This is a genomic window from Methylobacterium oryzihabitans (assembly GCF_004004555.2).
Classification (GTDB): Bacteria; Pseudomonadota; Alphaproteobacteria; order Rhizobiales; family Beijerinckiaceae; genus Methylobacterium; species Methylobacterium oryzihabitans.
This window is the reverse complement of the sequence record NZ_SACP01000032.1, coordinates 1-56,255: the sequence shown is the minus strand read 5'-3', so window position 1 is coordinate 56,255 and position 56,255 is coordinate 1. Positions and strand designations below refer to the sequence as shown.

At 72.9% G+C, this 56,255-nt stretch carries 48 protein-coding genes, 1 tRNA gene and 1 pseudogene (1 of these 50 running past the window's edge); 30 read left to right on the top strand and 20 right to left on the bottom strand.

The window, feature by feature from the left end:
* A protein-coding gene (locus tag EOE48_RS23805; protein WP_127733376.1) for an HdeD family acid-resistance protein crosses the window boundary here: on the top strand, nucleotides 1-461 show its 3' portion. The gene continues 169 nt to the left of window position 1, outside the view; the window shows 461 of its 630 coding nt (coding positions 170-630); its start codon lies beyond the left edge, outside the window; it ends in the stop codon at nucleotides 459-461.
* Here the strand turns inward: EOE48_RS23805 and EOE48_RS23800 are convergent.
* Complete coding sequence (locus tag EOE48_RS23800) at nucleotides 441-926, bottom strand: tRNA (cytidine(34)-2'-O)-methyltransferase (RefSeq protein ID WP_127733375.1); 486 nt, start codon at nucleotides 924-926, stop codon at nucleotides 441-443. The two genes, EOE48_RS23805 and EOE48_RS23800, sit on opposite strands and share 21 nt — an antisense overlap.
* 76 nt (nucleotides 927-1,002) lie before the next feature.
* On the opposite strand from EOE48_RS23800, the gene EOE48_RS23795 reads away from it, so the two are divergent.
* Entirely contained in the window at nucleotides 1,003-2,868 is a 1,866-nt protein-coding gene (locus EOE48_RS23795) for an ABC transporter ATP-binding protein (protein WP_127733374.1), read from the top strand.
* Between the two features lie 7 nt (nucleotides 2,869-2,875).
* On the opposite strand, the gene EOE48_RS23790 is transcribed toward EOE48_RS23795, so the two are convergent.
* The 4 genes from EOE48_RS23790 to EOE48_RS23775 all read right to left on the bottom strand — a co-directional run bounded on the left by EOE48_RS23790 (nucleotide 2,876) and on the right by EOE48_RS23775 (nucleotide 6,026).
* Nucleotides 2,876-3,091, bottom strand: coding sequence for a hypothetical protein (locus EOE48_RS23790; RefSeq protein WP_127733373.1), 216 nt, complete (start codon nucleotides 3,089-3,091; stop codon nucleotides 2,876-2,878).
* Between the two features lie 4 nt (nucleotides 3,092-3,095).
* Nucleotides 3,096-3,389: a GlsB/YeaQ/YmgE family stress response membrane protein gene (locus tag EOE48_RS23785; protein WP_127733372.1), complete on the bottom strand. Its 294-nt coding sequence runs from the start codon at nucleotides 3,387-3,389 to the stop codon at nucleotides 3,096-3,098.
* 89 nt (nucleotides 3,390-3,478) lie between these two features.
* Complete coding sequence (locus EOE48_RS23780; protein ID WP_127733371.1) at nucleotides 3,479-4,519, bottom strand: sensor histidine kinase; 1,041 nt, start codon at nucleotides 4,517-4,519, stop codon at nucleotides 3,479-3,481.
* Nucleotides 4,506-6,026, bottom strand: coding sequence for an ATPase domain-containing protein (locus tag EOE48_RS23775; protein ID WP_127733370.1), 1,521 nt, complete (start codon nucleotides 6,024-6,026; stop codon nucleotides 4,506-4,508). Before EOE48_RS23775 ends, EOE48_RS23780 begins: the two co-directional genes overlap by 14 nt.
* Before the next feature lie 200 nt (nucleotides 6,027-6,226).
* Here EOE48_RS23775 and EOE48_RS23770 point away from each other — a divergent pair, with 200 nt between their 5' ends.
* On the top strand, nucleotides 6,227-6,961 hold the full coding sequence (locus EOE48_RS23770) for an alpha/beta fold hydrolase (RefSeq protein ID WP_127733369.1): 735 nt from the start codon (nucleotides 6,227-6,229) through the stop codon (nucleotides 6,959-6,961).
* 13 nt (nucleotides 6,962-6,974) lie between these two features.
* Here EOE48_RS23770 and EOE48_RS23765 read toward each other — a convergent pair whose 3' ends face one another.
* A complete protein-coding gene (locus EOE48_RS23765; RefSeq protein ID WP_246154766.1) occupies nucleotides 6,975-7,322 on the bottom strand; it encodes a hypothetical protein in 348 nt (115 codons plus the stop codon).
* A 431-nt stretch (nucleotides 7,323-7,753) separates the two neighbouring features.
* Between EOE48_RS23765 and EOE48_RS23760 the strand changes: the two genes are divergently transcribed.
* From EOE48_RS23760 to EOE48_RS23705, 12 genes are all read left to right on the top strand, one after another.
* Entirely contained in the window at nucleotides 7,754-8,110 is a 357-nt protein-coding gene (locus EOE48_RS23760) for an acyltransferase (protein WP_246154764.1), read from the top strand.
* Nucleotides 8,111-8,208: 98 nt separating this feature from the next.
* A complete protein-coding gene (locus EOE48_RS23755) occupies nucleotides 8,209-8,643 on the top strand; it encodes a GlcG/HbpS family heme-binding protein (protein ID WP_127733367.1) in 435 nt (144 codons plus the stop codon).
* 4 nt (nucleotides 8,644-8,647) lie between these two features.
* Nucleotides 8,648-10,096 (top strand): peptide ABC transporter substrate-binding protein, encoded by a 1,449-nt coding sequence (locus EOE48_RS23750; RefSeq protein ID WP_425463687.1) that lies wholly within the window; start codon nucleotides 8,648-8,650, stop codon nucleotides 10,094-10,096.
* Nucleotides 10,097-10,279: 183 nt separating this feature from the next.
* A complete protein-coding gene (locus tag EOE48_RS23745) occupies nucleotides 10,280-12,343 on the top strand; it encodes a methyl-accepting chemotaxis protein (protein WP_127733366.1) in 2,064 nt (687 codons plus the stop codon).
* Nucleotides 12,344-12,649: 306 nt separating this feature from the next.
* The gene (locus EOE48_RS23740; RefSeq protein WP_127733386.1) at nucleotides 12,650-13,573 is read left to right on the top strand and encodes an ABC transporter permease; all 924 of its coding nucleotides are present in this window, start codon (nucleotides 12,650-12,652) and stop codon (nucleotides 13,571-13,573) included.
* Nucleotides 13,570-14,664, top strand: a complete 1,095-nt coding sequence (locus EOE48_RS23735) for an ABC transporter permease (RefSeq protein ID WP_127733365.1) — start codon at nucleotides 13,570-13,572, stop codon at nucleotides 14,662-14,664. The genes EOE48_RS23740 and EOE48_RS23735 overlap by 4 nt, the downstream gene beginning before the upstream one ends.
* A gap of 2 nt (nucleotides 14,665-14,666) precedes the next feature.
* Entirely contained in the window at nucleotides 14,667-16,241 is a 1,575-nt protein-coding gene (locus EOE48_RS23730) for an ABC transporter ATP-binding protein (RefSeq protein WP_127733364.1), read from the top strand.
* Nucleotides 16,242-16,320: 79 nt separating this feature from the next.
* Nucleotides 16,321-19,074: a hybrid sensor histidine kinase/response regulator gene (locus EOE48_RS23725; protein WP_127733363.1), complete on the top strand. Its 2,754-nt coding sequence runs from the start codon at nucleotides 16,321-16,323 to the stop codon at nucleotides 19,072-19,074.
* 30 nt (nucleotides 19,075-19,104) lie between these two features.
* Nucleotides 19,105-19,890 carry a glutathione S-transferase family protein gene (locus EOE48_RS23720; RefSeq protein ID WP_127733362.1) on the top strand — a complete coding sequence of 262 codons (786 nt, stop codon included), beginning with the start codon at nucleotides 19,105-19,107 and terminating at the stop codon, nucleotides 19,888-19,890.
* Between the two features lie 156 nt (nucleotides 19,891-20,046).
* Nucleotides 20,047-20,598 carry a DNA starvation/stationary phase protection protein Dps gene (dps, locus tag EOE48_RS23715; protein WP_127733361.1) on the top strand — a complete coding sequence of 184 codons (552 nt, stop codon included), beginning with the start codon at nucleotides 20,047-20,049 and terminating at the stop codon, nucleotides 20,596-20,598.
* Nucleotides 20,599-20,883: 285 nt separating this feature from the next.
* Nucleotides 20,884-21,684, top strand: a complete 801-nt coding sequence (locus EOE48_RS23710; protein ID WP_127733360.1) for an FkbM family methyltransferase — start codon at nucleotides 20,884-20,886, stop codon at nucleotides 21,682-21,684.
* 75 nt (nucleotides 21,685-21,759) lie between these two features.
* Nucleotides 21,760-22,470 carry an alpha/beta fold hydrolase gene (locus EOE48_RS23705; protein ID WP_127733359.1) on the top strand — a complete coding sequence of 237 codons (711 nt, stop codon included), beginning with the start codon at nucleotides 21,760-21,762 and terminating at the stop codon, nucleotides 22,468-22,470.
* 139 nt (nucleotides 22,471-22,609) lie between these two features.
* On the opposite strand, the gene EOE48_RS23700 is transcribed toward EOE48_RS23705, so the two are convergent.
* Both EOE48_RS23700 and EOE48_RS23695 read right to left on the bottom strand, forming a co-directional pair.
* Nucleotides 22,610-24,490, bottom strand: a complete 1,881-nt coding sequence (locus EOE48_RS23700) for a TRAP transporter large permease (RefSeq protein WP_127733358.1) — start codon at nucleotides 24,488-24,490, stop codon at nucleotides 22,610-22,612.
* A complete protein-coding gene (locus EOE48_RS23695) occupies nucleotides 24,487-25,533 on the bottom strand; it encodes a TRAP transporter substrate-binding protein (RefSeq protein WP_127733357.1) in 1,047 nt (348 codons plus the stop codon). The genes EOE48_RS23700 and EOE48_RS23695 overlap by 4 nt, the downstream gene beginning before the upstream one ends.
* Before the next feature lie 226 nt (nucleotides 25,534-25,759).
* Here EOE48_RS23695 and EOE48_RS23690 point away from each other — a divergent pair, with 226 nt between their 5' ends.
* From EOE48_RS23690 to EOE48_RS23675, 4 genes are all read left to right on the top strand, one after another.
* Complete coding sequence (locus tag EOE48_RS23690) at nucleotides 25,760-26,665, top strand: LysR substrate-binding domain-containing protein (protein WP_127733356.1); 906 nt, start codon at nucleotides 25,760-25,762, stop codon at nucleotides 26,663-26,665.
* A gap of 187 nt (nucleotides 26,666-26,852) precedes the next feature.
* Complete coding sequence (locus tag EOE48_RS23685) at nucleotides 26,853-28,214, top strand: NAD(P)H-dependent oxidoreductase (protein WP_127733355.1); 1,362 nt, start codon at nucleotides 26,853-26,855, stop codon at nucleotides 28,212-28,214.
* A 200-nt stretch (nucleotides 28,215-28,414) separates the two neighbouring features.
* Nucleotides 28,415-28,738 carry a putative quinol monooxygenase gene (locus tag EOE48_RS23680; RefSeq protein WP_127733354.1) on the top strand — a complete coding sequence of 108 codons (324 nt, stop codon included), beginning with the start codon at nucleotides 28,415-28,417 and terminating at the stop codon, nucleotides 28,736-28,738.
* On the top strand, nucleotides 28,738-29,619 hold the full coding sequence (locus tag EOE48_RS23675) for an NAD(P)-dependent oxidoreductase (RefSeq protein ID WP_127733353.1): 882 nt from the start codon (nucleotides 28,738-28,740) through the stop codon (nucleotides 29,617-29,619). Before EOE48_RS23680 ends, EOE48_RS23675 begins: the two co-directional genes overlap by 1 nt.
* A 404-nt stretch (nucleotides 29,620-30,023) precedes the next feature.
* Here the strand turns inward: EOE48_RS23675 and EOE48_RS23670 are convergent, their stop codons facing one another.
* Nucleotides 30,024-31,235, bottom strand: a complete 1,212-nt coding sequence (locus tag EOE48_RS23670) for an ABC transporter substrate-binding protein (RefSeq protein WP_127733352.1) — start codon at nucleotides 31,233-31,235, stop codon at nucleotides 30,024-30,026.
* A 143-nt stretch (nucleotides 31,236-31,378) separates the two neighbouring features.
* Nucleotides 31,379-32,560: a beta-ketothiolase BktB gene (bktB, locus tag EOE48_RS23665; protein ID WP_127733351.1), complete on the bottom strand. Its 1,182-nt coding sequence runs from the start codon at nucleotides 32,558-32,560 to the stop codon at nucleotides 31,379-31,381.
* A 134-nt stretch (nucleotides 32,561-32,694) separates the two neighbouring features.
* Here bktB and EOE48_RS23660 point away from each other — a divergent pair, with 134 nt between their 5' ends.
* From EOE48_RS23660 to EOE48_RS23645, 4 genes are all read left to right on the top strand, one after another.
* Nucleotides 32,695-33,327, top strand: coding sequence for a TetR/AcrR family transcriptional regulator (locus EOE48_RS23660; protein WP_127733350.1), 633 nt, complete (start codon nucleotides 32,695-32,697; stop codon nucleotides 33,325-33,327).
* A gap of 54 nt (nucleotides 33,328-33,381) precedes the next feature.
* Nucleotides 33,382-34,605 (top strand): acyl-CoA dehydrogenase family protein, encoded by a 1,224-nt coding sequence (locus EOE48_RS23655; RefSeq protein ID WP_127733349.1) that lies wholly within the window; start codon nucleotides 33,382-33,384, stop codon nucleotides 34,603-34,605.
* Nucleotides 34,606-34,735: 130 nt separating this feature from the next.
* Complete coding sequence (locus EOE48_RS23650; protein WP_127733348.1) at nucleotides 34,736-36,373, top strand: acyl-CoA synthetase; 1,638 nt, start codon at nucleotides 34,736-34,738, stop codon at nucleotides 36,371-36,373.
* Nucleotides 36,363-37,154: an enoyl-CoA hydratase-related protein gene (locus tag EOE48_RS23645; protein WP_127733347.1), complete on the top strand. Its 792-nt coding sequence runs from the start codon at nucleotides 36,363-36,365 to the stop codon at nucleotides 37,152-37,154. Before EOE48_RS23650 ends, EOE48_RS23645 begins: the two co-directional genes overlap by 11 nt.
* 445 nt (nucleotides 37,155-37,599) lie before the next feature.
* Here EOE48_RS23645 and EOE48_RS23640 read toward each other — a convergent pair whose 3' ends face one another.
* The gene (locus EOE48_RS23640; protein WP_127733346.1) at nucleotides 37,600-38,031 is read right to left on the bottom strand and encodes a hypothetical protein; all 432 of its coding nucleotides are present in this window, start codon (nucleotides 38,029-38,031) and stop codon (nucleotides 37,600-37,602) included.
* Between the two features lie 170 nt (nucleotides 38,032-38,201).
* A complete protein-coding gene (locus tag EOE48_RS23635; protein WP_127733345.1) occupies nucleotides 38,202-38,447 on the bottom strand; it encodes a hypothetical protein in 246 nt (81 codons plus the stop codon).
* Between the two features lie 145 nt (nucleotides 38,448-38,592).
* On the opposite strand from EOE48_RS23635, the gene EOE48_RS23630 reads away from it, so the two are divergent.
* Nucleotides 38,593-39,117 (top strand): hypothetical protein, encoded by a 525-nt coding sequence (locus tag EOE48_RS23630; protein WP_127733344.1) that lies wholly within the window; start codon nucleotides 38,593-38,595, stop codon nucleotides 39,115-39,117.
* 60 nt (nucleotides 39,118-39,177) lie between these two features.
* On the opposite strand, the gene EOE48_RS23625 is transcribed toward EOE48_RS23630, so the two are convergent.
* Nucleotides 39,178-41,490 carry an MHYT domain-containing protein gene (locus EOE48_RS23625; RefSeq protein ID WP_127733343.1) on the bottom strand — a complete coding sequence of 771 codons (2,313 nt, stop codon included), beginning with the start codon at nucleotides 41,488-41,490 and terminating at the stop codon, nucleotides 39,178-39,180.
* Nucleotides 41,491-41,971: 481 nt separating this feature from the next.
* Here EOE48_RS23625 and katG point away from each other — a divergent pair, with 481 nt between their 5' ends.
* On the top strand, nucleotides 41,972-44,245 hold the full coding sequence (katG, locus tag EOE48_RS23620) for a catalase/peroxidase HPI (protein WP_127733342.1): 2,274 nt from the start codon (nucleotides 41,972-41,974) through the stop codon (nucleotides 44,243-44,245).
* Nucleotides 44,246-44,297: 52 nt separating this feature from the next.
* Here katG and EOE48_RS23615 read toward each other — a convergent pair whose 3' ends face one another.
* A complete protein-coding gene (locus EOE48_RS23615; RefSeq protein ID WP_127733341.1) occupies nucleotides 44,298-44,777 on the bottom strand; it encodes a DUF1203 domain-containing protein in 480 nt (159 codons plus the stop codon).
* Nucleotides 44,778-45,135: 358 nt separating this feature from the next.
* On the opposite strand from EOE48_RS23615, the gene EOE48_RS23610 reads away from it, so the two are divergent.
* Nucleotides 45,136-45,212: transfer RNA gene (locus EOE48_RS23610), tRNA-Arg, on the top strand.
* A gap of 399 nt (nucleotides 45,213-45,611) precedes the next feature.
* On the opposite strand, the gene EOE48_RS23605 is transcribed toward EOE48_RS23610, so the two are convergent.
* From EOE48_RS23605 to otsB, 3 genes are all read right to left on the bottom strand, one after another.
* Nucleotides 45,612-46,076: a YaiI/YqxD family protein gene (locus tag EOE48_RS23605; protein ID WP_127733340.1), complete on the bottom strand. Its 465-nt coding sequence runs from the start codon at nucleotides 46,074-46,076 to the stop codon at nucleotides 45,612-45,614.
* A gap of 49 nt (nucleotides 46,077-46,125) precedes the next feature.
* Nucleotides 46,126-46,548, bottom strand: coding sequence for an FKBP-type peptidyl-prolyl cis-trans isomerase (locus EOE48_RS23600; RefSeq protein ID WP_127733339.1), 423 nt, complete (start codon nucleotides 46,546-46,548; stop codon nucleotides 46,126-46,128).
* Nucleotides 46,549-46,635: 87 nt separating this feature from the next.
* The gene (gene otsB / locus EOE48_RS23595) at nucleotides 46,636-47,382 is read right to left on the bottom strand and encodes a trehalose-phosphatase (RefSeq protein WP_127733338.1); all 747 of its coding nucleotides are present in this window, start codon (nucleotides 47,380-47,382) and stop codon (nucleotides 46,636-46,638) included.
* Nucleotides 47,383-47,591: 209 nt separating this feature from the next.
* Here otsB and EOE48_RS23590 point away from each other — a divergent pair, with 209 nt between their 5' ends.
* The 3 genes from EOE48_RS23590 to EOE48_RS23580 all read left to right on the top strand — a co-directional run bounded on the left by EOE48_RS23590 (nucleotide 47,592) and on the right by EOE48_RS23580 (nucleotide 51,750).
* On the top strand, nucleotides 47,592-48,935 hold the full coding sequence (locus EOE48_RS23590) for an Nramp family divalent metal transporter (protein WP_127733337.1): 1,344 nt from the start codon (nucleotides 47,592-47,594) through the stop codon (nucleotides 48,933-48,935).
* Between the two features lie 257 nt (nucleotides 48,936-49,192).
* Nucleotides 49,193-50,035, top strand: coding sequence for a transglutaminase-like domain-containing protein (locus tag EOE48_RS23585; protein ID WP_127733336.1), 843 nt, complete (start codon nucleotides 49,193-49,195; stop codon nucleotides 50,033-50,035).
* An 86-nt stretch (nucleotides 50,036-50,121) separates the two neighbouring features.
* On the top strand, nucleotides 50,122-51,750 hold the full coding sequence (locus EOE48_RS23580; RefSeq protein ID WP_127733335.1) for a DEAD/DEAH box helicase: 1,629 nt from the start codon (nucleotides 50,122-50,124) through the stop codon (nucleotides 51,748-51,750).
* Nucleotides 51,751-52,455: 705 nt separating this feature from the next.
* Here EOE48_RS23580 and EOE48_RS23575 read toward each other — a convergent pair.
* The 3 genes from EOE48_RS23575 to EOE48_RS23565 are packed head-to-tail and all read right to left on the bottom strand — an operon-like array spanning nucleotide 52,456 to nucleotide 55,082.
* Nucleotides 52,456-52,731 carry an adenylosuccinate synthase gene (locus tag EOE48_RS23575; RefSeq protein ID WP_127733334.1) on the bottom strand — a complete coding sequence of 92 codons (276 nt, stop codon included), beginning with the start codon at nucleotides 52,729-52,731 and terminating at the stop codon, nucleotides 52,456-52,458.
* A gap of 13 nt (nucleotides 52,732-52,744) precedes the next feature.
* On the bottom strand, nucleotides 52,745-52,999 hold the full coding sequence (locus EOE48_RS23570) for a hypothetical protein (RefSeq protein ID WP_127733333.1): 255 nt from the start codon (nucleotides 52,997-52,999) through the stop codon (nucleotides 52,745-52,747).
* Nucleotides 53,000-53,030: 31 nt separating this feature from the next.
* Nucleotides 53,031-55,082 carry an NAD(+) synthase gene (locus tag EOE48_RS23565; RefSeq protein ID WP_127733332.1) on the bottom strand — a complete coding sequence of 684 codons (2,052 nt, stop codon included), beginning with the start codon at nucleotides 55,080-55,082 and terminating at the stop codon, nucleotides 53,031-53,033.
* 426 nt (nucleotides 55,083-55,508) lie between these two features.
* Here EOE48_RS23565 and EOE48_RS23560 point away from each other — a divergent pair.
* A pseudogene (locus EOE48_RS23560) lies at nucleotides 55,509-56,255 on the top strand (hypothetical protein); the annotation flags it as partial.

The following is a 56,255-nucleotide window of genomic DNA, read 5'->3' as shown; positions in this document are numbered from 1 at the left end:
CGACCCTGCTCACGCTCGTGATCGTCTTCTCGGCCTACATGCTGGTCGACGGCGTCGCCGGGATCGTCGCGGCGGTGCGGGCGGCCGAGCGGCACGAGCGCTGGGGCACGCTGCTGCTGTCGGGCCTGCTCAATCTCCTGGTCGGCGTCGTCGCCTTCCTGGTGCCGGGCAGCGCGCTCCTCGCCTTCGTCTACCTGCTCGCCGCCTGGGCGCTGGTCACCGGCGGCCTGATGCTCGCCGCGGCGTTCCGGCTCCACCTCGACCACGGCCGCTGGTGGCTGGGGCTGGGCGGCGCGCTGTCGATCCTGTTCGGCCTCGCCCTCGTGGTCAGCCCGGCCGCCTCGCTGATCGTGCTGACCACCTGGATGGGCGGCTACGCCATCGCGTTCGGCGCCTTCATGCTGATCCTCGCCCTCCGGCTGCGCAGCCGGAGGGCCGGCTCAGCCGGGCGGGCAGCCTGACCCGGCCGGAGCGAACCCGCCGACCTGCCGCAGGGCCTCGCCCAGGATCATCCCGGCCGCCACCGCGACGTTGAGCGAGCGCAGGCCGGGCCGCAGCGGGATCACCACCCGGGCGTCGGCGGCGGCGTGGACCGCGTCGGGCACCCCGGCCGATTCGCGTCCGACCAGCAGGCAGTCGCCGTCGCGGAAGCCGAAGGCGGTGTAGGGCAGCGCGCCCGCTGTGGTGGCGAGGACGAGCCGCACGCCCGCCGCCGCGCGCCACGCCTCGAACGCCGCGAAGGAGCGGTGACGGGTGAGCGCGACGTGGTCGAGATAGTCGAGGCCCGAGCGGCGCAGGTGCCGGTCGGAGACGTCGAACCCCGCCGGCTCGATGATCTCGACCGCCGCGCCGAGGCAGGCGGCGAGGCGCAGCATCGTGCCGCTGTTCTGCGGGATGTCCGGCTGGTACAGGGCGAGGCGCAGCATGCCTGCGGCATCGCCCCCCGGTTGGCGGGCCGTCAAGGCGGAATAGATCCGGGGGCTCGCGGAGACCGAAGGCCCCATGTTCCTCGACTGGCTCGAGCGCCGCATCGACTCGTTCGCCCCGTTCGACGAGGAGCGCCAGCCGCCCGGCACGATCTCGGGCTTCGCCGCGACCTACCTGCGCCCGGTGCGCGGACCGCTGCTGGCGCTGCTCGTCGTGTCGCTGTTCGCCGGCAGCGTCGAGGCGTCGCTCTACCTGCTGATGGGCTGGTTCGTCGACCTGCTGGCGCGCTCGCGGCCCGAGACCTTGTGGGCCGAGCACGGCACCGGCCTCGTCCTGGCGGCGCTGCTGCTGCTCGTGGTGCGCCCGCTCCTGTCCTGGCTGCACGAGGCCCTGTCGAACCAGATGGTGGTGCCCCAGACCACCAACATGATCCGCTGGCGCACCCACCTCTACACGCTCGGCCATTCGCTGTCGTACTTCCAGGCCGATTTCGCCGGGCGGCTCGCCAACCGGGTGACGCAGGTCGGGCCGGCGGTGCGCGAACTGGCGGTCGTGGTCATCGACACCCTGCTCTACGTCGCGATCTTCGCCGTCACGGCGGTCGGGCTGTTCGGCTCGATCAGCCCGTGGCTGCTGCTGCCGGTGGTGGTGTGGATCGCCGCCTATGCTGGCCTGACCGCGCATTTCGTGCCCCGGGCGCGGGCGCGCTCGCTGAAGGTCGCCGACACCCGCTCGGCGCTGATCGGGCGGATCGTCGACAGCTACACCAACATCCTCACCGTCAAGCTGTTCGCCCGCGACCGCGAGGAGCGCTCGGCGGTGCGCGAGGCGACGACCGCCCACACCGACGCCTACCTGCACTCGTTCCGGCTCATCACCCGCACCACCTCGGTCCTGTCGCTGCTCAACAGCGCGCTGATCGTCGCGACGGCGGCGGCGGTGATCGGCCTGTGGTCGCGCGGGCAGATGACCACCGGCGAGGGCGCCGCCGGCCTCGCCCTGGTGCTGCGGCTGATCGCGATGTCGGGCTGGGTGATGCAGACCGTGCGCGGCCTGTTCGAGAACATCGGCGTCGTCCAGGAGAGCATGCAGACCATCGCCCGCCCCCATGCCGTCGTCGACCGGCCGGGAGCGGCGGAGCTGGCGGTCGCCGGCGGGGCGATCCGGTTCGAGCGGATCCGCTTCCATTACGGCCGCGCCGAGGGCGGGGTGATCGAGGACCTGTCGCTGACGATCCGCCCCGGCGAGAAGGTCGGTCTGGTGGGCCCGAGCGGGGCGGGCAAGACCACCCTGACCTCGCTGCTGCTGCGCCTGCACGACCTCGAGGGCGGGCGCATCCTGATCGACGGCCAGGACGTCGCCGGGGTGACCCAGGCGTCCCTGCGCCGGCAGATCGCGGTGGTGACCCAGGACACCTCGCTCTTGCACCGCTCGATCCGCGACAACATCGCGTATGGCCGCGCCGGGGCGGGGGAGGCCGAGATCGAGGCGGCGGCGCGGCTCGCCCACGCCCACGACTTCATCCTCGGCCTGTCCGACCACAAGGGCCGCACCGGCTACGACGCCCAGGTCGGCGAACGCGGCGTCAAGCTCTCCGGCGGCCAGCGCCAGCGCATCGCCATCGCGCGGGTGATCCTGAAGGACGCTCCGATCCTGATCCTCGACGAGGCGACCTCGGCCCTCGACTCGCAGGTCGAGGCGGCGATCCAGGACTCCCTCGACACCCTGATGCAGGGCAAGACGGTGCTGGCCATCGCCCACCGGCTCTCGACCATCGCGGCCCTCGACCGGCTGATCGTGCTCGACGAGGGCCGCATCGTCGAGGAGGGCAGCCACGCCGACCTCGTGCGCCGCGGCGGCCTCTACGCCCGGTTGTGGCAGCGCCAGTCCGGCGGGTTCCTCGGCGACAGCCGCGACGGGCTCGGGGCGGCGGCAGAGTAGACTCCCGTCACGACGGCCGCGGCTCCCGGCGCGGGCCGGCGAGGATCGTCGCCATCCCGAGGGTGACGACGACGAGCCCGGCGAGGGAGGCGGCCGGCGGGGCCTCGCCGAGGAGGAGCGACGCTTCGAGGACCGGCACCAGCGCGGCGAAGCTCGCGCCCACGGTCGGACCGAGCAGCGCCACCCCCTTGCTGTAGATGTCCGAAACGGATCGTCCGGACATCGTCTCAGTACCGCGACGGCCCGCCGCCCCGCACCGCCCGCACCAGGGTGATGATGATGACCGCCCCGACGGTCGCCGAGATGAGGTTGCGCCAGAAGCCGTAGATCGGGATGTGGAACTGCGCCGCCAGGAAGTTGCCGACGAGGCCGCCGATCACCCCGAGCACGATGTTGGCGAGCAGGCCCATGTTCGAGGAGGTGAACTGCTCGGCGAGCCAGCCGGCGAGCGCCCCGATGACGATCGCCATCAGCAGCCCGACCCCCGGCTGCCCCAGTGCCCCGTAGACGTGCCCGTCCATGACCGTGCGTCCTTCATCCTGCATCGGACGCCGGTGGCGTCCTGCGCGCTTAAGTGCGGCGCGCGGGCACGGCGGCAAGCCGGGCCGGTTCAGTAATGCGGCACGGTGCGGTGCTCGACCAGGGGCGCCTCCATGCGGAAGTGCAGGCCGGCCGGGGCGAAGTCGAAGTGGATGTCGGCGCCGCACTGCATCGTCAGCACCCGCTGCAGCAGGGTCGAGCCGAACCCCTTGCGGGTCGGCTCGCTGGCCGGCGGGCCGCCGCTCTCGGTCCAGTCGAGGGTGAGCCGGCGCGAGCTCTCGTGGCGGCGCACGTCCCAGCTCACGGCGATCCGACCCTCCGGCACCGACAGGGCGCCGTGCTTGGCGGCGTTGGTGGTGAGCTCGTGGATCGCCATGCCGGTCGGCACCGCGAGGTCGGCGGTCAGGTCGACCGCCGGGCCGTCGAGGGCGATGCGCTGCCCGCCGGGATCGTTGTAGGGGCCGAGCTCGTTCTCCAGCATCTCCTGGAGCGAGGCCATCTGCCAGTAATCCTCGGTGAGCAGGTTGTGGGTCTTGGCCAGCGAGATCACCCGGGCGGAGAAGCTCTGGTAGAACCCCTCGACGCTGGTCGCCGAGCGCGACGAGGCGCCGAGCAGCGCCTGCACGGTGGCGAGCGTGTTCTTCACCCGGTGGTGCAATTCGCGGATCAGCAGCCCCTGGCGCTCGGCGGTCTGCTGGCGCTCCTCGAGATAGGCCAGGGCCTCGCGCTGGCGCCGGCGCGCCCGCACCGCGAAGCGCACCGCCGTCACGAGGGTGGCGGGGTGGAACGGCCGCTCCAGCAGGCTGACGCTGCCCAGCACGTCGAGCAGCCGCGGGTCCGGCGGCGCCCCGCGCAGGGTCAGCAGGATGAACGGGAAGTCCGACCACGGCCCCTGCCCGGCGACCCAGGCGGCGAGTCCGTGGCGGGCGGCGTCGCGCAGGGCCTCCTCGGTGACGACGGCGCAGCTCGCCGCGTCGAGCCCGGCGACGAGGTCCTGCAGCGTCGCGCAGGTCCGCGAGCGCAGGCCCGCCTCGGTCAGGATCTGGGTGGCGACGGCGGCGTCCCGTCCCGCCGGGGCCAGGATCAGGACGGGCGGATCACTCTCTTTCATCACGGTCCCGGTCGGGAAGGAGCCGGCTGCCCTCGCCGTCGTAGGTCGGTACGCCGGTGAGGATGCCGCGGAAGGCGGCGAGGGGGGCGCCGACCCGCAAACCGTTGGGCCCGATACGAAGTTCCCGGATCGTGTCCTCGTGCGGTCCGACCCGCTTCTTGACCACCGAGATCGCCCGGCGCAGGTGGCCGCCGGCCTCGAAGAACCGGAACAGCAGGATGGTGTCGCTGAGATAGGTCAGGTCGACGGCCGCGGACATCTGGCCGAGCAGCCCGTGCTGGGCCAGCACCAGCATCGTGGCGACGCCGCGCTGGTTCAGGTAGGTCAGGATCTCGTGCATCTGGAGCAGCAGGTGCTGCTCCTCGGGCATCGCGTTGTGGTAGCCGGTGAGCGAGTCGATCAGCACCGCCCGGACGCCCTGCGCCTCGACCGCCTCGCGCACCATCGCGACGAGTTCGCCCGGCGAGACCTCGGCCGGGTCGATCTGCTCGATGCGCAGGAGCCCGCTGTCGTGGAAGGCCGCGACGTCCATCCCGAGCCCGGCGGCCCGGCGCATCAGGATCCCGGTGGTCTCGTCGAAGCTGAGGATCAGGGCCGGCTCGCCCCGCTGCAGGGCCGGAATCAGGAACGCCAGGGCGGTCGTCGACTTGCCGACGCCGGAGGGTCCGATCAGGACCGTGCCGGTGCCGTAGTCGAGCCCGCCGCCGAGCAGGGCGTCGAGGGAGTCGAGCCCGCTGGCGAGGCTGTCGTGGGATCCGGTCGCGCCGTGGTCGGCGGCGACGAGGCGCGGAAACACCACGAGGCCGCCGCTGCGGATGAGGAAGTCGTGGAAGCCGCCGCGGAAATGGGTGCCGCGCATCTTGATGACGCGCAGGCGCCGCCGCTCGCCGCCGTAGAGCGGGGCGAGCTGCTCCAGCCGGATCACCGCGTGGCAGAGGCTGTGCATGTTGAGGTCGTCCTGCTCCGCCGTCAGGTCGTCGAGGAGCAGGGCGGTGGTGTCGTGGACGAGCAGGAAGCTGCGCAGGGCGAGCACCTGACGCCGGTAGCGCAGGGAGCCCTGGGACAGGAGCCGGATCTCCGACAGGCTGTCGAACACCACCCGGTGCGGCCTGACCCGCTCGATCTCGGCGATCGCCATCCGGACCGTCTCGCCGAGTTCGAGGTCGGAGGAGTGGACGAGGCTCTGCTGCTGGGTCGGATCGAGGCTCAGCTCCGGCGGCACCAGCTCGAAGATCTCGATCCCGTCGAGCGACCAGCCGTGGCGCCCGGCGACCGAGAGCAGCTCGCGACGGCTCTCCGACAGGGTGATGTAGAGGCAGCGCTCGCCGAGCTTCGCCCCGTCGAGGAGGAACTGCAGCGCCAGCGTGGTCTTGCCCGAGCCCGGCCGGCCCTCGACCAGATGGGCGCGGTGGGCGGCGTAGCCGCCCTCCAGGATATAGTCGAGCCCGGCGACCCCGGTGGGGATCGGCGCCGCGTCGGCGTGGGGCGTCGTGGTCGGATCGGTCATGAGAGGTGTCCGTGCATCATCGTGCGGATCGCTCCGCAATCCGGTCCGCCGCGCGATCCGGATCGCTCCGCGCCTGCCTCGTCGGGCCGGCGCGGCGCGGAGCCCCTGCCCGTCCCCGCCGCGGCGTGCTTAGCAGATGGCGTCCCGGCTTGCCTACGCCCGCCCGCCGGGCTTTGCTGGGGCGGCGACGGGAGGCCGCGATGACGACCCAATCCGAGGGACATCGCTTCGTGCTGGTGCACGGAGCCTGGCACGGCGGCTGGTGCTGGCGCGGGGTCGCCGGCCGGCTGCGGGCGGCGGGCCACGCGGTCTTCGCCCCGACCTGCACCGGGCTCGGCGAGCGGGCGCATCTGCTGTCGCGGGACATCACCCTCGACACCTTCGTGCGCGACGTCGCCGGCGTGATCGAGGCCGAGGAACTCGACGACGTCGTGCTGGTCGGGCACTCGTTCGGCGGCCTCGCGATCAGCGGCGTCGCCGAGGCGATGCCCGGGCGGATCCGCCACCTCGTCTATCTCGACGCGATGGTGGTCCCGCCCGGCCGGGCGCCGTTCGACGTGATCCCGGCCGGGACCGCGGCGGCCCGCCGCCGCGCCGCCGAGGACTCGAGCGGCGGCCTCAGCCTGCCGCCGCCGCCGCCCGCCGCCTTCGGGGTGTCCGACCCGGACCTGACCGCCTGGATGGCGCGGCGCCTGACGCCCCACCCGCTCGGCACCTACGAGAGCCCGCTGCGGGTCGCCGGCCCGATCGGCGCCGGCCGGCCGCGCACCTACGTCGATTGCACCGACCCGGCCTACCCGGCGCTCGCCGGGGTCAAGGAGTGGGTCCGGGCCCAGGACGGCTGGGGCTGGCGGGAGATGGCCACCGGCCACAACGCGATGATGACCGCCCCCGACGCGCTGACGCGGCTGCTGCTCGACCTCGCGGCGGAGTGACGGGCTCGCGGCGTCAGCCGGCGGAGGCGCGGTGGCTGGCCAGCGCCACGACCTCGCCCTTGGGTTCGTTCCTGGTCTCGCCCTTGGCCTCGGTCCTGGGCGTCTCGGCCGCCTCCCCCGCCCTGCGGGCCGTGTTCATCATGAACACCACCGGGCTGCGCGGCGTGTAGCCCGGGTTGTTGCGCAGGTTCAGCAGCGCCTGCAGCTCGACCGCCGCCAGATCCGACAGGACGGCGTCGCGCCAGCCGCGGCCCGTGCCGCCGCGGCCGAACGGCCACCACGGCCGGCGCTCGGTCTCGACCTGGAGCACGAGCTTGCCGGTGAGGGTCTTGCGGAAGTTGAAGCGACCCGTGAGGCCCATCGGCCGTCCTCCTTCCGCCGGCCGCGACGGGGGCATCGCAGGCGGCGCGTCCTGTCGAAAACATAGGTCGGTCCGGCGCGGCGGGCGAGGCCCGCGCCGGAATCGTCCCCGTTCACCACAACCCGGCCGGAGCCGCGCGGTTCACGGGGCGGCGGGGCGGGGAGCCGCAAGGATCGATCCTGCCGTTGGATCTCCCGTCGCGATGGTTCCAGCCCGGTTCCGTCGCCGAGGCCGGCGGCCTTTGCTTTCGAGGTCAAAATCAGGTACGCGAAGGACGTTTGCGAGGATGACGCGGCCTTATCATGAATCAGCCCCTTCCGGTGAATCAGCCCCTCCCCAAGCACAGGCCAGGCCTTCTGTCGCGAACCCGCACGTTCCTCAGATGGCAAATCATGTATGCCCGATGGCTCATTATGACGCGAGTCTGGGGGATGGACATTCATCGGGACACGCAAATCTCGCTCGAAGCCAAGCTCGACAAGACCTATCCGCAAGGCGTGCATGTCGGTGAAGGAACGGCGATTTCATTCGGTGCCGTCATCCTGTCGCACGATTACATCCGGCGCATGCATACTCATACCCGAATCGGCCGCTTCTGTCAGATCGGAGCCCGCAGCATCATCATGCCCGGCCTCACGGTGGGTGATCACTCCGTCGTGGCAGCCGGCGCCGTCGTGGTGAAGGACGTTCCGCCCAACACCATCGTTGCCGGCAATCCCGCGAAGATCATCCGCGAGAACATCGAAACGGTTCATTGGGGACGTCTGAAGCAATACGACGACGCATGAGGATGGACCCCGCTCCGGGGCGGACCGCGCGATTTTTCGCTCCCCCGCCGCCCGTCGGCCTGCCATAGGGGGGCGAAATCCCGAACCCGGAGCCCCCGATGTCCGACCTCACCCTCGACGCCGCCCAGACCATCGTCGCCGCCGCCCTCAAGGCCGGCCGCGCGCTGAACCTCAAGCCCCTGGCGGTGGTGGTCTACGACGCCCGCGGGGCGCTCAAGGCGGCGGGCGTCGAGGACGGCACCAGCCTCAAGCGCACCGAGATCGCCGCCGCCAAGGCCAACGGCGCGCTGGCGCTCGGCATCGGCTCGCGCGCCATCGGCCGCCGGGCCGAGGAGCAGGCCTACTTCGTCGCCGCGGTGAGCCACATCGCCGGGCCGGCCGGCCTCGTGCCGGTGCCGGGCGGCGTGCTGATCCGGCGCGACGGCCGCCTGCTCGGCGCGGTCGGCATCTCGGGCGACACCTCGGACAACGACGAGACGGCGGCGGTCGCCGGCATCGAGGCCGCCGGCCTCCAGCCCGAGACCGGCGCCTGACGCCGTGCGGCGCCGCGACCTCGTCGGCGGCCTCCTGGCCGGCCTCGCCGCCGGGTCCCGCGCGGGGCCGGCGCGCGCGGCCGCCGCGCGCTGGACCACCTCGCCGGACGGCCTGACCTGGACCTTCGCCCTGCGGCCCGACGGGCGCTGGTCGAACGGCGACCCGGTCGTCGCCGAGGACTTTTCCTTCGGCCTGCGCCGGATGCTCGACCCGGCGACGGGGGCGAAATACGCCACCGTGCTGGCGCCGATCCGCAACGCCGAGCGGGTCAATGCCGGCGCCCTCCCCCTCGACGCCCTCGGGGTCCGCGCGCCGGACGCCGGCACGGTCGTGATCGAACTGGAGCGGCCGACCCCCTACCTGCTCGAACTGATGACCCATCAGGCGAGCACGCCGGTCCACCGCCCCTCCCTCGCCCGCCACGGCGACGCCTTCACCCGGCCGGGCAACCTCGTGTCGAACGGCGCCTACCTCCTGAAGGACTTCTCGCCCAACGACCGCATCACGGCCGTGCGCAACCCGCATTTCCACGCCGCCGCCGCGGTGGCGATCCCGCAGGTCGAGTACCTGCCGACCCCCGACCTCGCCGCGGCGGTGCGGCGCTTCGCGGCCGGCGAGATCGATTCCCTCGACGACCTGCCCGCCGACCAGATCGTCTCCCTGCGCCGGCGCTTCGGCGACGCGGTGACGCTCCACCAGGGCCTCGGCGTGCTCGCCCTGATGGTGTTCCTGCGCCGGGCGCCGCTGTCGGACGTGCGGGTGCGCCGGGCGCTGTCGCTCGCGATCGACCGCGAGTTCCTGGCCGAGGCGGTGTGGGGCGAGACGATGCTGCCGGCCTATTCCTTCACCCCGGCCGGGCTCGACAACGCCCTGCCGCCGCCCGAGATGCCGGGCCGGGACCTGTCGCCCCTGGAGCGCGAGGACCGGGCGGTGGCGCTGCTGCGCGAGGCCGGGTTCGGGCCGGGCGGCACCCCGCTCGCCGTCGAGATCCGCTACAACACCACCGACAACAACCGCAACACGATGGTGGCGATCGCCGACATGTGGCGGACCCTCGACGTCGCGGTCTCCCTCGTCAACACCGACGCCAAGACCCACTTCGCCTACCTGCGCGACGGCGGCCGCTTCGACCTCGCCCGGATGAGCTGGATCGCCGACTACGCCGACCCGCAGAACTTCCTGTTCCTGGTCGAGAGCGGCAATACCGGCTTCAATTCCGGCCGCTACGCCAACCCGGCCTATGACGGGCTGATGCGCGACGCCGCCCGCGAGACCGACCTCGAGCGCCGGGCCGGCCTGCTCCACCGCGCCGAGGCGATCTTCCTCGACGACCTGCCCTGGATCCCGCTGCTGCACTACCGCCACAAGGGGCTGGTCGCGAAGCGGCTGAAGGGCACCGTGCCGAATCTCCGCGGCGTCTCGCCGACCCGCTGGCTGTCGCTGCTGCCATAGCCCTCACGCGCGCCGTTCCGCCGGACGGCCTGCCCTCGGGGTTCGGCAAGATCTGCCCTGTATGGAACGGTTTCTTTATTGCCCGCGCCATAGTCCTCGATTTCGAAGAAGCTCGGGCGTGATTGCGGCGACCCGGGATGGGCAGAGAGGATGCGTCCGGTGACTCGATCGATCAAACGTCAATTGACCACGATCATCCTGCTGCTCGGCCTGATCGCGGTCGGCCTGTGCGGACGGTCGCTGCATCGCTCCTGGGAGTCCTGGCGGAACGCCGACGAGGTCTCACGGCTCGCCGCGGCCGACAAGCTCCTCCTGCGCTCCCTGTCGGGCGGACGCTACGAGCGCGTCGGGATGATCACCCTGCTCGCCCTCGAGGGCAGCGCGGCCGAGGAGAACCAGCGCACCATCGCGGCCGACGCCGCGACGCTCGACGCCTCCGTTCCGGCCGCCCTGGCGGACCTCGCGGCGACCGGCTCCGACCGGTTCGCGGCCCGGGTCGACGCGCTGAACGCGGCCGTCGCGGCCTGGGCCGGGATCCGGTCCGCGGTCTCCGAGCAGATGCGCAAGCCCCTCGCTGCCCGCGACAAGGCCCTGAGCGGACGGGTCGGGTCCGAGGGCACCGCCCTGCTGGCGGCGATCGAGGCGCTGGCCGTCGCGCTCGAGGAGCGGATCCAGCATCTGGACCCGACCCTCGCCGACCTGATCGCCGCCCGCACCATGGCCTGGAACGCCCGCAACCTCGCCGGAACCGCCGACGTCGTCATCTCGGCCGCCCTGGCCCAGAACCGGGTGGTGACGGCGCAGGAGGCCCGCGACATGGTCGTGTTCCGCGCCCGGGCCGAGCAGGCGATCGGGACGGTGCGCACCATCGCGGCCCGCCACCCGGAGATGCCGGCCCTCCAGGCCGCCGTCGCCCGCAGCGACGCCTATTTCGGCCCGGCCTTCACCGAGCGGCGCGCCGGCGTCGTCCAGGCGCTGTCCGACCTCGCCCTGCCGCGCCCGCAGGTCGTGCCGTGGCGCAAGGAGATCGGGGCGGCGCTCGACACCATCACCGGGACGGCGGAGGCGGCGGTGACGCTGCTGAGCGGCGCCGCCGACGCCCATGCCGGGGCGGCCCGCACCGACCTCGCCGTCAACGCCGCCGTGGCCGCCCTCGCCCTGCTGCTGGCCGGGATCGGCCTCGCGGTGGCGGCCCGGGTGACCGGCGCCATCGGCCGGATGACCCGGGCGATGGACCGGCTCGCCGGGGGCGACGACGCGGTGGCGGTGCCGGATCTCGGCCGCCGCGACGAGATCGGCGCGATGGCCCGGGCCGTCGCGGTGTTCAAGGACAACCTCGTGCGCAACCGCGCCCTCGAGGACGAGGCCGGCCTCGCCCGCACCGGGGCCGAGGCGCAGCGCCGCGCCGCCATGGCCGAGATGGCCGGGGCCTTCGAGGCCCGGATCGGCCGGCTCGTCGCGGCCCTGTCGCAGGCCGCCGGCCGGCTGGAGGGCAGCGCCGGCACCATGGCGGACGCCGTGCAGGAGACCGGCCGGCAGGCGGCCGAGGTCGGCGCCACGTCCCGGCAATCCTCCGCCACCATGCAGACCGTGGCCGCCGCGGCCGAGGAGATGAGCCTCACCGCGCGGGAGATCGGTGGACAGGTCACCGATTCGGCCGGGCTGGTCTCCGGGGCGGTCGCGGAGGTCCGGGCCACCGACGCGATCGTGCAGGCCCTGGAGGGCGGCGCCCGGACGATCGGCGAGGTGGTGGCCCTGATCCAGGGCATCGCGAGCCAGACCAACCTGCTGGCGCTCAACGCCACCATCGAGGCGGCCCGGGCCGGCGAGGCGGGACGGGGCTTCGCGGTGGTGGCCGCCGAGGTCAAGGAACTCGCCGGGCAGACGGCGCGCGCCACCGACGAGATCTCGGGTCAGGTGGCCCAGATCCGCGAGGCGACGCGCCGGACGGTGGCGGCGGTGGGCGGCATCGGCGGCAGCCTCGACCGGGTCAATACGGGCTCGTCGGCGGTGGCGGCGGCGGTGGAGCAGCAGCAGGCGACGATGCAGGAGGTGGTGCGCAACCTCGCGCAGATGGCGCACGGGAGCGGCGTCGTGAGCGAGAGCATCGCCCGGGTCCAGGTCTGCGCCGGCGAGGCGGGCTCCGCGGCGGCGGAGGTGGCGCAGGCGGCCCGGAGCCTGTCGCAGGACACCGCGGACCTGCGGGGCGAGGTCGACGCCTTCCTGGCCGGCCTGCGGGCCGCCTGAGACGCAGGGCGATCGCTTGAACGCGATCACCCTGCTTATTGCTTGCTTGGCCTCAAGCGCCGGCGTTCGCGTCCGCTCACTTGGCTGACGCTCCGCTCTGCGTTCGGAAGGACATTCGTCCTTCCGAACCCGCTGCGCGGGGCGCTCTTCGCGCCCGCGGGATCGACAATCGGGTTTCACCCGATTGCCCGACCGGATGGCCGCCGGCCCCTGTCCAGACCGGGGCCGCTCGCCTATCGTGGCACGGGAGGGCGCGTCCGTCCTCCCGTGCCCGCTGGCCCGACCCGGGAGGCCGTGACCGCCGCCGTGATCCCCTTCGTGCTGCGCCGCCTCGTCCAGGCGATCCCGACCCTGTTCCTCGTCGTCACCCTGTCGTTCTTCCTGATCCGGCTCGCGCCCGGCGGGCCGTTCGACCTGGAGCGCCCCCTCGCCCCGGCCGCGATGGAGACCCTGCGCCGGGTCTACGGCCTCGACCAGCCCCTCGTCGTCCAGTACGGGCGCTACCTCGCGGCGCTCCTGCGGGGCGATCTCGGGCCGTCCTTCTCGGTGCGCGACCTCTCGGTGGCCGAACTCCTCGCCCGCGGCCTGCCGGTCTCGATGACGCTGGGCGCCCTCGCGCTCGTCCTCGCCCTCGGGCTCGGCGTCGCGCTGGGCGGCCTCGCCGCCGCGCGCCGGGGCGGGATCCTCGACCACGCCGTGATGACGCTGGGCACGCTGGGCCTCACCGTGCCGGGCTTCGTGGTCGCGCCGCTGCTCCAGATCGCCTTCGGCCTCGCGCTCGGCTGGCTGCCGGTCGGCGGCTGGGAGGGCGGCGACCCGCGCCACCTCGTCCTGCCGGTCATCACCCTGGCCCTGCCCCAGGTCGCGGTGATCGCCCGCCTGACCCGGGCGGCGCTGATCGAGGGCGCCGGCCTGCCGCACCGGCGCACCCTGCGGGCGCTCGGCCTGCCGCCGCGGGTGATCGCCCTGCACGCCCTGCGCGGCGCGGCGCTGCCGGTGGTCTCGTATCTCGGCCCGGCGGCGGCCGGGCTGCTCACCGGCTCGGTGGTGGTCGAGACGGTGTTCGGCCTGCCGGGCGTCGGGCGCTACTTCGTCGACGGCGCGCTCAACCGCGACTACACGCTGGTGATGGGCACGGTGGTGCTGATCGGGGTGTTCGTGATCGTCCTCAACCTCCTGGTCGACCTCGCCACCGCGGCGATCGACCCGCGGGTGCGGCAGGCCGCATGACCACCGCCGCCACGCCGCCGGCCGGCGCCTTCGCCCGCCTGCGCCGCGACCCCGCCGCGGTGTCGAGCCTCGCCGTTCTGCTGTTGGTGGCCCTCGCCTGCCTCGTCGGCCCGCTGCTCACCGGCCACGCCTACGACCGGATCTACTACGACTATCCCCGCACCCCGCCCTCGTGGCGGGCCTATCCCGAGCCCGGGACCCTCGGCCCGGCCCTCGACCGCCTCGCCCTGCGCATGCGGGTGCGGGCCGAGGACGTGAGCGTGACGCCCGAGGCGGTGCGCCTGACGCTCGCCGCCGACCGGCCGGTGGACGAGCGGGTGCTCGGCTTCCTCGCCCGCTCCGACCTGTTCGGCCCGGCCCGGGTGCTGGCGCGCAGCCCCGACGGCCGGCGCCTGAGCGTCGAGGCGCCGGTGCGGCGCCTGCGCTTCCTCCTCGGCACCGACGCCCTCGGGCGCGACCTCCTCACCCGCACCCTCGTCGCCGGGCGGGTCTCGCTGGCGCTCGGGCTCCTCGCCACCGCGGTGGCGCTCGGCCTCGGCGTCGCCTACGGGGCGGTGGCGGGCACCCTCGGCGGCGCGGTCGACGCCGCGATGATGCGGGTCGTCGACATCCTGTACGCCCTGCCCTTCGTGTTCTTCGTCATCATGCTGGTGGTGTTCTTCGGCCGCCACCTCGGGCTGATCTTCCTGGCGGTCGGCGCGGTGGAATGGCTCGACATGGCCCGCATCGTCCGCGGCGAGGCGATGGCGATCCGCCGGCGCGACTACGTCCTCGCCGCCGAGGCGCTCGGCGCCGGCACGCCGGCGATCCTGCGCCGCCACGTCGTGCCCAATGCGCTGGGCCCGGTCATCGCCTTCGCGGCCCTGCTGGTGCCGCGGGTGATCCTGCTGGAGAGCTTCCTGTCGTTCCTCGGCCTGGGCGTGCAGGAGCCGATGACGAGCTGGGGCGTGCTGATCGCCGACGGGGCGCGGGCGATCGAGAGCAGCGCCTGGATGCTCGCGGTGCCCGCCGCTTTCCTCGTCGTCACGCTCGTCGCCCTCAACCTGTTTGGCGACCGCCTGCGCGACGCCCTCGACCCGCGGGAGGCGTGAGGATGGCGCCGCTCCTCGCGATCCGCGGGCTGACCGTCGCGTATGGCGGCCGCACGGTCCTGCACGGCCTCGACCTCGACATCGCCCGCGGCGAGACCGTCGCGCTCGTCGGCGAATCCGGCTCGGGCAAGAGCCAGGCGGCGCTCGCCGTGATGGGGCTGCTGCCGGAGCGTGCCGCGGTCTCGGGCTCGGCGCGGTTCGACGGCACCGAACTCGTCGGCCTGCCCCGCCCCGCCCTCGACCGGATCCGCGGCGCCCGCATCGGCATGGTGTTCCAGGAGCCGATGACCGCGCTCGACCCGCTGTTCACGGTCGGTCACCAGATCGCCCTGCCGCTGCGGGCCCATCGCGGCCTGACCGGCCGGCAGGCCGCAACCCGTGCCCGCGAGCTGCTGCGCCTCGTCGAGCTGCGCGACGCGGAGGCGCGCCTGACCGCCTACCCGCACGAACTGTCCGGCGGCGAGCGCCAGCGGGTGATGATCGCGATGGCGCTCGCCTGCGAGCCCGACCTGCTCATCGCCGACGAGCCGACCACCGCCCTCGACGTCACCGTCCAGGCCCGGATCCTCGCCCTGCTCAACGACCTCAAGCAGCGTCTCGGCATGGCGATGCTGTTCGTCAGCCACGACCTGCGGCTGGTGCGCCGCATCGCCGGGCGCACCGCGGTGATGCGGGCCGGGCGCCTCGTCGAGGTCGGGCCGACCGAGCGGCTGTTCGCCGCCCCGGCGGCGCCCGAGACCCGCGACCTCGTGGCGGCCGAGCCCGCCGGGCGGAAAGCCCCGCCGCCGCCCGGCAGCCCGGTGGTGCTGGAGGCGCGCAACGTCGCGGTGTCGTATCCCGGCCGCGGCGGCCGGCCGTGGCGCCCGGCGCCGCGGCGGGTCGCGGTGGCGGGCATCGACCTCGCGGTGCGGGCCGGCGAGACCCTCGGCCTCGTCGGCGAGTCGGGCTCGGGCAAGTCGAGCCTCGGCCGGGCGCTGCTGCGGCTGGAGCCCTCCGCCGGGATCGTGCGGTTCGAGGACCGCGACCTGACCGCCCTGTCCCGCGCCGCCCTGCGGCCGCTGCGGCGCGGCTTCCAGCCGGTGTTCCAGGACCCGCACGGCTCGCTGTCGCCGCGGATGAGCGCCGGCGCGATCGTGACCGAGGGCCTGCGCGTCCACGCCCCGGAACTCGGCGCGCGCGAGCGCGACGCCCGGGCGGCGGCGGCCTTCGCCGAGGTCCGCCTCGACCCCGGGACCCGCCACCGCCCGCCCCACGCCTTCTCGGGCGGCCAGCGCCAGCGCATCGCCATCGCCCGGGCGATGATCCTGCGCCCGCGCCTCGTCGTCCTCGACGAGCCGACCTCGGCCCTCGACCGCACGGTGCAGCGCGACATCGTCGCGTTGCTGCGCGACCTCCAGGCGGCGCACGGCCTCGCCTACGTGTTCATCAGCCACGACCTCGCGGTGGTGCGCGCGCTCTCCGACCGGGTGCTGGTGCTGCGCGACGGCCGCGCCGTCGAGCACGGCCCGGTCGACACGGTGCTGGAGACGCCGCGGGAGGACTACACCCGGGCCCTCGTCGCGGCGGCGACCACATGATCCGGGTCGCCGCCCGCGCCCCACTTCCGACACGGATCTCCTCTGTTGAGGGGCCCAAGCCCCTCGCGCACGAGACATCATGCCCAGCCGTTCCTCGCGCAACGTCACGCTCACCCCGGATCTTGACGGCTTCGTCGCGGCGCGTGTCGACGCCGGGGACTACCCCAATGCCGGCGAGATGATCCGCGCCGGCCTGCGGGCGCTGCGCGACCGCCCGGCGCCTCCGCCGGTGCCGGCGGGCTGGCCGGCGGGCGGGGGCGAGTGCGGCGCGCTGATCCGCGCGACCGACTGGCGCGCGACGCCGCTCGGGCCGGTGGCGGGCTGGTCGCTGGAATTGCGGGCGACGGTCGCCAACATCGTCAACTCGCCGGTCGCCAAGGTGCTGATGTGGGGGCCCGACCCCGTCATGCTCTACAACGACGCCTACCGGGACATCGCCGGCGCCAAGCACCCGGCGGCGTTCGGCGGGCGCGTCCACGCGGTCTGGCCGGAGATCCGGGACTGGAACCGGGCGCGGCTGGAGGCGGGGTTCCGCGGCGAGCCGTCGTCGTTCCGCGACCACGTCCTCCACCTGGAGCGGGCCGGGCGGACCGACGCCCTCGTGCTCGACCTGTTCTACACCCCGGTCTACGAGGCCGACGGCCACGTCGGCGGCGTGATGTGCACCGTCGTCGACAACAGCGCCCGGGTCGAGGCCGAGCGCCGGATGGCCGCGAGCAACGGTCGCTTCCGCACCGCCATGGACGCGGTCCACGGCGTGCTGTGGACCAACAGCCCGGACGGGCGGATGCGCGGCGACCAGCCCGGCTGGGCGGCGCTGACCGGCCAGGGCCCCGAAGAGTACGAGGGCTTCGGCTGGACGAGGGCGGTGCATCCCGACGATGTCGCCGAATCGGTGGCGAGCTGGAACGCCGCCGTCGCCGCCAAGGCGATGTACGTCCACGAGCACCGCGTGCGCCACCGCGACGGGACCTGGCGCAGCTTCGCGATCCGCGCCCTGCCGATCCTCGACGGGGCCGGCGAGATCGTCGAATGGGTCGGCGTCCACACCGACATCACCCACCAGCGCGCCGCGGAGGCCGCCCTGCGGGCCCAGGCCGAGACCCTGGCGCGGCAGGTCCGCCACCGCGAGCGGGCCGAGGAGCAGCTGCGCCAGCTCAACGAGACCCTGGAGGCCCGGGTCATCGCCGAGATCGACAAGCGCCGGCAGGCCGAGGCCAAGCTCGTCCAGGCCCAGAAGATGGAGGCGGTCGGCAAGCTCACCGGCGGCGTCGCCCACGACTTCAACAACCTGCTCCAGGTCGTGTCGGGCAACCTCCAGCTCCTGGCCCGGGACGTCGCCGGCAACGCCCGCGCCGAGCGCCGCATCGCCGGTGCCATGGGCGGGGTGTCGCGCGGCGCCAAGCTCGCCGCCCAGCTCCTCGCCTTCGGCCGCCGGCAGGCGCTGGAGCCGAAGGTCGTCAACGTCACCCGCTTCGTGCAGGGCATGGACGAGATGCTGCGCCGGGCGATCGGCGAGGCGGTCGAGATCGAGACCGTGTTCTCGGGCGGGCTGTGGAACACCTTCATCGATCCGAGCCAGATCGAGAACGCCCTGCTCAACCTCGCGATCAACGCCCGCGACGCGATGGACGGCCGCGGCCGGCTGACGATCGAGCTCGCCAACGTCCACCTCGACGACGCCTATGCCCGCGGCCACGACGAGGTGATCCCGGGCCAGTACGTGATGCTGGCGGTGAGCGACACCGGCAGCGGCATGCCGCCCGAGGTGATCGAGCGGGTGTTCGAGCCGTTCTTCACCACCAAGGCCGAGGGCAAGGGCTCGGGCCTCGGGCTCTCGATGGTCTACGGCTTCGTCAAGCAGTCGGGCGGCCACGTGAAGATCTATTCCGAGGTCGGGCACGGCACGACGATCAAGCTCTACCTGCCGCGGGCGATGCAGTCCGAGGACGTGCCGGTGGCGATCGAGACCGGCCCGGTCGCCGGCGGCACCGAGACCGTGCTGGTGGTCGAGGACGATGCCGAGGTGCGCGCCACCGTGGTCGAGCTGCTCTCCGATCTCGGCTACCGGGTGCTGAAGGCGGTCGATGCCGGCAGCGCCCTCAACGTGATCGAGAGCGGCATCCCGATCGACGTCCTGTTCACCGACGTGGTGATGCCCGGCACGCTGAAGTCGCCGGAGCTCGCCCGCAAGGCGCGCGAGCGCCTGCCCGACATCGCGGTGCTGTTCACCTCCGGCTACACCGAGAACTCGATCGTCCATGGCGGCCGGCTCGATGCCGGGGTCGAGCTGCTGTCCAAGCCCTATACCCGCGAGGCCCTGGCGCGGAAGGTCCGCCACGTGCTCGCCAACCAGCGCCAGCGCCGGGGCGGGCCGGCCCAGGGGGGTTCGGCCCCGTCCCCGCGCGCGCTCCCGGGCCCGGCCGCGATCCCGCCGGTCGCGACCGGCCGGCGGACGGTCCTGCTCGTCGAGGACGACGCGATGATCCGCGCCGCCACCGCCGAGATGCTTGAGGAGGCCGGCTATGTCGTGGTCGAGGCCGGCAGCGCCGAGGAGGCGACGACCGCGCTCCAGGCCGCGCCGGTCGACGTGCTGGTGACCGACGTGAACCTCCCGGGCGCCTCGGGCCGCGATCTCGCCGAGGCCGCCCGGGCGGTCCGGCCGGGGGTGGTGGTGGTCTACGCCACCGGCGATACCGGCGCGGTGCGCGGCGACCGGAACGCGGCCCTGCTCGCCAAGCCCTACGATGCCGGCAGGCTGCTGGCCGTTCTGCGCCGGGCGGGCGCGGCGGAACCGGCCCGCGGCGTCTCGCCGTTGGGCGAGGAGGCGTAGACGCCCCCGCCATCCACCCGGAGGATCCCCGTGCTGCTCTACGAGCATCCCCTCTCGTCCTACGCCCAGAAGGTCAAGATCGCCCTGCGCGAGAAGGGCGTGCCGTTCGAGGCCGAACTGCCGGAGAGCTTCGGCACCGGCCGCACCGACGGCCCCTTCGCCGCCGCCAACCCGCGCGCCGAGGTGCCGGTACTGGTCGACGGCGAGGTCGCGATCTTCGAGTCCACCGTGATCCTCGAATACGTCGAGGAGCGCTGGCCCGAGCCGCCGCTGCTGCCGCGCGACCCCGCCGCCCGGGCCTTCGCCCGGATGACCGAGGAGGTCTGCGACACCCAGTACGAAGCGGTGAACTGGGGGTTCGGCGAGATCCTGTGGTTCCGCCGCGCCACCGGGGCGCTCGCCGACCACCTGCGGGGGCAGGCGGCGGCGCAGACCCGGGTGCTGCAGGACTGGCTCGCCCGGCGCCTCGGCGACGCGCCCTGGTTCGGCGGCGCGGGCTTCGGCTGGGCCGACGCCGCCGTCGCCCCGCTGCTCAACCGCTCGGTGCATTACGGTCTCGGGCCGCCGCCCGGCAGCCCGCTGGCGCTGTGGCATGCGCGCCTGCGCGAGCGCCCCTCCGTCGCGGCGACCTTCGCCGAGTTCGACGCGGCGGCGGAGCGGATGGCGCAGGCCGCCGACCTCTACACCACCGGCGGGCGCCGGCGCGAATACCGCGACCACCGGCTCGAATGGATGGTGAAGTCCGGCGGGGTCGAGGTCGTGCTCGCCGGCCTGCGCGACGGCAACATCCGGTTTCCCTGGCCCGACGCGGATTGACGACCGCAGCCATGCCGTGAGGGCAACTCTCCTCCCCGTTTCCCTGCCGTTCGCCACGGAGCGGTCGAACCCGGCGCCCCGTCGCCCGTTCTTGGGGGGACTCGCACGGCGTCGCCGCAGGGCACGCGCCGGTTGCAACGGAAACAGGAGAGACGGATGGCAGACAAGGGCAAGTCCGGCGCCCCGCGGAACCACCAGACCCGCAACGGCACCGATTCCAACGCGAAGCGGGTGTCGATCGAGGCCCTGAACGCGCGGCTCGCCGACGGCATCGACCTCGCCCTAGCGATCAAGCAGGCGCACTGGAACCTCAAGGGGCCGCAATTCATCGGCGTCCACCTGATGCTCGACGGCTTCCGCACCGAGATCGACGACCTCAACGACAAGGTCGCCGAGCGGGCGGTCCAGCTCGGCGGAACCGCGCTCGGCACCGCGACCGTGGTGGCGCAGTCCTCGAAGCTCGCGGCCTATCCCACCGACGTCTACGCGATCGCCGACCACATCGCGGCGCTGATCGACCGCTACGCGACCTACGCCAACGCGGTGCGCCAGAACATCGACGAGACCGACGAGGCCGGCGACGCCGACACCGCCGACCTGTTCACCGAGGTCTCGCGCGCCGTCGACAAGCAGCTCTGGTTCCTCGAGGCCCACGTCCAGGAGCCGACCGGCGCCCTGCGCGACGGCGACGGCGCCGGCCAGCGCTGACGGCCGGTCCCCCGCGCTCCGCCGGCCCGTGAAGGCCCGAGGCCGAAACGGTCGCCGTTTCGGCCTCGGGCCGCGGCCTTCCCTGCCGGCCGCCGGCTTCGTCGCGGCCGTATCCGCGCCCGGAACCCGTTGTTTTGGCTCGATCTGCCGCGCCTGATACAAGTCCATAAAGGTACCGGGATAAGTCCGCGGTCCGCTCAGGGGAGGCGTGGCGTGGCTGATTTCATTAGCGACTGCAATGCGATCGCGCAGGGAAAACTTGATGAATTCCGCGATGTCGTCGCAATGCGCCAGCCGGACACGTTCGACCGCGATTTCTATCGCTACCGGTTCGATCATCCTTACTTCGGGTACGTGAAGGTCGAGAACGACAGCTGCGCGCCGTTCTATATGCTGACCAACAACGACGACCTCGTGGCGCAGCACTACTTCTGGTACGGCAAGAACGGCTACGAGCGCGCCTCGGTGCGGGAATGGATCCGCATGTCCCGGCAGGCGTCGGTGGTCTTCGACGTTGGGGCACATACCGGCCTGTTCTCGCTGCTGGCGTGCCGGTGCAACCTCTCGACGAACGCCGTCGTGGCGTTCGAGCCGACCTCGCGGGCCAGTGCCCGCATCTACGAGAACCTCATCGCCAACGCCCTCGTCGAGCGGGTCGCGGTCGAGACGCTGGCGATCTCGGATTCCGACGGCGCCGTCTCGCTGATGCACTACGAGGACCATTACCAGATCGGCACCGGCGCGAGCTTCGTCGGCCTGGAGAACGACGGCCGGACGAAGCGGACCGAGGAATGCCGGACCACCTCCATCGACGCCTACGCGGCGCGACGCGGGCTGGTGCCCGACCTCGTCAAGATCGACATCGAGGGCGCCGAGACCCACGCCCTGCGCGGTGCCCGGGACCTGCTCGCGCGCCGGAGCGCCAGCTTCCTGATCGAGGTGATCCCGAGCACCATCGACGCCGTGGTCGGCCACCTGGACGGCTACGACGTCTTCCTCGTCGAGGACGGGGACAACGCGGTCCGGCGCTACGACGGCGGGCCGATCGCGCACTACACCAACCTCGTCGCCCATCCGCGCCGGTGAGGGTGGTGGCCCCCGCCGGGATGTTGGGGCAAGGAGGGCCGGTCGGCCCCGCTGTCGGGGCGCCCGGATGGACGCATGCCGTTCCCCTGCCCGCCGCTGCTGTTCCTGCCCGGCCTGCTCAACGACGCCGTGCTATGGCGCGCGCCGGTCGCCGCGCTGGCGGACCTCGCCGCGGCCGCGGTCGCCGACCTCACCCTCGACGACAGCATCGCGGCGATGGCCGAGCGGGCGCTCGCCGCAGCGCCGCCGCGCTTCTCCCTCGTCGCCCTGTCGATGGGCGGGTACGTCGCCTTCGAGATCCTGCGCCGGGCGCCCGAGCGGGTGCTGCGGCTGGCGCTCCTCGACACCAGCGCCGCCCCGGACGATCCCGCGCGGGCCGCCGAGCGGCGCCGGGGCATGGACTCGCTGTCGGTCGGCCGCTTCGCCGGGGTCACCGACCGGCTGCTGCCCCGCCTCGTCCACGCCTCCCATGTCGGCGGGCCAGTCGGGGAGGCCGTGAAGGCGATGGCCGAGCGGGTCGGCGGCGCGGCGTTCCTGCGCCAGCAGCGGGCTATCCTCGGCCGGCCCGACAGCCGCCCGACCCTGGCGGGCATCGCGGTGCCGACCCTGGTGGCGGTGGGCGCCGACGACGTGCTGACCCCGGTGGCCGAGGCCCGGGCGATCCAGGCCGGCATCCCGGGCGCCCGCCTGCACGTGTTTGCGGAATGCGGGCACCTGCCGCCGCTGGAGCGCCCCGACGCGACGAGCGCCCTGCTGCGCGCGTGGCAGCAGGGCGCCGGTCCGTGACGGCGTGGGTGTCTTATACAAACGGCCCGGGATGCTGACGCATCGGGCCGTTGATCCATCTCGAATTTCCGATATTAAGCCAGAGGCTTAGCGGAAATTCGAGAGCAGAACCAAAGGTCATTTTCAATGACCGTTGGTATTACAGGAACCCGATCGAGAACCACGGCACGAAGGTGAGCACCAGCAGGCCGAGGAACAGCGCGCCGAGATAGATCCAGATCCGGCGCATGCCGGCCTCGGGCGCCACCCCGCCGATGATGCAGGCGGCGTAGTAGCAGAGGCCGAAGGGCGGAGCGAACAGGCCCAGTCCCATCGCGAGGATCACGATCATGCTGTAATGCACCTCGTGGATCCCGAACTGGTGGGCGATCGGGAACAAGAGCGGGCCGAACAGCACGATCGCCGGGATGCCTTCGAGCAGGCTGCCGAGCACGATGAAGGCGACCACCGAGATCAGCAGGAAGCCGACCTGACCGCCGGGCACCGCCGCCATCGCCTTGGCGAGGTCGTGCGAGAAGCCGGACTGGGTCAGCGCCCAGGCCATCGCGCTCGCCGCGCCGACGATGAACAGGATCGCCCCCGACAGCGAGGCGGTCCGCGCCAGCATCGGCACCATCTCGCGCCACTTCAGCCCGCCGCGGTAGATCAGGAGGCCGAGCACCAGCGAGTAGGCGATGCCGATGGTCGAGACCTCGGTCGCGGTCGCGACGCCCTCCACCACCGCCGAGCGGATCAGGAACGGCAGCAGCAGGGCCGGCAGCGCCACGAGGAGCGTCTTGCGCACCACCGAGCCGGGAGCGCGCGCGATGACGACCGCGTCCTCCTCCTTGCCGGCCCGGTAGCGGGCGACGACCGCCAGCACCAGGGCGAGCACCAGGGCCGGCAGGATGCCGGCGGTGAACAGCGCGGCGATCGACACGCCGGTCGCCGACGCGATGGCGATCAGCACGATCGAGGGCGGGATCGTCTCGCTCATCGCCCCCGAGGCGGCGAGGATCGACAGCAGCTCGCCGTCCTTCATCCCGCGCCGGCGCATCTCCGGGAACAGCACCGGGGCGACCGCCGCCATGTCGGCGGTCTTCGAGCCGGAGATGCCCGAGACCAGCAGCATCGCGCCGAGCAGCACGTAGGACATGCCGGCCTTCACGTGGCCGAGGAGCGAGGCGAGGAACGCCACCATCACCCGCGCCATCCCGGTCGCGTCGACGAGCTGGCCGAGCAGCACGAAGAGCGGGATGGCGAGCAGGATCAGGCTGCTCATCCCCTCGTCCATCCGCCCGACCACGACGGTGAGCGGGGTCGAGGTCGTGGTCAGCAGGTAGGCCGAGGTGGCGAGCGCGAACGAGAACGCGATCGGCACGCCGGCCAGGATGCCGACCCCGAGCAGGCCGACGAAGAACACCAGCAGCGCCCAGTTGCCCATCCCGGTCAGCGCCGGCGCGGCGACCGCGAGGAGCGCCACGAGGCCGGCCAGCACCGCGGCGACGCCGAGGAGGTCGGCGACGCGGTGGCGGGCGAGGCGAAGGCCGCAGCTCACCAGCGCCAGCACGAAGCCGACCGGGACGGCGAGCGCCCGCACCGTGCCCGACCAGCCGAGCGCCGGCGTCTCCACGAAGGACTGGTCCTCGGTGTAGTCGTAGGCGGCGTGCATCAGCAGGATCAGGAACGCGAACACCGTGCCGACCGCGAGGGCCTCGCACCAGGCCCGCGCCCGCGGCGACAGCCCGCCGACCACGAAGGTCAGCCGCATGTGCTCGCCGCGCTGGATCGCCACGACCGAGCCGAGCATCGCCAGCCACAGGAACAGGATCGAGGCGAGCTCGTCGCTCCAGATGATCGAGTGCCCGATTGCCCGCGACACGATGCCGGCGAACAGGATGATCGCCTCGGCGGCGACGAGGATCGCCGCCGGGACCTCGACGGCGAGGCGCAAGCCCCGCTCGGCGGCGGCGAGCCAGCCGGAGGGCAGCGCCGGGGCGGCCGCGTGCGGCTGCCCGTGGGCGTCGGCGATGGCGCTCATGCCAGCGCTCCCGTCACGGCTTCGAGGGCCTTCCACGCCTCGGGACCGAACTTCTCCTTCCAGTCGCGGTAGAAGCCGGCCTGGGTCAAGCTCTTGCGGAACGCCTCGCGGTCGGCGGTCTCGAACACCAGCCCGCGCCCGGCGAGCTGGGTCTTGAGCGTGCCGGTGAGGCGCACGACGTCCTCGCGCTGTTCCATCGCGGCCCGGTCGAGCTCGCGCCGGACGATCTCCTGCAGCGCCTCCGGCAGCTTGCCGAGGGCGCGCCGGTTGGCGACGATCCAGAACGGGTCCCAGATGTGGTTGGTCTCGGAGACGTATTTCTGGACCTCGTAGAGCTTGCCGGACTCGATCGCCACGAGCCCGTTCTCCTGGCCGTCGACCAGCCGGGTCTGGAGCGCGGTGTAGAGCTCGTTGAAGTTGATCGAGGTCGGGCTCGCCCCGAGCGAGGAGAACAGCGAGGTGAAGATCGGCGCCACCGGCACGCGGATGCGGTAGCCCTTGAGGTCGTCGGGGGCGCGGATCGGCTTCGACCCCGAGGTGATCTGCCGGAAGCCGTTGTCGGCGGCCTTGGCGGCGACGATCAGCCCGGCCTTCTCGATCTGCGAACGGACGTACTGGCCGACCGGGCCGTCGGCGCCGCGCCAGACGTGGTCGTAATCGGCGAAGGCGAAGCCGACGTTCGTGATCGCGGCGCCGGCCGCCACCGTCGAGATCACCGACCCCGAGATGTTGAGGAACTCGATGCCGCCGGTGCGGACCTGGGTGATGAGGTCGGTGTCGGAGCCGAGCTGGCTCGCGGGGAAGAACCGCAGCTCCATCCGCCCGCCCGACGCCTCGCGGATGCGCCCGCAGGCCTGTTCGAGCCGGGCGTTGATCGGCTGGGTCAGCGACTGGCCGGTGGCGAGCTTGTAGGTGAACTCGGCGGCGAGGGCCGGCCGGGTGCGGACCGCCACCAGCGGCACGGCGGCGGCGCCGGCCAGGAAGAGGCGGCGCGACGGACCGGAGCGGGACGGACCTGTCTTGGGGTCTGGCGTGGACGTCATCGGTTTCCTCCAGCGCGCCGTCATCCGCGAGTCGCGGTGCGGCATCGTTCCTGTCGAGACGTGGGGGAGGCATGCGAGACGGCGCGCGGCTTCGGCGCTCGTCGTCCTCCCTGTCGGCGCCCCTCGCGAGGGTGCTCGTCTCGTTGCTGGCCGACACTAGGAAGCGGGTTCATGTAGCACAATGCAGATTATTTGCGCCTTCGTGTAGCCGTGCTAAATCATCGGGATGCCGGTTCCGCTGCGCGCCATCACGGTCTTCCACGCCGTCGCCCGGTCCGGCAGCATCACCCGGGCGGCGGAGGATCTCGGCGTCACGCCCTCGGCGGTGAGCCAGCAGGTCCAGTCGCTCGAGGTCAGCCTCGGCACCTCGCTCATCGGCAAGGCCGGCCGCAACGTCGTGCTGACCGAGGCCGGCGAGCGCTACTTCGAGATGATCGGTCCCGAGATCGACCGGATCATGGAGGCGACGCAGCGCATCCAGGGCTTCCGCTCGGTCACGACGCTGACCGTCCGGGCGACCCCGAGCCTGTCGACCAAGTGGCTGCTGCCGCGGCTGTCGGGCTTCGTCGACGCCCATCCCGACATCGAACTGCGCCTCGACGGCACCAACGAGCCGACGGTGTTCCAGAAGGACAGCGTCGACATCGAGATCCGGCACGGGACCGGCGGCTGGGCCGGCCTGCACGTCGAGGGCCTCGTCGAGGAGAGCTTCCGGCCGGTCTGCGCCCCCTCCCTCGCGGCGCCCGGCAGCCTCGGTCCCGAGGAGCTGGCCCGGCACCGGCTGATCCATTCGGTGAAGTCGCAGATGCAGTGGCCGCTGTGGTTCAAGCTCGCGGGCCTCGCGCCCCCGGGGCGCTGGCGCCGGCTGCTGTTCGACCGCACCCACATGGCGATCGACGCCGCCGCGGGCGGGCTCGGCATCGCGCTGGAGAGCGACCTGATGCTGTGGAACGACCTGAAGAGCGGGCGCGTCGCCTGCCCGCTGCGCGATCCGCCCCGGGTCACCCTGACGACGCAGTGGATCACCTGCCCGCACGAATCCCTGCGCCACCGCAAGGTCCGGGCCTTCCTCGACTGGATCCGGCGCGAGCGCGAGGCGTGGACGGCCGAGCGCGCGGCGGCGACGCTTTAGCGGCGCTTCACGGTGCGATCGGAAATCTGGATTGTTCTTCACGAAGCCGGCTTCTAGCGTTCCTGGCGTCACGACACGGCCGGGCCATGCAGGATGCCGCCGGGGTCGCACGAGAGACCGGCCCCGCCGCCCCTTCCCCTCCGGGACCGGGCGGCCGAAGGCCCGGTCGGCCCAGAGGAGGAAACCGATGAATCTGTCCACCCTGCTGCTCGCCCGCGCCTCGGCCGGCCGCCCCGTCCGCGTCGGCCTGATCGGCGCCGGCAAGTTCGGCTCGATGGTGCTCGCCCAGGCCCAGCGCATCGAGGGGATGCACGTCGTCGCCGTCGCCGACCTCAATGTCGGCCGCGCCCGCGACTCGCTGGCCCGCGTCGGCTGGCCCGAGGAGCGCTACTCCGCCCCGTCGATCGGCGACGCGGTGAAGACCGGCCGCACCTGCATCACCGACGATGCCGGGGCGCTCGCCGCCTGCGACGAGATCGAGTGCATCATCGAGGCGACCGGCCACCCGATCGCCGGCATCCGCCACGCCATCCAGGCGATCGACGCGCGCAAGCACGTCGTGATGGTCAACGTCGAGGCCGACGTGCTGTGCGGCCCGCTGCTGGCCGAGCGGGCGCGCCGCCAGGGCGTCGTCTACTCGATGGCCTACGGCGACCAGCCGGCGATCATCTGCGAGCTGGTCGACTGGGCCCGCTCCTGCGGCTTCGAGCTGACCTCGGCCGGCAAGGGCATGAACTTCGAGCCGCGCTACCGCTACTCCACCCCCGACACCGTGTGGGGCTTCTTCGGCTGGTCCGAGGAGGAGGTGAAGAAGGGCGACTTCAACCCGAAGATGTACAACTCGTTCACCGACGGCACCAAGGCGGCGATCGAGATGGCGGCGGTGGCCAACGGCACCGGGCTCGACTGCCCCGACGACGGGCTCGCCTTCCCGCCGACCGGCCTGCAGGACCTCGCCCGGGTGTTCCGCCCCGTGAGCGACGGCGGCCGGCTGCCGCGCTCGGGCCTCGTCGACATCGCGGCGAGCCAGGAGCCGGACGGGCGCGAGGTGTTCAACAACATCCGCTACGGCGTGTTCGTCACCTTCAAGGCGACGAGCGAGTACACGAAGGCGTGCTTCCGCCAGTACGGCCTGCTCACCGACCCGTCGGGCTGGTACGGTTCGATGTGGCGCCCGTTCCACATGATCGGCCTCGAGACCAGCGTCAGCGTGCTGTCGGCGGTGCTGCGGGGCGAGCCGACCGGCTGCTCGAAGGAGTTCCGCGGCGACGCGGTCGCCACCGCCAAGCGCGACCTCAAGCCGGGCGAGATGCTCGACGGCGAGGGCGGCTACGCGGTGTGGGCCAACGCGATTCCCGCCTCGAAGAGCCTCGCCCTCGGGGCGCTGCCGATCGGGCTCGCCCACAACGTCAAGCTCAAGCGCCCGGTCGGCAAGGACCAGATCGTCAGCGTCGACGACGTCGAGCTGACCAGCGACCTCGACGTGGTGGGGCTGCGCCGCCAGATGGAGGACGAGGCCCGCAAGACCGCGCCGCAGCAGGCGGCCTGACCCGGACCGCGGGCCGGGGTCACCGGCCCGCGATCCGCCCGGATCTTCCCCGTCCGTCCTGCCGGAACCGCGTCTCCCCGGGTTCCGGACAGCCGAACGCAGCGGAGGAAGACCCGGGACCCGCACGGCCGGCCGCTCCCCGGCGGGCCCCGTGCCGGGTCCCGGGTCGCATTCTGCCGCCAGCCCGAGAGTCCCCCCCGATGCCCGCCTCCCAGCCCTTCGTCGTCATCGCCGAGTTCCGGGTGAAGCCCGGCTCCCTCGACGCCTTCCTGGCCCTCGCCCATGACGATGCCCGCCACTCCGTCGCCGACGAGCCCGGCTGCCGCGCCTTCGACGTGGCGGTGAGCGAGTCCGACCCGCAGGCGGTGGTGTTCTACGAGGTCTACGACGACCGCGCCGCCTTCGACGCGCATCTGGAGACCCCGCACCTCGCCCGGTTCCGGGCCGGCTTCCCGGCGCTGATCGAGGCGGAGCGGCCGGTGCGCTTCCTCGCCCGCACTGTCTCGGGCGCGGAGGCCGGGTGATGGCCGTCGTCGGCTTCCTCGGCACCGGCATCATGGGGGCGCCGATGGCGCGCCACCTGTGCCGGGCCGGTCACGCCGTCCGCGCGTGGAACCGCTCGCCGGACAAGGCCGCGGCGCTGGCGTCCGACGGCGCGACGCCCGCCGCCGACCCGCAGGCGGCGGTGCGCGGGGCGGATGCCGTCCTCTGCATGCTGAGCTCCGGCCCGGTCTGCGACGAGGTGCTGCTCGGTCCCGGCGGCGTCCTCGCGGCGATGCGCCCCGGCGCCCTGCTCGTGGTGATGAGCTCGATCCCGGTCGACACGGCGCAGCGTCAGGCGCAGGCCGCCGCGGCCGCCGGGATCCTCTGGATCGACGCCCCGGTCTCGGGCGGCGAGAAGGGCGCGGTCGCCGGCACCCTGGCGATCATGGCCGGCGGCAGCCCGGAGGCGTTCGCCCGCGCCGAGCCGCTGCTGTCCGCGATGGGCCGCCCGACCCATGTCGGCCCGGCCGGCTGCGGCCAGCTCGCCAAGCTCGCCAACCAGGCGATCGTCGCCTCGACGATCGTCACGGTGGCCGAGGCGATGACCTTCGTCGCGCGCGGCGGCGCCGACCCGGCCAAGGTGCGCGAGGCGCTGCTCGGCGGCTTCGCCGATTCGACGATCCTCAAGCAGCACGCCCTGCGGATGATCGCCCGCGACTTCGCCCCCGGCGGCCCGGCGAAGTACCAGGTCAAGGACACCGGCACGGCGCTGGCGCACGCCGCGTCCCTCGGCCTGACCCTGCCGGTCCTGTCCCTCGTCGACGAGCTGTTCGGGCAACTCTGCGCCCACGGCGACGGCGACCTCGACCACAGCGCGGTGATCCGCGAGATCGAGCGCCGGAATGGGGCGGCGGCGGGCTGACCGCCCGCTCCACGCCGAGACTCGATTCGCCCGTCGTGGCCGCGGTCGGATTGTGGAGAGGCCCGAAAGCCGGCTTGAGGAGTGGAAGGCGACTGGTGCGCGTTCTCCTCGCCCCGCTTGCGGCAGGGCTGTCCGGTGAAAAGCAGTGGCGCGTCTCCCCTCTCCCGAGTGGGAGAGGGGCCGGGGGTGAGGGTGGAGACGGCTCAGGATGAGGCACTGACGGTTGAGCTGCGCAGTTCGACGTTCAGCGTTTTCTCCTGAACCCGAGCCACCCTCACCCCTACCCCTCTCCCACTCGGGAGAGGGGATCCCGCGCTTGGTTCTACAAGGAAATTTCCCTGGACGGCCGGTCGCTCGCGGGGAGAGGAGACGATCCGCGCTCGCCGCGGGAGCCGCCGCCGCCCTCACACCAGCCGGCAGCCGCCCTTGTCGAGGGCGCGGAACGCCTCGTCGCCCGGTATCGTCGCGACGATGTCGAGCTGGTCCCAGGTGTCGCGCGAGTCGGCCGGCGCCTTCACCCGGGCGAGATACATCGGGTGGATCATCAGCCCGTCTCTGCGCACCCGGCCGCCCGACACGAAGGCGTCGTCGACCGGCAGCTCGCGCATCTTGTCCATCACCGCCTCGGGCGTCTTGGTGCCGGCGGCCTGCACCGCCTTGAGGTAGTGCGTCGCCTGGCTGTAGGCGCCGGCCTGGAGCATCGTCGGCATCCGCCCGACCATCGCGTGGAAGCGCCGCGACCACGCCCGCGTCGCCTCGGTGCGGTCCCAGTAGAACGCGGTGGCGAGCAGCGTGCCCTGGGCGGTCGGCAGGCCGATGCTGCGCACGTCGGTGTCCATCAGCACGAGGGCGGCGATCCGCTGGCCGCCCTTCTGGATGCCGAACTCGTGCGCCTGCTTGATCGCGTTGACCGCGTCCGCCCCGCCATTGGCCAGCGTGATGATCTTGGCCCCCGACGCCTGCGCCTGGAGCAGGTAGGACGAGAAGTCGGCGGTGTTGAGCGGCGCCCGCGACACGCCGAGCACCCGGCCGCCCGACGCCTGCACGAGGTCGGAGGCGTCCTTCACCAGCGCGGCCCCGAAGGCGTAGTCGGCGGCGATGAAGTACCAGGTGTCGCCGCCTTCCTTGACGATCGTCGGCCCGATCGTGCGCGCCATCGCGTGCGAATCGTAGACCCAGTGGCTGGTGTAGGGCGAGCAGTGCTTGCCGCTGATGTCCGAGCTGCCGGCGCTCGTCGCCAGCACGATCCGGCGCTTGTCGGCGGCGAGCTGCATCACCGCGAGCGTGATCGCCGTCGAGGGCATGTCGATGATCGCGTCGACGCCCTGGGTGTCGAACCAGTTGCGGGCGATGACCGACGACACGTCGGGCTTGAGTTGGCAATCGGCGGCGAGCAGCTCGGCCTTGCGGCCGAGGCAGGGCCCGAAATCGTCGATCGCCATCTGGACCGCCTTGACCAGGGCGGGGCCCGAGATGTCGGCATAGGCCGAGGACAGGTCGCTCAGCGCGCCGATCCGGACCGGCTCCTCCGCCGCCCGGGCGCGGCGGATCGCCGGCGCGGCGGCGAGGAAGGGCGCCGCCAGGGCACCGAGCACGAGGCGTCGAGTCTGTCCCATCTGTCCCTCCTGGAAGCCGCTGCGGGCCCCCGACCGGTGGCGGTTCGTCCCTTTTGCCGGGCGCTGTTCGTCGGCCGTTTCCGCGGGCCGTGCGCCTCGGGTCCCGCGGCGCGGCGGAGATCCGCCGCGCCGTCGTTCTTGCGTCAGGCGCTGCGCAGGGCGAGCGCGATGCCCTGCCCGCCGCCGATGCACATCGTCACGAGCGCCAGCCCGCCGCCGATGCGGCCGAGTTCGTGGATCGCCTTGAGCGCGAGGATCGCGCCGGTCGCCCCGACCGGATGGCCGAGGGCGACCGCGCCGCCGTTCGGGTTGACCCGCGCCGGGTCGAAGCCCAGCGCCCGCGACACCGCGCAGGCCTGGGCCGCGAACGCCTCGTTCGACTCGACGACGTCGAAATCCGCCACCGACAGGCCGGTCCGCTTCAGCAGGCCCTGCACCGCCGGGACGGGACCGATGCCCATCTCGGAGGGATCGACCCCGGCATGGGCGTAGCCGACGATCCGCGCCAGCACCGGCAGCCCGTCGCGCCTCGCCCGCTCCTCCTCGACCAGCACCAGGGCCGCCGCGCCGTCGTTGATGCCCGAGGCATTGCCGGCCGTGACGGTGCCGTCGCGCTGGAAGGTCGGCCGCAGGGCCGCGAGGCCGGCGGCGGTGGCGTCGCGCTTGGGGTGCTCGTCGGTGTCGAACAGGATCGAGTCGCGGCCCCGGCGCACCTCGACCGGCAGGATCTGCTCGCGGAAGCGCCCGGCGTCGATCGCCGCGGCGGCCCGGCGCTGGCTCTCGAGGGCGAAGGCGTCCTGCTCCTCGCGGCTCACCCCGTAGCGGGCCGCGACGTTCTCGGCGGTGATCCCCATGATGCCGTGCCCGAACGGGTCGGTGAGGATGCCGGTGAGGTGGTCGGCCACCGCCACGTCGCCCATCTTCCGGCCGAACCGCGCCGCGTGGACGAGGTGGGGCGCGCGGCTCATGCATTCCGCGCCGCCGGCCACCGCGACGTCGGCGTCGCCGAGCATGATCGACTGCGCCGCCGAGACGATCGCCTGGACGCCGCTGCCGCACAGGCGGTTCAGGGTCAGGGCCGGAACCTCCTGCGGGATGCCGCCGTCGATGGCGGCGATCCGGGCGAGGTAGGCGTCGCGCGACTCGGTCAGGATGACGTTGCCGAACACGACGTGCCCGACCTCGCCGGCCGGAACCCCGGCCCGCGCCAGCGCCTCCCGCGTCACCAGCGCGCCGAGCTGCGTCGGCGCGTGGCCCGACAGGGCGCCGCCGAAGCCACCGATGGCCGTGCGGGCGCCGCCCGCGATCACGACGGTCCGGCTCATGGGTGTCCTCCCTGCGCCGGGCGGCTGCCCTTGTGCATCCCGGGTGCGGGAGCCGGCGCGACTTGTATTTAATCGGGAGTATGCTCTATACTCGCGAGTAAGCAAGCGGGAATTCCGGTCCGGCGGAGCACGGCATGGCGGTGGAGCAGTCGCCCTGGAAGGACGCCTTCGGGCGCGAGGCCGACCGGAGCGAGAAGCGCGACGCGGTGCTGCGGGTCGCCGCGCAGTCGTTCTGCGAGCGCGGCGTGCGCGCGACCTCCCTCGACGACGTCGCCGAGCGGCTGAACATCACCAAGCCGACGATCTACCATTACTTCCGCAACAAGGACGAGATCCTGGTCGCCTGCGTGGCCCGCGGCCTCGCGATGATCGACGACGCCATCGCGGAGGCTGACCGGGAGGCGCTCAGCGCCCTCGACCGGCTGCGGGCCGCCCTGCGGCGCTACGCCGAGGTGATGACAATGGATTTCGGGATGTGCGTCACCCGCATCTCCGAGCCGGACCTGTCGGAGGAGGGCCGGACGCGGTTCCGCGACGGCAAGCGCAAGATCGACGGGCGCGTGCGCGACCTCCTGCGCGCCTGCATCCGCGAGGGCTCGATCCGGCCCTGCGACGTGGTGCTGGCGACCTTCACCATCACCGGCGCCCTGAACTGGATCGCCCGCTGGTACGACCCCGCCGGGCCGCTCACCGGCGAGGAGATCGGCGAGCGGATGGTGGCGATGCTGCTCGCCGGCTTCGCCGCGCCGGCCCCCCCGGCCGGCTGAAGCCGGCGCGGACACGCAACGACCCGACGACAAGAATCACGCCGAGGGAACGCCATGGACTTCGCCTACACGGCCCGCACGGAGCAGCTTCGCGCCGCCTTGCAGTCCTTCATGGACGAGGCGGTGCTGCCGCGCGACCGCGACTGGAACCGCATCGCCGCCGGGGGAACCTATCCCCTCGACGTGGTCGAGCCGCTGAAGGCCGAGGCCCGCCGCCGCGGCCTGTGGAACCTGTTCCTGCCCGCCCTGCGGCCCGACGAGCCGGGGACCCGGCTGTCGAACCTCGAATACGCCCCGCTCGCCGAGATCATGGGGCGGGTGCCGTGGGCCTCGGAGGTGTTCAACTGCAACGCCCCCGACACCGGCAACATGGAGATCCTCCACCTGTTCGCGACGCCGGAGCAGCGCGCGCGCTGGCTCGACCCGCTGCTCGACGGACGCATCCGCTCGGGCGTGTCGATCACCGAGCCGGAGGTCGCCTCCTCCGACCCGACCAACCTCGAGACCACGATCCGGCGCGACGGCGACGACCTCGTCATCGATGGGCGCAAGTGGTTCACCACCGGGGCGCTGCACCCGAACTTCGCCTTCACGCTGGTCTTCGGCCTGTCGGATCCGCGCCCCGACGCCGACCCGCATCGGCGCCACTCCTTCGTCATCGTGCCGGCGGGCACGCCGGGCTTCCGGGTGGTGCGCAACGTCCCGATCCTGGGCCACCACTCCCCCGAGGGCCATTGCGAGGTCGCGTTCGAGTCCGTGCGGGTGCCGGCGGCGAACCTCCTCGGCGAGGAGGGCGCCGGCTTCGCCATCGCCCAGGCCCGCCTCGGCCCCGGGCGCATCCACCACTGCATGCGCACCATCGGCCAGTGCGAGCTGGCGCTGGAGCTGATGTGCGAGCGCGCCCTGTCGCGCCGGACCTTCGGCCGGGATCTCGCGTCCTACGCCAACATCCAGGACTGGATCGCCGAGTCGCGCATCGAGATCGAGCAGGCCCGGCTCCTCAACCTCAAGGCCGCCTGGCTGATGGACACGAGCGGCAACAAGGCCGCCCGCACCGAGATCGCCGCGATCAAGGTCGCGGCGGCGCGGCTCCAGACCCGGATCGCCGACCGGGCGATCCAGGTCTTCGGCGCCCGCGGCCTCACCGACGACACCCCGCTGGCCTACCTCTACACCTGGGGCCGCGCCCTGCGCTTCGTCGACGGGCCCGACGAGGTCCACCTGCGCACCATCGCCCGCGCCGAGCTGAAGCGCCGGCGCGGCCCGGTCGCGGCCTGACCCGCCCTCCCCGGCCCGGGCCCGCAGGTCCGGCTTGGTCTTCCGGTCTTTCCTCAGTATCACCGCTGCAACGGCACGCCCGTCGACAACGGCAGGCGCAATCAAGCCGAGACCCAGGGAGGGTTCACCCATGGCATCCGACGGATCGCCCGCCGCGCACGAGGCCGACCGCGCCCGGCGCGACACGATCTCCGACGCCCTGCGCCGCACGGCGCGGCGTTACCGCGACCGCACCGCCCTGTCCTTCGCCGGCCGGAGCTGGAGCTTCTCCGCCCTCGACCGGGCGGTGGACCGGGTCGCCCGCGGCCTGCTCGATGCCGGGCTGGGACGGGGCGACCGCCTCGCCGCCCTCGGGCGCAACTCCGACGCCTACCTGATCCTCTGGCTCGCCTGCGCCCGGGCCGGGATCATCCACGTGCCGGTGAACTACGCCCTGACCGGGCGCGAGCTGCGCTACGTCGTCGAGCAGTCCGGCGCCCGGGCGCTGATCGCCGACCCGAAGCTCGAGGGCAACGCCCGCGAGGCGCTCGGCGAGCGGCCGTCGCCGTGGTTCGCGACGCTGTTCGACGGCAACGGCCTCGACGTGCTGCGGCTCGCCTCCGCCGACAACGACGTGCCGGCGGTCGAGGTCGCCCTCGACGAGGCCGACGTGGTCCAGCTCCTCTACACCTCGGGCACCACCGCCGCGCCCAAGGGCGCGATGATGACGAGCCGCGGGCTGCTGGCGGAGTACCTGAGCTGCATCCTCGCCCTCGATTTCGGCCCCGGCGACCGCGCGCTGGCGGCCCTGCCGCTCTACCACACCGCCCAGATGCACGCCTTCACGATGCCCCAGCTTCTCGCCGGGGCCGAGACGGTGCTGATCGAGGCGCCGGCGCCCGAGACCTGCCTGCGGCTGATCGAGGAGCACCGGCTGACCTCGTTCTTCGCGCCGCCGACGGTGTGGATCAGCCTGCTGCGCTGCCCCGACTTCCCCAAGCGCGACCTGACGAGCCTGCGCCACATCTATTACGGCGCCTCAATCATGCCGGTGCCGGTGCTGGAGGAGCTGCGCGCCCGCCTGCCCGGGGCGCGGCCCTACAACTGCTACGGCCAGAGCGAGATCGCCCCGCTCGCCACCGTGCTGCGCCCCGAGGAGCACGACGCCCGGCCGGCCTCCTGCGGCCGCCCGGTGTTCAACGTCGAGACCCGGATCGTCGACGAGGCGCTGCGCGACGTCGCCCCCGGCGAGCGCGGCGAGATCGTCCACCGCTCGCCCCAGCTCATGGCGGGGTACTGGGACAAGCCGGAGGAGACCGCCGAGGCGTTCCGCGGCGGCTGGTTCCATTCCGGCGACGTCGGCATCATGGACGAGGAGGGCTACATCACCGTCGTCGACCGGGTGAAGGACGTCATCAAGACCGGCGGCACCATCGTGGCGAGCCGCGAGGTCGAGGAGGTGCTGTTCACCCATCCGGGCGTGTCGGAGGTCGCGGTGATCGCCCTGCCGCACCCGAAATGGATCGAGGCGGTGACCGCGGTGGTGGTGATGCGGCCGGGCCACGAGGCCGGCGCCGACGAGCTGATCGCCCATTGCCGCACCGGGCTGGCGCCGTTCAAGGTGCCCAAGCGGGTCCTGTTCCAGGACGACCTGCCGCGCAATACCGCCGGCAAGCTGCTCAAGCGCGAGTTGCGCACCCTCTACGCCGACCTCGACTGGTCCGCCGACGAGGGCCGGGCGGCTCCCGCTCCGGAGGCCGCCCGGCCGGAGGCCGCGCGTGAGCACTGACGGATCGGGCCTGCGGGTCGAGCGCCGCGGCGCGGTCGCGGTCCTGACCTTCGAGCGGCCCGCCGTGCTCAACGCCCTCGACCTCGCCACCGCCCGGGCGCTGCTCGCGGCCAGCCGCGCGGCGATGGCGGACGAGTCCGTGCGGGCGGTGCTGCTGCGCGGCGCCGGGCGCGCCTTCATGGCCGGCGGCGACGTCGCGACCTTTCTGGCCTCCGGCCCGGAGGACAGCCCGGTCCGGGCCCTGATGGACGCGCTGCACGAGGCGCTGATGGTGCTGACCACCGGCCCCAAGCCGGTGCTCGCCGCGGTCCACGGCGCCGTCGCCGGGGCGGGGGTGAGCGTGATGCTCGCCGCCGACCTCGCCCTCGCGGCCGACGATGCCCGCTTCACCCTCGCCTATACCCGGCTCGGCACCTCGGCCGACGGCGGCGCGACGTGGTCGCTGCCGCGGGTGGTGGGCTTGCGCAAGGCGATGGAGATCGCGCTGCTCAACCCGGTGCTCGACGCCGCCGAGGCGCAGCGCCTCGGCCTCGTCAACCGGGTCGTGCCGGCCGGCGACCTCGCCGCCGAGGCCGAGGCCCTGGCCGCCCGCCTCGCCGAGGGGCCGACGACCGCCTACGGGGCGATGAAGCGGCTGCTGCGCGACGCCTCCGGCCGCGACCTCGCCGGCCAGCTCGCGGCCGAATCGGCGAGCTTCCTCGCCTGTGCCGAGACCGCCGACTTCCGCGAGGGCGTCGAGTCGTTCCTCGCCAAGCGGGCGCCGCGGTTCGGGGGGGCCTGAGGCCGGCGGCGTCATGCGGTTTCCGAATGATCGCTCGGCGATCCTGGCGGATCGCATCCGCGATGCGGAAACCGGCTTCGCTCGAGCGCCACGCGGGCTGGTGATACGGAGTCCGGAAGCGATCTTCCGGACTCCGTATCAGTTGCTCACCGGCATGGCCGTCCCTTGCGGATGAAACGAGGCGGCAGTTTTCTGCTCCCGTTGCAGCCGTGGAAAGCGGTCTTCGTCCTAACGCGGGTCCCCCTCTCCCGAGTGGGAGAGGGGCCGGGGGTGAGGGTGGAGACGGCTCAGGATGAGGCACTGACGGTTGAGCTGCGCAGTTCGACGTTCAGCGTTTTCTCCTGAACCCGAGCCACCCTCACCCCTACCCCTCTCCCACTCGGGAGAGGGGATCCCGCGCTCAAAATTTCGACTGCAAAACCAGCCGTTTGCAGCCAGTTTCTATCTAGTCCCGCGCCGACAGCGTGATCGCGTTGTTGAGGTTGCGCGGCGCCACGGCGGCGCCGTTGACCAGGGTCAGGGTGATGGTGTTGAGGCCGAACTGCGCCCCGAAGCCCGGCGTCACCGGCAACGGCAGGCAGGTCCGCAGCAGCGCCTCGCCGCTCTCCAGGAACCGCGCCCGCGCCGCCTCGTCGCCGGCCAGATGCTTGCCGGTGACGAGCTTCCGCCCGATCAGCGCGCCGGTCCTGCCGAGCGAGAACCGGTAGGTCACGAACGACCCCTCGGTGCCGGGCGGCACCTCCCAGCACCGGCGCAGGGCCGCCCGCATCTCGCTCCAGTTGTCGATGACTCGCGAGTTGTCGGCGACTTGCGCGCCGCACGGCGTGGCGGCGAGGATCGCGAGGGCGGCGAGCCCGCCCGCGCTCCGGCGTCGCATCGGTCCCATGCCATCCTCCTCGGATGCGGCGGGCAGGCCGACGCCGTCGGCGACGTCCGACAGGCCCTCCCGGATCGGATTCCGACCCTACGGCACCCGGAGTTAACGGGCCGGGCACGGCCGGCCGCGACATCCGGGGCGCGACGCCATGGTGAACGGCGGCGGAAGGGTCAGCCTCGGGCGGCGTAGGCCCAGTCCGACAGGCGCGCCGGCACCGGAAGCCGGCGCAGGTCGAGGCCGCAGGAGGGCGGGCAGGTCTCGCCCTGGAGCAGGCGGTCGAGGGCGACCTCGGCCGTATCGTAGCAGCCGAGCGCCTCGCCCTCGTAGGAGAGCAGCACGCGGTCCTGCCCGGCCCATCGGGTCGGCGCGATCCGGAACTCGCCCTGCAGGGTGTCGCAGAACCAGTACCCGCCCATGGTCGTCGCTCCTCCGGTTCTTGTCTTGGTTGACACCACCTATAGGCGGCGGTTGCCCTGAAGCCAAGTCGGGGATCCCGCGGCCATGATCTCGTCCGGTTGCTGCGCCAAGCACCCGGGACGCCGCCGCAACCCGGGACATCGGATGCTCGTCCGCACCACCGCGCTCGCCCTCGCTCTCGCCCTGTCCGGCCCCGCCCTCGCGCAGGACGCCGGCCGGACCGACCTGATCCGCGGCCTGTGCCAGAAGGACGGCTGCGACGAGTTCAGCGTCGCCGGGGTCGAGCCGGTGACGCGGGCCGCCGACGGCACCCTCAACCGGACCCGGGTCAGGACCTTCCACGCCAGCCACCAGGGCCGCACCGCGGGCGCCGAGGAGGCCGGCTACGTCTTCTGCTCGACGACGCGCCCGGCGATCCTGTCCGGGCAGGGCGGCCGGTTCACCGCCCTGATGATCGCGCCCGCCGCGACCGCGGATTCGCGCGAGACGGTGCGCCGCAACGCCAACTTCGTCGCCCTGTACTTCGCGATCTGCCACGGGGCCGAGGCCGGCCGGGCGGCGGTGCGCGACCTGCCCGGCACCGCCCGGTCCCTCGGCTACAGCGTCGCCGCCGCCCAGTCGCGCGTGGTGCAGCTCGACCGGGCCGAGGACATCCTCGTGCGGCGCTGAACGCACCGTGCGGCGCTGAACGCACCGGGCGGCGCCGACCGCACCGGGCGGCGCCGGCCCTCACCCCGCCCGGGAGCGGAACGGCACCACCCGCTCGGCCGTGCCGGCGTCGAGGGTGAGGTGGATCGCCCAGGCCAGCCGCTCCTGGTCGAACGGCTTGGCGAGCCGCAGGGCGCCGTCGCCGGCCTCCTCGGGCAGTTCGGCGTAGCCGCTCGCCAGGATCGCCCGCAGGTCGGGCCGCAGCGCCCGGATCCGCTGCAGGAGCTGGGTGCCGGTCATCGCCGGCATCACCTGGTCGGTGACGACGAGGTTGAGCGTCCGGGTGCGGCCGATGAGGTCGAGGGCCTCCTGGCCCGAGCGCGCCTCGATGACCTGATGCCCGAGATCCTCCAGCATCGCGGCGGTGTTCTCCAGCACCAGCGGGTCGTCGTCGACGACGAGGACGGCGAGCCCGCGCCGGGCCTCCCGCGGCAGGGCCACGGCCGGCGCGCGCCCAGCCGGCACCGGCTCGCCCTCGGCCACCGGCAGCCAGATCTCCGCCACGGTGCCCATCCCCGGGCGGCTCCTCAGCCGCAGGCGGCCCTTCGACTGCTCGGCGAGGCCGTGGACCATCGACAAGCCGAGCCCGGTGCCCTTGCCGACGCCCTTGGTGGTGAAGAACGGCTCCTGCGCCCGGGCGAGCGTCGCCTCGTCCATGCCCTGCCCGGTATCGGCGACCGACAGGCACAGGTAGCGGCCGGGATCGAGGCCGAGGCGGTCGTCCTCGCCGGCCTCGCGGGCGCCGATCACGATCTCGCCGCCGTCCGGCATCGCGTCGCGGGCGTTGACCGCGAGGTTGAGCAGCGCGAGTTCGAGCTGGTGGGCGTCGGCCAGCACCGCCGGCAGGCCGAGGGGAAAGCGGGTCTCGATCCGCATCGCCGGGCCGATCGAGCGCTGGAGCAGGTCCGACATGCCGTGGACGAGGTCGGGCAGCGCCACCGGCTCCGGCTTGAGGTCCTGGCGGCGGGCGAAGGCGAGCATGCGCTGGGTCAGGGCGGCGCCGCGCTGCGCGCCCTGGACCGCGTTGTCGAGCAGGCGGACGAGCTTGGGGTCGTCGGGCAGGCGCCGGCGCAGCAGTTCGAGGCTCCCGAGCACCGCCATCAGCAGGTTGTTGAAGTCGTGCGCGACCCCGCCGGTGAGCTGGCCCACCGCCTCCATCTTCTGGGCCTGGAACAGGGCGGTGCGGGTCCGCTCCAGGGTCTCCTGGGCCTGCTTGCGCTCGGTGATGTCGCGGGTGACCTTGGCGTAGCCGATCACCCGGCCGGCCTCGTCGCGCACCGGGTCGATGACGACGCTGGCCCAGAACCGGCTGCCGTCCCGGCGCACCCGCCAGCCCTCCTGCTCGAAATGCCCGTCCCGCGCCGCGGTCGCCAGCGCCCGCTCCGGCAGGCCGTCCGCGCGGTCCTCCGGGGTGTAGAAGCGCGAGAAATGGCTGCCGACCACCTCGTCGGCGGCGTAGCCCTTGATGCGCGCGGCGCCGGCGTTCCAGTTCGCGACCCGGCCCTCGTCGTCGAGCATGAAGATGGCGTAGTCGGTGACGCTCTGGAGCAGCAGCCGGAACCGCTCCTCGCTGGCGCGCAGGGCCGCCGCCTCGCGCGCGACCCGGTCGGCGACGTGGCGGTCGACCATCGCGGCGACGAGCGCCAGGACCAGGATCAGGAAGGTCGTGCCGGTGACCCACAGGGCGAGCTGGGTCTGTGGCAGGCCCGCCCCGCCGGCGGGCGCCGCGTGGACGTGGGCCTCGACACCCTGCATCGCCGCGTAGTGCATCCCGGCGACGGCGAGCCCCATCGCCGCCGCGGCGGCGAGGCGCGCGCCGAATCCGACGGTGCGCTGCGCGAGGTGGAGCGCGACGGTCGCCGCCCCGACCGCGATCAGCAGCGACACCGCGACCCAGCCGGGGGCGTGGTGCAGTTCCGCCGGCAGGCGCATCGCCGCCATCCCGGTATAGTGCATGGCGGCGACGCCGAGGCCCATCGCCGTCCCGCCGGCGGCGAGCGCCACGGGACCCGGGCGCTCGCCCGGCCGCCCGCGGGCGGCGAGGAAGAACCCGAGGGCGGTCGCCGCGACCGGCAGCGCCATCGAGACCAGCGTGAGGGTGAGGTCGTAGCTCGCCTCCATCCCGGGCAGGCTGAAGGCCAGCATCGCGACGAAGTGCATCGACCATACCCCGCCGCCCATCGCGACGGCGGCGGTCGCCAGCCACGCCAGCGCCGGCCAGCCGGTGGTGGCGCGCATGCGCGCGGCGAGGTCGAGGGCGGTGTAGGCGGCGATCATCGCGATCAGCACCGAGAGCGCGACGAGGGTCGGATCGTGCAATCCGGTATGGGACATGGAGGCGGGGACGACGGGGGACGGGCGGAGTCCTTCCTCATACATCGCCGCGGCGCGGTTGAGGATGCGGCGGCGACGGTCTTTCGTCGGAAGGGCGGTTTCGCGGCGGCGCGCCCGGCGCGGGGTCCCGCCGGTGGATACCCTGCGGCAGCATTCCGGGCGGGGAGTGGCGCCGGCCGCGCCCGGAAGACGAGGCCGCGGGGCCGGGCGATGCGGACGGCGGCGGCATTGCGGCAGGCCGCCGGCACGACCCCGATCCGGTGCGCCGAAACGACGCTGGTCCTGCCCGGAACCGGGGCCGTGCCGCATCTACTGGCGCGTGCGGTCGAGACGAGCCGGCGGCGGGCCACCCGCCGAGGGATCGTCTTCGGCAGCCATCCGTGGACACGGGCCGGCGACGCCGGGACCTGGGCTGGACAGACGGTCGGGGCATCGTGGCCGCCCCCTGCCCGGCGCCTCCGCAACGACAAGGGGACGGACCATGCAGACCTATACCGATGTCCTTTCGGGCAAGTGCCCGTTCGGCGGCGACCGCATCGGCGGATCGTTCACGACGCCGCCGACGCTGGAGGAGTGGTATCCCGGCCGCCTGCGCGTCGAGATGCTGCACCAGAACGGCCCGCAGGCCGACCCGCTCGGGCCGGACTTCGACTACCGGGCCGCGTTCGCGTCGATCGACTACGAGCAGCTCAAGGCCGACATCAAGGCGTTCCTGACGAGCTCCGTGGCGTGGTGGCCGTCCGACTACGGCCATTACGGGCCGCAGATGATCCGGATGGCGTGGCACTCCGCCGGCACCTACCGCATCGCCGACGGGCGCGGCGGCGCCGGCGAGGGCCTGCAGCGCTTCGCCCCGATCAGCAGCTGGTGGGACAACGGCAACACCGACAAGTCCCGCCGCCTGATCTGGCCGATCAAGCAGAAATACGGCAACGCCCTGTCCTGGGCCGACCTGATGGTGCTGACCGGCACCTGCGCGCTCGAGATCATGGGCTTCCCGACCTACGGCTTCGCCGGCGGGCGCCGCGACGCCTGGGAGGCGGACAACGCCACCTACTGGGGCCCGGAACTGTGGGACCCGACCGCCCCGCAATCCCCCGACGCCATGGTGACCCGCGACAAGCGCTGGCGGGGCACGAACGGCGACCCCGACTACGACCTGGAGAACCCGCTCGCGGCCTCGCACCAGGCGCTGATCTACGTCAATCCCGAAGGGCCCTACGGCAGCGGCGACCCGCTCGCCTCGGCCCGAGACATCCGCATCACCTTCACCCGCATGGCGATGAACGACGAGGAGACCGTCGCGCTGATCGCCGGCGGCCATGCCTTCGGCAAGAGCCACGGCATGGTCAAGGCCGACCGGGTCGGCCCGCCGCCGGAGATCGCCCCGATGGAGGCGATGGGCCTCGGTTGGCACAATCCCGAGGGCCCGGGCTTCGCCGAGTACACGATGACGAACGGCATCGAGGGCTCGTGGTCGCCCGATCCGACGCAGTGGGACAACAGCTACCTGGAGAACCTGTTCAGGTTCGAGTGGAAGCAGACCAGGAGCCCCGCCGGCGCCCTGCAATGGGAGCCGACCGACCCGGACGCCCCGCGCACGCCGGACGCCCACGTCCCGGGCCGGACCCATCCGCTGATGATGATGACCAGCGACATCGCGCTCAAGACCGACCCGGTCTACCGCGAGATCTGCGAGAGGTTCCTGAACGACTTCGAGTATTTCACGCTGCAATTCTCGAAGGCGTGGTACAAGCTGACCCACCGCGACATGGGGCCGAAGGAGCGCTACCTCGGGCCCGAGGCGCGGATCGAGGACGACCTGCTGTGGCAGGACCCGATCCCGCCGGTGGACCACCCGCTGGTGGACGAGGCCGACGTGGCGGCGCTCAAGGCCGACATCCTCGGCCGGGGCCATTCGGTGTCGGACCTCGCCTTCACGGCGTTCTCGGCGGCCTCGACCTACCGCAACAGCGACAAGCGCGGCGGGGCCAATGGCGGCCGTCTCGCGCTCGCGCCGCAGGCCGGGTGGGCGGTCAACCGGCGCGCGGCGCCGGTGGTCGAGACGCTGCGGGCCGTCGCGGCGGACTTCAACGCCCGGGCGGCCGGGGGCAGGAAGGTGTCGCTCGCCGACCTCATCGTGCTCGGCGGCTGCGCCGCGGTCGAGGTCGCGGCGCGGGACGCCGGGGTGGCGGTCGCCGTCCCGTTCGCGCCGGGCCGGATGGACACCACGCCGGACCTCACCGACGCGGAGAGCTTCGAGTGGCTCAAGCCGGTGGTCGACGGCTTCCGCAACTACGTCGACGACGGCTTTTCCGAGATCACCCGCGGCCGGGTCGCCCCCGAGCAGGTCTTCCTCGACCGGGCCAACCTGCTGGCGCTCACCGCGCCCGAATGGGTCGCGCTGACCGGCGGCCTGCGGGCGCTCGACCTCAACCACGACGGCGCGCGCCACGGCATCTTCACCGACCGCGTCGGGGTGCTCACCAACGACTTCTTCACCGTCCTGACCAGCATGGACTACGAGTGGAAGAAGGCCGACGCGGCCGGAATGAGCTTCCGGCTCGACGACCGGGCGACCGGGGAGACCCGGTTCACCGCGACGCGGTGCGACCTCGTCTTCGGCGTGAATGCCCAGTTGCGGGCGGTGGCCGAGGTCTATGCCGGCGCCGACGGCCACGAGCGGTTCGTGCGCGACTTCGTGAAGGTCTGGGACAAGGTGATGACCCTCGACCGCTTCGACCTGAGAGTCTGACCGTCGAAGGCCCCGGACCGCCGTTCCGGCGTCCCGGGGCCGGCGCCGGGCGTCAGCGCACGCGCTCGACCCGCGCCAGCAGGCAGCCCGGCCGCGCGGTGTGCACGTTCACGAACGCCGTGCGCGCATCCGCCAGCGCCCGGTCGAGATCCGGATCGATCTCCGCCCCGGCGCCGACCCGCCCGAGGTCATACAGGCACAGGTCCTCGGCGTCGTAGGCCCGCACCGACACGAGGGCGTTCGCGCGGATGACCGGCGCGATCTCGTCGGCTGCCGCGTAGGGCTTGCAGGCTTCGGCATGGAGGAAGATCGGGCTCGGGGTCCAGTAGATGCCCCGGGGTCCCACGAGGTCGTAGGAGCCGAGCAGCATCGGCTCTCCCGGGTCGGCGCAGTGCAGGCACGACCGGCACGGGAAGCCGGTCGGGCTCGACGCGGCGACGCGCCGGACCGCGTTCCCGCGGTCGTCGCGCCCGGTGCGGCGGAACCGGGACGCGGCCTCGTCGGCGATCGGGACACAGCGGAACCGGACCATGGGGAGCCTCCTGCCTGAACCGGGCCAGTGTCGCAGCGGGGCGCGGAATCGGCATCCCGTTCCTTGCCGTGCAATCGGCGCGCGGCCGCCTCGACCGGACGACGGGCCGCCGGGGTCCCTTCGGCGTGTCGCGCCCGCCGACCCGAATGCGATGCTGGCGCCCTCGCGACGGCTCGTGGCCCGCCCGTGGGATCCGGACGGCCGGGATGCTGCTCGGGAGCGAAACGGAGAGGCGACGCGCGGGCCGTTTCCGGCCGGGAGCGTCGCCGGTCCGACCTCCCCGGAGCGGGAAAGTGCGTGCTGGCGGAACCTCTTGACCGCGGCCCGAACCCGTGGCTTGTGGGGGCGGTCGGCGCCAGACTCCGTAGCTCAGCTGGATAGAGCAGCCGCCTTCTAAGCGGCAGGTCGTAGGTTCGAGCCCTACCGGGGTCGCCATCCTGTACCGCCGAGGACAGGCCAACGGCGGCCGGCACCGGACGATGATACGCAATCCGGAAGATTGCTTCCGGATTGCGTATCGCCAGCCCGCGCGGTGGAGCCGGAGGCTCCACACGCTTGAGCGAAGCCGGTTTCCGCACGCGAAGCGATCCCGCAGGGATCGCCGAGCGATCAATCAGAAACCACATGACCGCCGCGCTGCGGCCCGACATCACGGCACCGATATCGGCGAGGCGAGCACGGTCGAGCGATCGGACGGCGCCATGGCTGCGTTCACGCCCGAAAATGGCGGCTGTGCGCGTTCCGGGGCCGGCACGATCCCGACCGGGTGTTCCTCGATTCCTCCGACGGGCTGAAAACCGGTGGGTCGGGTCGCGAACCGGACGGCGGATCGCGCTACGACGCCGGAGGGCTCCGCCGCAGCCGCACCACCGCCCGGTCGAGGGCGCCCAGGAAGGCGGAGCGGTCGCGCGCGGTGAACGGACGCGGACCGCCGGTGACCGCGCCGGCCTCGCGCAGGTCCTGCATCAGGTTGCGGGTGGCGAGCGCCATCCCGATGCCGGATTCCGAGAACGGCTTGCCGTTCGGCGCGATCACGGTGGCACCGGCCTTCACGCAGCGGCTCGCCAGCGGCACGTCCGCCGTGACCACGATGCTGCCGGCGCCGGCCCGCTCGGCGATCCAGTCGTCGGCGGCGTCGAAGCCGTCCGAGACCACGACCCGCTCGATCCACGCCTCGCGCGGGACGTTCAGGAACGCGTTGGCCACCACGACGACGTGGCAGCCGCAGCGCCCGGCGACCCGGTAGACCTCGTCCTTCACCGGGCAGGCATCGGCGTCGACGTAGATCGTGGGGGTCATGGCCGTGCAGGTCTTGGTCGTAGGGGTCTCGGTCGCGCCGGCACGGGGCTCAGCGCACGCCGATGAGTTCGACGTCGAAGATCAGGGTCGCGTTCGGCGGGATCACGCCGCCGGCCCCGCGGGCGCCGTAGCCGAGGTCCGGCGGGATCACCAGGGTGCGCTTGCCGCCGACCTTCATCGACAGCAGGCCCTCGTCCCAGCCGCGGATCACCTGCCCGGTGCCGACGGCGAAGCTGAGCGGCTGCTTGCGGTCGAGGGAGCTGTCGAACTTGCGGCCGCGCTTGCCCTTGTCGTCGAGCCAGCCGGTGTAGTGGACGTCGACGGTCTGGCCGGCCTTCGGCTCGGGGCCGGTGCCCACGACCTCGTCCTTGACCTTCAGGCCCGACGGCGTGGTGGTGAACTCAGCGGCGGAAGCGGTGGCACTCATGGCGATCAGCAAGGCTCCGGTGAGGGACAGGACCGAACGAAACATGGCGAGCAGGGTTCCCGGTTCAGGTGATGGACGAGGATGAAACAGCACGCCCTGCCGAGACTTGCCGGCGGCGGCTGATGCCTTGCGTCAGGCCGGCGGCAGCCGGTCGGGGTCGATCGGAGCGCCCGCCGCCCAGGCGGCCAGCACTTCGCGCACGGCGGCCGGCGACGGCAGGCGGCGGGCCGCGATCGTGTCGCCGTCCCCGACCCGGACCGCGACGCCGCCGTCCCGGTCGACCACCGCGAACGCCTTCTCGTCGGTGAGGTCGTCGCCGAAGAACAGCGCCCGGCGGCCGGCATAGGGCGGCTCGTCCAGGAAGGCGCGGATCGCGTGGCCCTTGGTGGCGCTGGCCGGCAGGATCTCGCCGACCGCCTTGCCGAGCTGGAGCCGGTACTCCGCGCCGAGTTGCCCGGCCAGAGCCTCCACCGCCGCCTGCGCGCGGGCGGCATCGGCCTCGCCGGCGAGGCGCCAATGCACCGCGAACGAGCAGCCCTTGTCCTCGATCAGCACGCCGTCGAGCGGGGCGACCGTCTGCCGGATCCCCGCGAGACCGGCGCGCAGGGCCGGAAACGCCTCGGGCTCGCAGCCGGCGACGCGCCCGCCGCGGCGGCTCTCGACCCCGTGCAGCCCGGCGACGTCGTAGCGTCCCGGCGCCAGGAAGCCGTCGATGGTGGCGATCGGCCGGCCGGTCACGAGGGCGAGCGCCCCGCCGACCCGGTCGCGCAGGGCGTCGAGGACCCCCGGCAGGCCGGGCTCGACCACCACCGCGTCGGGCCGCGGCGCGATCTCGACCAGGGTGCCGTCGAAATCGAGGAAGATCGCGAAGTCGGTCACGGCATCGCTCCCGCAGCGCGGCCCTCTCCCGGCCGCAGGGGCATAAAGCCCATCGCCGCCCGCAACGCAAACCGCGGCCGGTGTCGCCACAAGGTCACGCCCGGCCGCTGCGGCATCGCAGCCCCGACAAATCTGTATAGCCCTTGCTATAAGGCGCATTAGGTTAGGGCGACGCGCCAAGGTGGCGCGGGCGAGGGGAGAAGCCGGGCATGGCGGACGGGCAGGTCTGCGAGCGGGGCTGGCGGAGCCGGGAGGGCGATGCGCCGAGCCTCGGCGGCATGAACGCCAGCGTGCCGGTCGCCGCCGGCGGGCACTGGCTGCGGCGCCTGTTCGCCTTCATCGGGCCCGGCTACATGGTCTCGGTCGGCTACATGGACCCGGGCAACTGGGCCACCGACCTCGCCGGCGGGGCGAAGTTCGGCTACACCCTGCTCGCCGTCATCCTGCTGTCCAACCTGATGGCGGTGGTGCTCCAGGCGCTGTCGGCCCGGCTCGGCATCGTCACCGGCCGCGACCTCGCCCAGGCCTGCCGCGACCACTACCCGCGCCCGGTCGGCATCGCGCTCTGGCTCGCCTGCGAGGCGGCGATCATCGCCTGCGACCTCGCCGAGGTGATCGGCACCGCCATCGCCCTTAAGCTGCTGTTCGGCCTGCCGCTCATCGTCGGCGCGATCCTCACCGGCCTCGACGCGCTCCTCGTCCTGCTGCTGCTGCGCCGCGGCTTCCGGGCGCTCGAAGCCTTCGTGATCGCGCTGCTGACGCTGATCTTCGTCTGCTTCGCCATCCAGATCGTGATGGCGGCCCCGCCGGTGCGCGAGGTGCTCGCCGGCTTCGTGCCGAGCGCCACGATCGTGTCCGACCCGGCGGCGCTCTACCTCGCCATCGGCATCCTCGGCGCCACCGTGATGCCGCACAACCTCTACCTGCACTCGTCGATCGTGCAGACCCGGGCCTACCCGCGCACCCCCGCCGGCCGGGCCTCGGCCCTGCGCTTCGCCACCATCGACTCCACCGTCGCGCTGACGCTGGCCCTGTTCGTCAACGCGGCGATCCTCATCATGGCCGCGACGGTGTTCCACGCCACCGGCCACACCGACGTCGAGGAGATCGAGCAGGCCCACGCCCTGCTGTCGCCGCTGCTCGGCGCCGGCATCGCCTCGACCCTGTTCGCGGTCGCGCTGCTCGCCTCGGGCCTCAACTCCACGGTGACGGCGACGCTCGCCGGGCAGATCGTGATGGAGGGCTTCCTGCGCCTGCGCCTGCCGCCCTGGGCGCGCCGCCTCGTCACCCGCGGCATCGCCATCGTGCCGGTCGTCGCGGTGACGGCGCTCTACGGCGAGCAGGGCACCGCCCGGCTCCTCGTGCTGAGCCAGGTCGTGCTGTCGATGCAGTTGCCGTTCGCGATCGTGCCGCTGGTGCAGTTCGTCTCCGACAAGCGGAAGATGGGCGAGTTCGTGATCCGGCCGTGGCTCAAGGGGCTGTCCTGGGCGATCGCGGGACTGGTCGTGGTGCTCAACCTGAAGCTGCTCGCGGACGTGGTGACGGGCGGGTGAGGCGGGACTTTCCCGCCTCTGGAGCATCGTCACCGCACAAGTGACTGCGAGGTTCAGCTAGATTTGACCTTCACCCTCTCTACCTCGAGGTGACCGCTGGCGCGTGGTACACCGCACGACCGGCCACCAGAAGTTGAGCCCGCGCTTCCCGAAAGCAAACCTGCCGAACATTTGGGCACGCCGACGGGCGAGCGCAGGGGAACAACGCGACGCCGTGCGTCTTATGCTCCACACTGTCCACAAGACGCGGCCCCACGATGAAAATCCGCACCGGTTTCGACATCGCCTTCGACACGCCCGTCCCGACCCCGATGGTGCTGATGCTGACGACGCATCCGTCCCGCGCCGGCGACGTGCTTACCCCGGAGACGATCACCTTCGATCCGCCGGTCCCGGCGCACCAGTTCGTCGACGCCTTCGGCAACGTCTGCACCCGCATCACCGCCCCGGGTGGCCGCATCGCCATGCGGTCGAGCTTCGAGGTCGCCGATTCGGGCCAACCCGACGAGATCGCGCCCGACGCGGCCCAGACCCCGGTCGAGGAGCTACCGAACGAGGTGCTGCCGTTCCTGCTCGGCAGCCGCTACTGCGACACCGACAAGCTGTCGGCCACCGCGTGGTCGCTGTTCGGTAACACGCCGCTCGGCTGGGCCCGGGTCCAGGCGATCGTCGACTTCGTGCACAACCACATCCGGTTCGACTACCAGCGCGCCGACTGCACCCGCAGCGCCTTCGACGCCTACAACCAGCGCGAAGGGGTGTGCCGCGACTTCGCCCACCTCGCGGTGACGTTCTGCCGTTGCATGAACATCCCGGCGCGCTACTGCACCGGCTATCTCGGCGACATCGGCGTGCCGGCGGTTCCCGACCCGATGGACTTCTCGGCGTGGTTCGAGGTCTATCTCGGCGGGCGCTGGTACACCTTCGACGCCCGCCACAACACGCCGCGCATCGGCCGCATCGTCATCGCACGCGGCCGCGACGCCACCGACGTGGCGATCTCGACGAGCTTCGGGCCGGCCTGGCTCGCCAAGTTCGAGGTCCACACCGACGAGGTCGCCGAGGAGGCGCCGCCGGCCGCCCTGCGCCGCGCCGCCTGATCGCGCACCCGGCGCTGCCGCGCCGGGTGCTTCCCTTCGCGACCGGCAGGCTCTAGAGCCCCGCCTTCCGGTCGCCCGAGGGAGTTCTGTTGCGCCTTCGTCCCTACCAGCGCGCCAGCCTCGATGCCCTCGCCGACGACTGGGCCCGGGGCGGGCGCAGCGGCCTCGTCGTGCTGCCGACCGGCGCCGGCAAGAGCCTCGTCATCGCCGCCCTGATCCGCGAGACCCTCGAGCGTGCCCCCGGCGCCCGGGTCGCGGTGGTGACCCATTCCCGCGAGCTGATCGCCCAGAACCACGCCGAGCTCCTCGCCCTGTGGCCCGGGGCACCGGCCGGGATCGTCTCGGCCGGGCTGCGCCGGCGCGACGAGGACGCGCAGGTGGTGTTCTGCGGCATTCAGACGGTGTGGAACCGCCTGGACCGGCTCGGTCACCTCGACCTCGTGGTCGTCGACGAGGCCCACCTGATCCCGCGCTCCGCCGACACGCGCTACGGCCGCTTCCTCGACGCGGCGCGGGCGGCCTCGCCGGACCTGAAGCTCGTCGGCCTCACCGCCACGCCCTACCGGCTCGACAGCGGCCGCCTCGACGAGGGGGCGGGCCGCGTGTTCGACCGCATCGTCCACGAGGCCCAGGTCGGCGACCTGATCCGCGACGGCTACCTGTCGCTGCTGGTCTCGAAGGCGACCGCGACGGTCCTCGACGTGTCCGGCGTGCCCCGGCGCGGCGGCGACTACGTGCCGGGCGCCCTGGAGGCGGCGGTCAACCGCGACGCCGTCACCCGGGCGGCGGTGGCCGAGATGGTGGCCTACGGCGCCGGGCGCCGGGCGTGGCTCGCCTTCTGCGCCGGAGTCGCCCACGCCGCGGCGGTGCGCGACGCGGTGCGGGCGGAGGGGTATTCGTGCGAGGCGGTCTCGGGCGAGACGCCCCCGGCCGAGCGCGACCGGGTCATCCGGGCCTTTCGCGAGGGGCGGCTGCGCTGCCTCACCTCGGTCGGGGTGCTGGCGACCGGGTTCAACGTGCCGGGCACCGACCTCATCGCCCTGCTGCGGCCGACGGAGAGCACCGGGCTCTACGTGCAGCAGGTCGGGCGCGGCCTGCGCCGGGCGCCCGGCAAGGCCGACTGCCTCGTCCTCGACTATGCCGGGCTGGTGCGCCGCCACGGCCCGGTCGACGCGCTCTCGGCCAACGCCGTCGCGCGGGCGCTGAAGCTCGGCGGCGAGGCGCCGCGGGCCAAGCCCTGCCCGGGCTGCGGCGCGCTGATCGCCCTCAACGCCAGCACCTGCGAGGCGTGCTGGACCGAGCCCGAGGCGGATCCCGACGCGGCCGCGCCGCACGCGGCCGAGGCCGACGATTCCCGCATCCTGTCGGCGGCGGCGGCGCCGGCCGGGTGGCGGACCGTCGAGGGCTGGCGCCTCGCCGCCGAGCCGGCCGGCGGCGCCACGGCGCTCGGCGTCACCTTCGTGGTCGCCGGCGGCCACCGGATCCGCCTCGGCCTGGAGCAGACCGGCTATCCGCGCGAGAAGGCGGTGGCGTGGTGGCGCCGCCTCGGCGGCGGCGACCCGCCGCCGATGAGCGTCGCCGAGGCGCTGGAGCGCCAGGACGAGCTGGTCCGGCCGGAAGCCCTGCGGGTCGCCCCGAGCGGGCGCCTGTCGGAGACGGTGGAACTCCGCCTACCCGACGGGGCGGTGTGGCGCGACACCAGCCGGGTCGGCTGAGCAGAGCTGCACAGGGCAACTCTGCTCAGCAGATTTCGCGAAAGTGGTAGCCGGTTTTGCGACAAAAGTCTGCGACATAACAAGAAACTAAGCAGGCTTCCGACGAAGTGGATATCGGTTCGTCGAAGAAAATGCGGCAAAATCAAAGACCTGGAGAGGTCCGCGATCGCAACGCGATCGTGAAGTGCTCCAGCCCTCCGCTCTTGCATCGTCTTCGCCGCCGAAACAGCGACCATCGTGACAGGCATGAATGAGCACCAACGGCTCGGCGCTCGCACGAGTGTGGAGCGGCCTGCCACGAAGCATGGGCATCTTGATCGTCTTCGCTCTGCGTATAGGAATAAATGCAGATCATGCCGCCGGTTCCGATCGGCGAAATCGAGCAGAGATGTCTTCGTCGTCTGTGCGGAGCCGATTGTCGACTCGGTGCGGATCTTGCGTATCGGTCTTCGAGATGTCTTCCTTCTCGGCGCCGGCCGATGTCGTCACCGGAAATCTGCCCGGGTGGGTTGTTCGAGACGATCGTCGGACGACTCGTTTCGACACTACGCATGACCGGTCCGCACGGTGGCGCCGGAGGCCCCCCGACCCGAGCACTGCCGGTTTCCGCCTCGCGACAGCGAGCGCCTGCGCTCGCCCGAAGCGAGGGCATGACCGTCGCCACGATCCCGCGGGGATCCGCCGGGCGACCGATCGAGACCCGTCTCAGGCGACCCCGATCTCGAACTCCATCCCGCGCCCCGGCCCGCCGTCGGCGTAATCGACCAGGGTGTAGCCGCGCTCGGCCAAAGCCGCCTCCAGCTCGTCGCGGTGGCGGCGGAACAGTTGCCCGATCGCCAGCGGCGTCAGCCTCGGGCTCGCCCGCCGCAGCGGCTCGACGCCGACATGAAGCGGCGCCCCCTCGCGGTCGGCGATCCGGACGAGGGCGGAGGCCAGTTCCGCCGCCTTGGATTCCGCCGCCGACTTGGCCTTGAACGCCATCCCGTCCTCCCTCTCAGCCGCCCCGCACCTGCTCGGCGAAATCCTCCGGCACCTCGCCGAACTGGCCGAGGATCGTCACGCTGTCGAGCTCGCCGGTCTCGTCGTCGGCGACGATCTTCAGCGCCGCGGCGCCGGCCATCCGCCGGGCGACCGCCTCGGCCCGCTTGAGCGCGCCGCTCTCGGTCGGCGCGGTGTCGCGGGCGCCCGGCACCAGCCGCTTGCGCTTGATCTCGAAGGTCTGCACCAGGAAGGTGGTCCGGTTCGCCATCTCTCGTCCCGCCGGTCGTGTCCCGGCTCTCCTACTCGGTTTCCGGCACGTTGCGTTCCAATTCGTCGAGCCACGGGCGGGCATTGCCGTCGGAGGGCGCGCGCCAATCGCCGCGGGGCGACAGGGCGCCGCCGGCCGCGACCTTCGGGCCGTTGGGCAGGGCCGAGCGCTTGAACTGGCTGAAGCCGAAATAGCGCTGGAGGAACACCCGCATCCAGTGCCGGATCGTCGGCAGGTCGTAGGCGCCGCGCTTGGCCTCGGGGAATCCCGGCGGCCAGGGCCCGCGCGCCGCGTCGCTCCAGGCGTGCAGCGCCAGGAACGCGATCTTCGAGGGCCGGTAGCCGTAGCGCAGGGTGTAGAACAGCGAGAAGTCCTGGAGCGCGTAGGGGCCGATCTTCGATTCGGTGCTCTGGATCGTCTCGCCCTCGGCGGCGGGCACCAGTTCCGGCGAGATCTCGGTGTCGAGGATCGCGTCCAGCGTCGCGCCGACCTCGGCGGAGAACTGGCCCGACGCGATCACCCAGCGGATCAGGTGCTGGATCAGGGTCTTGGGCACCCCGGCATTGACCGCGTAATGCGACATCTGATCGCCGACGCCGTAGGTGCACCAGCCGAGCGCCAGCTCCGACAGGTCGCCGGTGCCGACCACGATGCCGTTGTGCCGGTTGGCGAGGCGGAAGAGGTAGTCGGTGCGCAGGCCCGCCTGCACGTTCTCGAAGGTCACGTCGTAGACCGGCTCGCCGCGGCCGAACGGGTGGCCCATGTCGGCGAGCATCCGGGTCGCCGCCGGGCGGATGTCGATCTCCTCGGCGGTCGTGCCGAGGGACGCCATCAGCCGGTGGGCGTTGCCCTTGGTCTCGGCCGAGGTGGCGAAGCCCGGCATGGTGTAGGTGAGGATGTCGGTGCGCGGCAGGCCGAGCCGGTCGAAGGCGCGGGCGGCGACGATGAGCGCGTGGGTCGAGTCGAGCCCGCCCGAGATGCCGATCACCACCCGGCGGGTGCCGGTCGCCTCGAGCCTCTGGGCGAGGCCCGCGACCTGGATGTTGTAGCCCTCGTAGCAGTCCTGGGCGAGGCGCGCCGGGTCGGCGGGCACGAACGGGAACCGCTCGACGGTGCGGGCGAGGCCGAGATCGGCGGCGGGCGGGGCCAGGGTGAAGCCGATGCGGCGGCGCGGGCCGAGCACGAGGGCTTTGGCCAGGTCCTTGGCGTTGTCGTCGAAGCTGCCCATCTGGGCACGCTCCTGGCGCAGGCGGTCGAGGTCGATGTCGGCCACCGTCACCTGCGGTTCCTGCGGGAACCGCTCGCCCTCGGCGAGCAGCTCGCCGTCCTCGCAGATGACGGTCTGGCCGTCCCAGGCGAGGTCGGTGGTCGATTCGCCCGGGCCCGCCGCGGCGTAGACGTAGGCGGACAGGCAGCGCGCCGAGGCCGACTGGCACAGGAGCCTGCGGCTGTCCGCCCGCCCGATGGTGATCGGGCTGCCCGACAGGTTGACCAGCACGGTCGCGCCGGCGAGCGCCGCGAGCGCCGCGGGCGGGACCGGGATCCACATGTCCTCGCAGATCTCGACCCCGACGACGAGGCCGGGCAGGTCGTCGGCGGCGAACAGCAGGTCGACCCCGAACGGCACCGTCTCTCCGGCGAGCGTCAGGCTCTCCCCGACGACCGTGGCGCCGGCGGCGAAGTGGCGCTTCTCGTAGAACTCGCGGTAGTTCGGCAGGTAGCTCTTCGGCACCACCCCGAGCACCCGGCCGCGATGGAGCACGATCGCGGTGTTGTAGATCCGGTGGCCGTGCCGCAGCGGCGCCCCGACGACGAGGACCGGCAGCAGGTCGCGGGTCCCTTCCTTGAGGGTCGCGACCGCCGCCTCGACGGCGTCGAGCAGGGTGTCCTGGAGCAGCAGGTCCTCGATCGCGTAGGCCGACAGGGCGAGTTCGGGGAACACCGCCACGGCCACGCCGCGCGCGTGGCAGGTCTGGGCCAGCCGCAGGATCTCGGCGGCGTTGGCGGCCGGCTCGGCGATGTGGCTGCGGCCGACGCAGGCCGCGACCCGGGCGAAACCGTGCCGGTACAGGGATCGGAACATCGCGGACGACCTCGCGCGGGTGGCATTCGCGGTTGTCTAACGCGCCGGGGGCCCGGTTGGCACCCCGGGCGCCAGGGCCATCGCTTCGGAGCGATGACCCTGGTTTTTGCCTGGCCTCAGGCGCCGGCGTTCGCGTCCGCTCACTTGGCTTTCGCTCCGCTCTGCGTTCGAGGGGACATTCGTCCCCTCGAACCCGCTCCGCGGGGCGCTGTTCGGGCGCAAAGCGCACCGCGCCCGGCATGCAGCGTCGCCCTGCGGGCGACCCCAGGACCGCCCGCCGGGTCCTGCCTAATCGGCTGTTAACGATACCCCGCCTAACTGGTGGCACCAGCGGCCGCGGCGGCGCGCCGCCTCCAAGCAGCCAGCGTCATGAGATCATCGGGACGGCCACCCATCTCCGAATCTTCCCTGCGCGACCCGCACCGGGTGCGCGACCGCATCCCTCCGGGCGAGCGCCGCGGGCTGTCGCTCGGCCTCCTCGCCCACACCTTCATGAGCCTGCGGGCGATCCTCGCCCGGCGGCTCGGCGAGCCGCAACCCACCCCGGCCAAGGCCCAGCGCGACTACGTGCTGAGCCGGCGCGCCACCCCGAGCTGGATGTCCGACGGACGGCCGACCCCGACCGCCGACCCGCTGCCGGAAATGCCCCCGCCCCCCGCCGCCCGGATCGAGCCCGCGTGGGATGCCGGTCCCGTCGCGCCCTCCGACGTGTGGGGCGCCTCGACGCGGCCCCCGGCCGTGCCGGCCTGGGCGCCGCCGCAGGCCTGGACGCCGCCCGAGGTGCCGGCCTGGACTCCGCCCCCGCCCCGCCCGGCCGCGGCGGTGCCGGAGGTCGCGCCGGCGGTGCCGGTGCCGGTCGTACCCGCGCCTGTCGCGCCGGAACCGGTCGCCGTGGCTCCGCAGCCCGCCATCCCCGAGGTGCCGGTTCCGGCTCCGCCCCGGCCGCCCGAGCGGCACTGGGCGCCCGACCCGGCGCTGGCGCCGGACCCCGCCCGCTCCCGCGACGAGGCGCGCGGCACCGGCTGGCCCGGACCGATTCCCGCCGCCGGTCCGGCCCGGGCGGTGCTGACCCGCGCCCGCCGGCAGGCCGAGCCGGCCCCGGCGCGAGGGGCGGCCGCCGACGAGGCGGGCGGCGCCGGCGTGCGCTTCACCCGCACCCCCGATCACGTCCTG

Coding starts and splice junctions, on each gene's coding strand:
- EOE48_RS23800 (WP_127733375.1), bottom strand. CDS start 926: ATGCTGCGCCTCGCCCTGTACCAGCCGGACATCCCGCAGAACAGCGGC.
- EOE48_RS23795 (WP_127733374.1), top strand. CDS start 1,003: ATGTTCCTCGACTGGCTCGAGCGCCGCATCGACTCGTTCGCCCCGTTC.
- EOE48_RS23790 (WP_127733373.1), bottom strand. CDS start 3,091: ATGTCCGGACGATCCGTTTCGGACATCTACAGCAAGGGGGTGGCGCTG.
- EOE48_RS23785 (WP_127733372.1), bottom strand. CDS start 3,389: ATGGACGGGCACGTCTACGGGGCACTGGGGCAGCCGGGGGTCGGGCTG.
- EOE48_RS23780 (WP_127733371.1), bottom strand. CDS start 4,519: ATGAAAGAGAGTGATCCGCCCGTCCTGATCCTGGCCCCGGCGGGACGG.
- EOE48_RS23775 (WP_127733370.1), bottom strand. CDS start 6,026: ATGACCGATCCGACCACGACGCCCCACGCCGACGCGGCGCCGATCCCC.
- EOE48_RS23770 (WP_127733369.1), top strand. CDS start 6,227: ATGACGACCCAATCCGAGGGACATCGCTTCGTGCTGGTGCACGGAGCC.
- EOE48_RS23765 (WP_246154766.1), bottom strand. CDS start 7,322: ATGGGCCTCACGGGTCGCTTCAACTTCCGCAAGACCCTCACCGGCAAG.
- EOE48_RS23760 (WP_246154764.1), top strand. CDS start 7,754: ATGGACATTCATCGGGACACGCAAATCTCGCTCGAAGCCAAGCTCGAC.
- EOE48_RS23755 (WP_127733367.1), top strand. CDS start 8,209: ATGTCCGACCTCACCCTCGACGCCGCCCAGACCATCGTCGCCGCCGCC.
- EOE48_RS23735 (WP_127733365.1), top strand. CDS start 13,570: ATGACCACCGCCGCCACGCCGCCGGCCGGCGCCTTCGCCCGCCTGCGC.
- EOE48_RS23730 (WP_127733364.1), top strand. CDS start 14,667: ATGGCGCCGCTCCTCGCGATCCGCGGGCTGACCGTCGCGTATGGCGGC.
- EOE48_RS23725 (WP_127733363.1), top strand. CDS start 16,321: ATGCCCAGCCGTTCCTCGCGCAACGTCACGCTCACCCCGGATCTTGAC.
- dps (WP_127733361.1), top strand. CDS start 20,047: ATGGCAGACAAGGGCAAGTCCGGCGCCCCGCGGAACCACCAGACCCGC.
- EOE48_RS23710 (WP_127733360.1), top strand. CDS start 20,884: ATGCGCCAGCCGGACACGTTCGACCGCGATTTCTATCGCTACCGGTTC.
- EOE48_RS23705 (WP_127733359.1), top strand. CDS start 21,760: ATGCCGTTCCCCTGCCCGCCGCTGCTGTTCCTGCCCGGCCTGCTCAAC.
- EOE48_RS23700 (WP_127733358.1), bottom strand. CDS start 24,490: ATGAGCGCCATCGCCGACGCCCACGGGCAGCCGCACGCGGCCGCCCCG.
- EOE48_RS23695 (WP_127733357.1), bottom strand. CDS start 25,533: ATGACGTCCACGCCAGACCCCAAGACAGGTCCGTCCCGCTCCGGTCCG.
- EOE48_RS23690 (WP_127733356.1), top strand. CDS start 25,760: ATGCCGGTTCCGCTGCGCGCCATCACGGTCTTCCACGCCGTCGCCCGG.
- EOE48_RS23685 (WP_127733355.1), top strand. CDS start 26,853: ATGAATCTGTCCACCCTGCTGCTCGCCCGCGCCTCGGCCGGCCGCCCC.
- EOE48_RS23680 (WP_127733354.1), top strand. CDS start 28,415: ATGCCCGCCTCCCAGCCCTTCGTCGTCATCGCCGAGTTCCGGGTGAAG.
- EOE48_RS23675 (WP_127733353.1), top strand. CDS start 28,738: ATGGCCGTCGTCGGCTTCCTCGGCACCGGCATCATGGGGGCGCCGATG.
- EOE48_RS23670 (WP_127733352.1), bottom strand. CDS start 31,235: ATGGGACAGACTCGACGCCTCGTGCTCGGTGCCCTGGCGGCGCCCTTC.
- bktB (WP_127733351.1), bottom strand. CDS start 32,560: ATGAGCCGGACCGTCGTGATCGCGGGCGGCGCCCGCACGGCCATCGGT.
- EOE48_RS23660 (WP_127733350.1), top strand. CDS start 32,695: ATGGCGGTGGAGCAGTCGCCCTGGAAGGACGCCTTCGGGCGCGAGGCC.
- EOE48_RS23655 (WP_127733349.1), top strand. CDS start 33,382: ATGGACTTCGCCTACACGGCCCGCACGGAGCAGCTTCGCGCCGCCTTG.
- EOE48_RS23650 (WP_127733348.1), top strand. CDS start 34,736: ATGGCATCCGACGGATCGCCCGCCGCGCACGAGGCCGACCGCGCCCGG.
- EOE48_RS23640 (WP_127733346.1), bottom strand. CDS start 38,031: ATGCGACGCCGGAGCGCGGGCGGGCTCGCCGCCCTCGCGATCCTCGCC.
- EOE48_RS23635 (WP_127733345.1), bottom strand. CDS start 38,447: ATGGGCGGGTACTGGTTCTGCGACACCCTGCAGGGCGAGTTCCGGATC.
- EOE48_RS23630 (WP_127733344.1), top strand. CDS start 38,593: ATGCTCGTCCGCACCACCGCGCTCGCCCTCGCTCTCGCCCTGTCCGGC.
- EOE48_RS23625 (WP_127733343.1), bottom strand. CDS start 41,490: ATGTCCCATACCGGATTGCACGATCCGACCCTCGTCGCGCTCTCGGTG.
- katG (WP_127733342.1), top strand. CDS start 41,972: ATGCAGACCTATACCGATGTCCTTTCGGGCAAGTGCCCGTTCGGCGGC.
- EOE48_RS23615 (WP_127733341.1), bottom strand. CDS start 44,777: ATGGTCCGGTTCCGCTGTGTCCCGATCGCCGACGAGGCCGCGTCCCGG.
- EOE48_RS23605 (WP_127733340.1), bottom strand. CDS start 46,076: ATGACCCCCACGATCTACGTCGACGCCGATGCCTGCCCGGTGAAGGAC.
- EOE48_RS23600 (WP_127733339.1), bottom strand. CDS start 46,548: ATGTTTCGTTCGGTCCTGTCCCTCACCGGAGCCTTGCTGATCGCCATG.
- EOE48_RS23590 (WP_127733337.1), top strand. CDS start 47,592: ATGGCGGACGGGCAGGTCTGCGAGCGGGGCTGGCGGAGCCGGGAGGGC.
- EOE48_RS23585 (WP_127733336.1), top strand. CDS start 49,193: ATGAAAATCCGCACCGGTTTCGACATCGCCTTCGACACGCCCGTCCCG.
- EOE48_RS23575 (WP_127733334.1), bottom strand. CDS start 52,731: ATGGCGTTCAAGGCCAAGTCGGCGGCGGAATCCAAGGCGGCGGAACTG.
- EOE48_RS23570 (WP_127733333.1), bottom strand. CDS start 52,999: ATGGCGAACCGGACCACCTTCCTGGTGCAGACCTTCGAGATCAAGCGC.
- EOE48_RS23565 (WP_127733332.1), bottom strand. CDS start 55,082: ATGTTCCGATCCCTGTACCGGCACGGTTTCGCCCGGGTCGCGGCCTGC.